Below are 57,671 nucleotides of genomic sequence, written 5' to 3'. Positions count from 1 at the left end.
CCCAGCTGTGGGCCTGGGGCAGCCTGCAACTGACCACCGGATCGACCGAGCTCGAGTCGCTGCTGCGGGCCACGCTGGAGGCGCACCTCGGGCCGGAACCGCGGTGAGGCCGGGACGCCACCGCCGTCTCACGCTGGCCGGCAGCGTCACGGGGGCGGTCATCGTCGCCCTCGACGGAACCGTGCTCACCATCGCCCAGCCCGCCGTGCAACGGGACCTGCACGCCTCGTTCGCGCAGGTCCAGTGGACCAGCACCGGCTACCTCATCGCCGTGGCCGCCCTGCTCGTCCTCGCAGGCAGGCTCGCCGACCGCTACGGTCACCGGGAGGTCTTCGCCGCCGGGACCCTGGGCTTCGCCGCCACCTCGATGGCGATCGCGCTGGCGCCCGGCATCGGCTGGGTCATCGGCCTGCGCGTCGCCCAAGGACTTTTCGGCGCGCTGCTGCAACCGGCCACCCTCGGGATGCTCCGCTCCGCGTTCCCGCCCGACCGGCTCCCGATGGCCATCGCGGTGCGCAACAGCGCCATCGGCCTGGCGGCCGCCGCCGGCCCGCTCCTCGGCGGCGCGCTGACCGCCCACTTCGGCTGGCGTTCGGTGTTCCTCCTGAACGTCGCCCCCGCGCTCGCGATCGGCGTGGCAGCCCTGGCCGTCCGCGTGCCGGCACCGCGCGACACCGGTGTGGGCCCCGGTCCCGGCGCCGGGACCGGGACCGGCCGGCTCGGCCTGACCGGCGCCTGCCTGCTGGCCGCGGCCCTGGCGTGCCTGGTCCACACCCTGGTGGAGGCACCTCACACGGGATGGACCGCGGGCACCGCGCTCAGCCTGACCGCAGCCGTCGCGGCGGGCGGCGCGTTCGTCCGGCACCAGCGGATCGCCGCCCACCCGCTGATACCCCGGCACGTGCTCGCGTCGGGGACGCTGACCGCGGCGCTGGCCGTCCTGGTGACGACCGCCGCGGCGATGTTCGGGGCACTGTTCGTCGGCAGCTACTTCCTGCAGGAGGTCCTGGCGCTCGACCCGCTGCAGGCCGGGCTGCGCATGCTGCCGCCGGCGGTGATGATGGTGGTCGGCGCGCCGGTCGCCGCCGTGCTGCTGCGCCGGCAGGGTCCCCGCCGGACGGCCCTGGCGGCGGTTGCCCTGGTCGGCTCGGGAATGCTGCTGCTGGCCGGTGCAGACCGGTCGGCGGCCTCACCGGTGATGACGGGGGCGTTCCTCATGCTGGGCGCCGGCTTCGGCACGGTGATGGTCACGGCGACGGCCGTCGTCGTGCAGCAGGCATCCGCCGACGACGCGGGGGTGTCCGGCGGGCTGAAGCAGACCGTCATGAACATCGGCCCGGCGCTGGGCATCGCCCTGGCCACCACGTCGATCACGCTCATCGCGCCCGGCCTGGCCGCCGGACAAGCCGGTGGCGGGGGGCCGCGGTGGACGGCCGCGGCCTTCGGCGGCGCGATGGGGCCCACGCTGCTGCTTCTCGCCGCCGTCGCCGCGCTCGGCGTCCCGGCGGCGGCCAGACTGCCCTCTCACGCCGCCGCCGACCCGGTATCGCCGCCCGGCAGCGGCGGCGGACGGTGAGGAGGGCGTGCGCCGGCGGTTCCTCCCCATCGTCGCCGTAGTGGTCGCGGACCGGACACGTACGGCGCGAACACCGAACGTGGTGACGCTCGCGGTTACGGTTTGACCGGCCGGTACCGCACACTCAGCTCGGCCGTGGGGTCGCCGGCGCCGACCCGGTGGAGGTAGTGCGGCCGGCCACCGGGGAGGTCCAGCAGCCGGATGCCGTCGCCGAGCAGCACGGGCGCGATGTGCAGGTGGATCTCGTCGAGCAGGCCGCGTTCGAGAAGCTGGCCACCGATCGTCGGCGAGAGCACCTCGACGTTCCCGCCGCCGGCCGCGGCCAGCGCGATCCGTACCGCCTCGGCCACGTCACAGTTCAGGAATGTGACGCCGTCGGCGGGCTTGGCGTCCTCCGGGTGGTGGGTGAGCACGAAGATGGGTCCGGTCCAGGCGCCGCCGTAGACGCCGTGGGGATCAGGGAAGTGGTCCCAGCCGCGCCGGCCGCCCAGGACCGCGCCGGTGGTCTCGACGTACTCCTCGATCAGGCCCGGCTGGGGCGAGATGCCGGTCATCATCCAGTCCATCTCGTGGTCGGGCCCGGCCACGAACCCGTCCAGGGACATGGTGAAGTGCCAGAGCACCTTGCCGTTCGCGGTCTGCGGTTCGATGTCGTTCACTGCTGTCTCCTCTGCCGGCTGATTGCCTCGTGCGGTATTGAGACGGCATCCACCGCGAAATCTCATCGGTCCGGGGCAGGGAAGAGCCGGACGACGGGAACCGGGCTTCGTCCCACGCCCGATCCCCGGGTCACCGCCCCGCGTTCCCGGTTCGGGTCGATCCGCGGACCCGCGTCGTCAATCGCTGCCGCGCGAGTCGTGCTCTAACGTGGGGGGTCTTCCTCGGTCAGACGCCGCCGGAATGCCGTCATCGCCGGTCGGCCTGGCGGAGCATCGCGTCCGTTTCGGGGTCGGGCATGAGCTCCCGGACCTCTTGCGCGCAGCGGCAGGCGACGGCGATCTTGGCGGCCCACGCCAGTGCCTCTTCGCGGGAGGCCACGTCCCCGTGGAGAGAGCTCATCCAGCAGGATCCGGTAGAGCCGGTAGAGCCGGTAGAGCCGGTAGAGCTTGGCCCGGACCCAGGCGGCGCTCCGTTCGGTGAAGCGGCGCATCGACCGGCCGCCGAATGGGTCACCCTCCGAGGGGGTGCGTGCCCCGGCCACCGCGGAAGATCAAGGGCCTTGGTCAGGCAATGGGAACCAGTCGTCGCTCCCGGTTCGTTCCAGCACCATGAAGAGGCGTGCACGCCCGAGAAGGAAACGCCGCAGAAGCGGTGAACCGGTACCGCAGGGTCATCGAGACGACCGGGCCGAGGATTCACAACCTTCACCTTCTCTGCGGCCTTCGGCGGGGAGATCGCGTCGCCGCGCCGGCTGGGCCCTGCTCGGCGCGGTGGTGCTCGGGCTGCTCGCCACCAGCCAGGTCCTCGCGAACCACTTCCTGGATCGTGACGGCGTGGTGGTCTCGGCGACGGTCTCGTCGGTTCATACGAAGCGCTACGCCCCTGACACGGCCACGGTGACTTTCAGCACGCGTGAGAATCGCAAGGTGACCACCACTTTGGGCAGCGTGGGAGGTGAGGTCGAGGTCGGCGACGAAATACCGGTCCTCTACGATCCGTCTCGCCCGGCCGAGAACGTGGTGCAGGTCGGGAACGAAACAGATCTCGCTCTGCAGTTCGGCATAGGTGCTCTTGCCTGCGCCGTGTACAGCGTGATCAGTATGCGCCGAGCGATCCTGCGTCCTGACGATCGGCGCGGTCCCGCCGGGTCACCTGATGAACGTCCCAGGTGGATCACCCGTGCCCCTTGACGAGACAGGGGATCCATCCGCATCGAAACGGTGGCCGACCCGGCGGAGGGCTTCCGTGGTTAGAACGTCAGCGACTTGAAGGCACGCGCCTGCTCGGTGATGGCGCGCTCCGTCGGCAGGCGCTCCACCGACGACGCGCCGAAGAAGCCCACCACGCCCTCCGTACGACTCAGCACGTAAGCCGCGTCCTCCGGCTCGGCGATGGGACCACCGTGGCAGAGCACGAGGATGTCGGGGCGGACGGCCACCGCGGCGTCGCGCATCGCCTGGACCCGCTCGACCGCCTCGTCCAGCGACAGCGCGGTGCCCGCGCCGATGCTGCCCTTGGTGGTGAGCCCGACGTGCGGGACGAGGACGTCGGCGCCCGCCTCGGCCATGGCCCGGGCCTGGGCGGGGTCGAAGACGTAGGGGGCGGTGACCAGGTCGCGCTCGCGCGCCAGCCTGATCATCTCGACCTCCAGGTCGTAGCCCATCCCGGTCTCCTCCAGGTTCTGCCGGAAGACCCCGTCGTACAGGCCGACGGTCGGGAAGTTCTGCACCCCGGCGAAGCCCATGGCCGCGAGCTGGTCGAGGAACCTGGGCATCAGCCGGAACGGGTCGGTGCCGCACACCCCGGCGAGCACCGGGGTGTCCCTGACGACGGGAAGCACCTCGGCCGCCATCTCCACGACGATCTGGTTGGCGTCACCGTACGGCAGCAGCCCGGCGAGCGAGCCCCGGCCCGCCATCCGGTAGCGGCCGGAGTTGTAGATGATGATCAGGTCGACGCCGCCCTCCTCGGCGCATTTGGCGGACAGCCCGGTGCCGGCGCCCGCGCCGATGACCGGCCGGTTCCCGGCGACGGTACGGCGCAGCCTGGCGAGGACGTCCCCCCGGTTCACGCCGCTTCCCTCGCGGCGATCATCAGGTGCAGCCGGTCGGCCATGGCGCGGCCGAAAGCGGGGTCGTTGACGTGCAGGTCCAGCTCCTCGACCTCGACGGCCGAGCCGCGCAGTCCTTCGTCCAGGGCGTCGAAGCAGGACTCGTCGGCCTTGGGATCGTGGAAGGGCGCCCCCTCGGCGTCGAGGGCGGAGACGCCGCGGCGCGGGACGAACAGCACGGTCGGGCCGGTGGCCGAGCTCAGCTTGGCGGCCATCCGGCGGCCGAGCTCGCCCATCTCCTCGGCCGTGGTCCGCATCAGGGTCACGGCCGGGTTGTGGACGTACAGCAGGCGGTCGCCGAAGGGCCCGGGAACGGTGTCGCGGGGACCGAAGTTGACCATGTCCAGCGCGCCGGGGGCGACCACCTGGGGCACGCCGCGCGCTCCGGCCGCGGTCAGCCGGTCGGGGCCGGCCGACAGGACCCCGCCGACCAGGTCGTCGGCGAGTTCGGTGGTGGTGAGGTCGAGCACGCCCGAGATCAGGCCGCTCCGGACCAGCGACTCCAGGGCCCGCCCGCCGGATCCGGTGGCGTGGAAGACCAGCACCTCGTAGCCGAGCTCGTCCAGCCGTTGCCTGGCGGCGTCGACCGCCGGCGTGGTCGCGCCGAACATCGACGCGGCCACGAGCGGGCGGCCGTCCTCGACGACCGGGGACGGGATGCTCACCATGCCGGCCATGGCCGCCGCGGCGTTGCCGAGGACGCGCGCGGAGACGCGGTTGATCCCGGCGAGGTCGACGACGCTGTACATCAGCGTGACGTCCTTGGTGCCCACGTAGGGGGACACGTCGCCGGAGGCCATGGTCGAGACGATGAGCTTGGGCAGCCCGATCGGCAGGTCCCTGACGGCCCGCGCCGCGATCGAGGACCCGCCGCTGCCGCCCACCGCGAGCACGCCGTCGAGGCGGCCCTGGGCGTACAGCTCGGCGAGGACGGCGGCGGCGCCCTCGCCCATCGCCGTGACGGCCGCTCCCCGGTCACCGGTCGCGCGCAGCGTCGCGACGTCGGCCCCGGCCGCCAGCGCGACCCGGTCGTTGCCGACGTCGGCGGGCACCCGCGCCTCACCGATGCCCGCGTCGACCAGGACGACGTCACAGTCGAGGGCGAGCAGCCGGTCATGGAGCCAGGCGTACTCCCATCCCTTGGTGTCCAGCGTTCCCACCAGGCCTATCGTCGGCATCTCGCGCCACGCCTCTCTGCTCGCGGACCTTCTTCGCCACGTCGATCGTGTTGACCGTCCCAAAAGACATGCGCCGGACCCGATGGACGATCCCCGCGGGCGGGAGACCCGTTCCGGTTCCCGCCCCGGGAGGCCTCGTGGTCCGCGAACCGTGTCCCCGTCGCCGGCCGGCGACGCGACCGCCGGACGGGAGGGCCCGGTGGCGGGCGGGCTCTCCCCTGCGCTGTGCCGTCTCGTCGCCGTGTGCTGTGTGGTGGTGTGGTGCCCTCTCGTCGCCGTACCGGCCAGAGGGCGGCGGAGAACCGTACCGGTCAGAGGACGGCGGAGAAGGTGCCGTAGTAACCGCCCAGCTCCTGGCGGTAGACGCTCTGCCGGTATGTCGCCGCGTCGTACTCCGGCGCGTCCTGGATCTCCTGCTTGGTCCGCGAGATGTACACCTTGCGCTCCTCGCGGTCGATCCGGGTCACCGTGCTGGCCGGGAGCACGACCTTCCTGCCGGAGAGCCAGGAGCCGACGTCGGCCACGACGTAGCTGTCGTCGGTCACGTTGCTCTCCTCCTCCACCAGACCGACCTTGCCGTCGACGGCCTCCACGTCGAAGCCGATGACGCTCATCGTCTCGTCGGGACCGTAAACGCCCTCGCGATAGCTCCACAGTCCTTCGCTCGTCATGTGCGGGCTCTCCTCGTCGCGATGTGTGTGGCCCCCCGCCTACCCGTGGCGGCCGAGGTAAACGGTGCATCGGATGGCCGTCTTGCGCCAGGAGGCGGGCCGTACAGCGGGCGAAACCGTGCAACATCGCCTCGTCGATGTACTCGTCCGAGGTCGGATCCGCGTCCGCATCGGGCCGGGTACGGATGGGGGTGGAGCCCGTCCAGCCGTCCCAGCCCGTGTCGGACGATCCGGATCCGTCGACGGCCATGGCACTCCCTTGAGAGGACGACGGGATATATACGCCGATCATGGCGTACAAGGCCGACAGATTCGATTGATGGCTCGAAGATCGCGACAAGGGGGTGGCGCCCGGCGAACATGGTCATACCGGGCAGTGAAAGGTCGAGCGGAGTCAGCGAAAAGCTCGCGAACCCGCTGGCACGGGAGCGCAGCCGTGAACAGCGGATGTCATCACCCGCCGCCGGGGACGCACCCGAAAGTCGCGCCGACCGGCAGGCTCGGCGACGATGCGCACGGCAACGCCCGGCACCTGCCGCGCCCACGGCGCCGGACGGCCGGCGAAGCCCCGATCGGCGAGCATCACCCGGCAGCGACCGCTCGAGCGCGGCTGCGCCGGCGTCGTGGTGGCCCCGGCACGATCCCGCACATTGGCCGGACACATTGGCCGGACGCCACCATCACCGCCGGCGGCAGCGGCCCGAGCGCGCCGGTGACCGCGAACCGCCTGCGACCGCCGGTCTTCTCGCTCGCGTCATGACCTCCGCTGTCGGTCCCGGCGTATCGGTGGTGCCGGCGCCCTTGACGCTTCGGGAACCCGGCACCGCGGCCGGCGACCCGGCCCCGGAGCCGGTCCTCCCGCGAACCCTCCGACGCGGCACGTCCACGGCCCGCCGGGACGGGAAGCCGGAGCCGGGGGCGCGCGTTTCACGGGGTCACGCGTAGAGGGTTACGCGCAGAAGGTCACGCGTAGAGGAAGTAGTAGCGGTACCGGCTCTCCCACTTGCATGAATAGTCGTCCCACCAGCCCTGGGCGATGCCGTGGGTTCCGATCCGCTCGCATTCCGAGTGGTCCCTGAAGACTCCGGCCAGGCTCTCGGCGTGCGCCGGGGTGGCGCCGATCGTCAGCGACGCTCCGAGGATCACGACGGCCGAGACGAGAACAGCGCGTACCTTTCGCATTCGTCCTCCTGTGACTGTGAAGATCATAAAGGTGGACATTATCACTCACCGAGCGCCAGGAATATTGTCATGTCCGAATCAGTCATGGGAAAGAGCCGAAACTTCCGGCAGCATTTTCGCCAGGTGCGCGCGCTTCACGGGTATTCGCCGTCGGTAAAGCCGGTATCACCTCCCGGATCGCCCGTTCCCGGGGATCCCGGCCGTCGTCCAATTCCAGACGCGGAGGCCGCGAAAGGCCTCGCAGGCGCGTATCCGACCGCCTGTGCATGCCATGGATGATCTGTAGCGCCTTCGTACCACATGATCCATAAAGTACGATTTATGTCGCTTTTTCGGTTCGGCGAAAAATACATGCAGAAAACTTTGACCATCGTCACTTACGTGTCATATCGTCGCCCCGCCCATATCGATGTAAGTCGCACCACTCGAGCAGGACGTTGTTCTCGCAGGCGCTACGGCCGACGTGCCGATCGCGGCCACCCCGGCACGGGAGAAGACACGGACGGTCACCGGGGAAGCGGCGATCATCCGACCCGACCGGAGTCGCACCATGCAAGTTCAAATCCGCAGGGCCATGATTGTCGGCATGGCGATGGCCGTGCTGGCCGCAGTCGGCCTGTCACCGGCCGCCGCGCCACCGGCTCACGCCATGCAGGTGATCACTGACATCGCTTACGCGCCCGCACAACCGGCCGGCAGCAGGGGGCATCTGCTGGACCTCCACCTGCCGTCCACCGGCATCACGCCCCGGCCGCTGATCATCTGGCACACCGGCTCGGCGTGGACGAGCGACGACGGCAAGGCCGGCGCGGACGCCATCGCGAGCATCTTCAACCCCCTGGGCTTCGCCGTGGCCGGCGTCAGCGTCCGGTCCAGCGCCCAGGCGATCTTCCCGGCGCAGGTGCACGACATCAAGGCGGCCATCCGCTGGCTGCGCGCGAACGCCGCCACCTACAACCTCGACCCCAATCGCTTCGCGATCATGGGCGACTCCTCGGGGGGCTGGCTGACGGAGATGGCCACCCTGTCCGGCGGCGTGGCGGCGATGGAGGGCACCGTCGGCACGACCGGCGTCTCCAGCGCCGTGCAGGTGGGGCTCGCCTTCTACAGCCCGACCGACTTCCTGCAGATGAACGCGCAGAACCTGCCGACCGGCGGGCTCGACCACAACTCTCCCGCCTCCCCGGAGTCCCTCCTGGTCGGCTGCCCGATCCAGACCTGCCCGGCCACGGTGGCCCAGGCCAATCCGATGACCTACGTCGACGCCAACGACCCGCCGCTGCTGTTCCTGCACGGCCAGGCCGACTTCCTGGTGCCGCACGGGCAGAGCGTCCTGCTCTACAACAGGATCAAGGCCCAGTGCGGCGACGCCACGTTCGTCTCGGTACCCGCCGCGGACCACATGATGGTCCAGATCATGGACCCCGCCCAGTACGGCCTGCAGACCGTCCGCACCACCACCGACTGCGGCGAGACCGTCGGCACCGGCACGCTGAACCCCACCTGGGCCAACTTCGCGAACTTCCTGCGCGGCGGGCTCAAGATGGGCACCTCCTGCGAGGTCACCTACGCGGCCACCGGGGCCTGGAACGGGGCCTTCAACGGCAACGTGGCCGTCAGGAACACCGGCACGACCCCCGTCGACGACTGGACCCTGACGTGGGCCTGGTCGGGAAACCAGCAGATCACGACCGCCTGGAACGCCGCGGTGACCCAGGCCGGCACCCAGGTGACCGCCCGCGACGTCGGCAGTAACTCCTTCATCGGCCCCGGCTCCAGCCAGAGCTTCGGATTCACGGCGACCGTCACCGGGACGAACGCCATTCCGGCCCAGTTCAAACTCAACAACACCGTCTGCACGAGAGTCCCCGCCTGAGACGACGCCGGGCCCGAGCCGAACGGCGACGGCCCGGCACCGTTCTCCCGTCGTCCGGATTATGAAAGTTTCATTCGGAGAAACCGCGGCCTGGAGCGGAAAGGTGCGTTTCCAAAGCCAAACACGTTCCGTCGGATCCCGATCACGGAATGTCGCCGACCGGATTGCTCTCGTTCATATTGCTTTACCCGACGGGCCGCCCCTATTCTTGCCCCTGACGGCCCGCCGGCCCATTTTCCGTTGTTTTCATCGACCGGCCGCGGGTCGCTTGATATCCCGGCGCCCGAGCTAAATCGGATAAGCCGCCTTTTCGCTGCCCGAAGACCGTTGTCCGGGACCGTCGATGAGTTGATGAGTTAGGGGACGTGTGCGTACATCCAACATGTTCGTCAGGAGTCTCGGCGTCTACGTGCCCGACAGCGTGAGCGTCGAGCAGGCGGTTCGTGAGGGCTGGTACCCACCCGAGGAGGCCGAGAGGTTCCAGCAGATCGGCGCGGCGGTGGCCGGCGACATGCCCGCGCCCGAGATGGCGCGGCTCGCGGTCCTGGACGCGTACGACCGCTGGGGCGAGTCCTCCCCGCGCGATCTCGACCTCCTGCTCTACCCGTCGGTCTGGCACCAGGGCCCGAACGGCTGGCAGCCCCAGCACTACCTGCAGATGCACCTCCTCGGCGGGAACGTGCCGGCGTTCGAGATCCGGAGCGGCTGCGTGGGGATGATCAGCTCGCTCGAACTGGCGGCGAGCTACCTGCAGGCCGACGCGAACCGGGAGACGGCGATGGTCGTCTCCTCGGACAACCACGGCACCCCGCTGGTGGACCGCTGGCGGATGACCCCCGGGGCGCTGATCGGCGACGCCGCGGCCGCTCTCCTCCTCGGCAAGGGGTACGGCATGGCCGAGCTCCTGTCGGTGAACGCGACGGTGATCCCGGAGGCCGACGCGGTCAACGACGGCGCCTACCCCCTGTTCCCCCCGGACGCCACCGTCGGCAGGGGGCTGAGCTTCGGGGACCGGCACGAGGAGTTCCGCCAGAGGCTGCTCGAGGCACATGGGACCGGGATCCACCTGACGATCCAGAAAACGATGATGCAGCAGGTCGAGCGGACCCTGGACGAGGCCGGGATCGGGCTCGCCGACATCACGCGGGTGGCGCTGCCGCACGGCCGCCGCGAGGACCTGGACGGGCAGATGTCCTGGCTGGGCATCGACGAGGACCAGACGACCTGGGACTACGGGAGGCGGGTGGGCCACTGCGGCGCGGTGGACCAGTTCATCGCCTTCGAGCATCTGCTCGCGACCGGCGGGCTCGTGGCCGGCGACCACCTGCTCATGGTCGGGTTCGGCTCCGGGACGTCCGTCGCCGCGGCGGCGTTCAGGATCCTCTCCCCCTCCCCCGTCACGGAAGGGGCCCGCGCATGACCGAGCTCACGCACACGCGCACGACCGAGCTCACGCGAAGGCTGGTCGACTTCATCCAGGAGAACCTCGTCCTGGACGGCGACGACATCAAGGTCGACGAGACGACCCCGCTCCTGCTGTCGGGTCTCCTGGACTCCCTGCGGACGGCGCGGCTGCTGAACTTCCTCCGCAAGGACGTCGGCGTCCCGATCCCCGCCGCGAGGCTCGACCCCGAGAACTTCCGGGACGTCGTGACCATCGTGGCGATGGTCAGAGAACTCGAATCCGTCTAGCCGGGGCGAGGGCAGAGTCATGCGGTTGACGGACACGTACATCAGCGGAGTGGGAGCGTTCCTCCCCCGGACCGTCGTCAGCGTCGAGAAAGCCGTCGCCAAGGGCTGGTACCCGGCGGAGGAGGCCGAGCTGCACAACCTGGCCGGGGCGGTGGTGGCCGGTGACGTACCGGCTCCGGAGATGGCCCTGCACGCGGCGCGGAGCGCGCTCAAGCGCAGCGGGCGGGCGCCGGCCGACCTGGATCTCCTCCTGTACGCCTCGACCTGGCACCAGGGGCCGGACGGCTGGCCCCCGCACTCCTACCTGCAGCGTCATCTCGTCGGCGGGAACGTCCTGGCCACCGAGATCCGGCAGGGCTGCAACGGGATGTTCATCGGCCTGGAACTCGCGGCCGGCCACCTGGACGCCGCTCCCGGCCGGCAGGCCGCCCTGCTGGTCGCCGCCGACAACTACGGCACCCCGCTGATGGACCGGTGGCGGATGGGCCCCGGCTACGTCGGCGGGGACGCCGCGAGCGCGCTCGTGCTCACCAGGGGGACGGGTTTCGCGCGCCTGACGTCGGTCTGCACGACGACGGTGACCGAGGCCGAGGAACTGCACCGGGGCAGCGAGCCCCTGTTCCCCCCGGGCGTCACGGTCGGGCGCAAGATGAGCTTCGCGGCCAGGAACGAGCAGTTCCGCCAGCAGGTCATGTCCAAGGGCGAGGCCACCGCGGCGCTGTTCAAGATCCAGCGGGCGTTGATGGAGGTCGTCGAGCGGACGCTGGCCGAGAGCGGGATCGAGGCCGGCGATCTCACCCGGGTGGCGTTCATGAACTACTCGGAGGAGATCGTCGAACAGCGGTGCATGGCCATGCTCGACCTGCCCATGTCCCGCTCGACCTGGGACTACGGCCGCACCATCGGCCACTGCGGGGCCAGCGACCAGGTCCTTTCCCTCGACCACCTGCTCCTGACCGGGCGGCTGGGCCCCGGCGACCACATGCTGATGCTCGGCACCGGGCCGGGAGTGACCGTCTCCGGCGCCGTGATCAAAATCATCGACAATCCTCAGTGGGCTTGACCGAAGGGAAACGAGAGCAGATGGCCGACAGCCCGCGCGGAGTCCGGGTGGAACCAGTGGCGGTGGTCGGGATCGGATGCCGCCTTCCCGGCGACGCCCGCTCACCGGACGAGTTCTGGGACCTGCTGTGCGCCGGCCGGAACACGACCCGGCCGCTACCCGCCGAACGCTGGCGCCGGTACGAGAACCGGAGCCCCGAGTACGCCGCCGCGCTGCGCGACGCCGTGCGTCACGGCAGCTTCCTGAGCGACATCGAGGGCTTCGACGCGGAGTTCTTCGGCCTGTCGCCCCGCGAGGCCGAGCTGATGGACCCGCAGCAGCGGATCCTGATGGAGACCGCGTGGGAGGCCCTGGAGCACGCCGGCCTGCCGCCGCACCGGCTGGCCGGCACCGACGCCGGGGTGTTCATGGGAGTCTGCACCGCCGACTACGGGGGCCGCCTCCTGGAGGACCTGCCCCAGATCGAGGCGTGGACCGGGATCGGCGCCGCGACCTGCGCCGTCGCCAACCGCATCTCCTACTCCCTGGACCTGCGCGGGCCCAGCATGGCGATCGACACCGCCTGCTCGGCGTCGCTGGTCGCGCTGCACCTGGCCGCGCAGAGCCTGCGGCTCGGCGAGAACGACGTCGCCCTCGCCGGCGGCGTCAACCTGCTCGTCACCCCGGGCCAGACCCTCACGCTCGGCACGGCCGGAGCCCTCGCCCCCGACGGGCGGTCCAAGTCGTTCGACGCGTCGGCCGACGGCTACGGGCGCGGCGAGGGCTGCGGCGTGGTCGTGCTCAAGCGGCTGTCCGACGCGCGGCGCGACGGCGACCGGATCCTCGCGCTCGTCGTCGGCAGCGCCGTGAACCAGGACGGGCACACCAACGGCATCATGGCGCCGTGCGGGGAGGCCCAGGAACACGTGATGGCCCGCGCCTGCCGGCAGGCGGGCGTCGAGCCGTCCACCGTCGACTACGTCGAGGCGCACGGCACCGGGACCCGGCTCGGCGACCCGCTCGAAGTGGGAGCGCTCTCCTCCGTGTACGGCACGGGGCGGCCCCCCGGCGACCCGTGCCTCATCGGCTCGGTCAAGTCCAACATCGGTCACCTCGAAGGCGCCGCCGGCATCGCCGGCGTCATCAAGGCGGTGCTCACCCTCCACCGCGGCGAGATCCCCCCGAGCGTGCTGACCAGCCTGAACCCGGCCATCCCGTGGGAGACCTCGGGCCTGCGCGTGGTGACCGAACAGTCGGCCTGGCCCGAGCGCGACCACCCCCGCCGGGCGGGCGTCTCCAGCTTCGGGTACGGCGGCACGGTCGCGCACATCGTGCTCGAGCAGGCTCCCGCCACTCAGGAGGTACCCGCGGGAGAGGTGACGGGAGAGCGGCTGTTCCCGCTGTCGGCCGCGTCGGAGCAGGCCCTGCGGCAGTACGCGGGCAAGCTCGCCGATCACCTCGGCGACGGGCTCGACCTGGCGTCGGCGGGGCACACGCTGGCGCTGCGGCGCACCCATCTGGCCCGTCGCGCCGTCGTGGTCGGGGCGGACGCGGGCGAGCTGGCGGCCGGCCTGCGCAGGCTCGCGGAGGACGTGCCGGGCGAGGCCGTCATCACCGGTGACGTGCTGCCCGAGCCCGGCCCGGGGCCGGTCTGGGTCTTCTCCGGGCAGGGCTGCCAGTGGCGCGGGATGGGGCGGGAGCTGCTCGCCGTGCCGGAGTTCGCGTCCCTGGTCGACGAGGTGGAGCCGATCTTCGCCGAGGAGATCGGCTTCTCCCCCCGGCGGGTCCTGGCCGACGGCGATCTCGACACCATCGACCGCGTGCAGACCATGATCTTCGTGATGCAGCTGGGCCTCGCCAGGCTCTGGAACGCGTACGGGGTCACGCCAAAGGCCGTCATCGGCCACTCCGTCGGCGAGCTCGCGGCGGCGGTGACGGCCGGCGCGATGAGCGTCGCCGACGGCGCCCGCCTGATCTGCCGCCGCTCCCGGCTGCTGCGCCGGGCCGAGGGCAGGGGGGCCATGGTGATGGTCGACCTGTCCTTCGAGGAGGCGGCGCAGAGGCTGGCCGGCCGCAGCGACCTGGTGGCCGCGATCGCGTCGGCCCCCGGCTCCACCGTGCTGTCCGGCGACGTCGCCGCGGTCGAGGAGGTGGTGAACGAGTGGCCGGTCGAGGGCATCGTGGTGCGGCGGGTGGCGTCGGACGTCGCCTTCCACAGCCCGCACATGGATTCTCTCGCCGTCGAGCTGGCCGCCGCCGTCGCCGATCTCTCGTTCGGGGCGCCGCGCATCCCCATGTACACGACCGCGCTGGCGGACCCCCGGTCGGCGCCCGTCCTGGACGGCGCGTACTGGGCGGCGAACCTCCGCGACCCCGTGCGGCTGGTCGCGGCGACGACGGCCGCGGCGCGGGACGGCCACCGCGTGTTCCTGGAGATCTCCCCCCACCCCGTGGTCGCGCACTCGGTGACCGAGACGCTCTCGGAGAACGGGTTCGAGGACGTGTTCGTCGGCACGTCACTGCGCCGCAACCAGCCGGAGCCGCTGACCTTCCTCGTCGCGCTGGGCACCGCGCACTGTCACGGCGTCGAGGTGGACTGGAGCCGGCTGCAGCCGTCCGGCGGCCTGGCCGACCTGCCGCCGTACGCCTGGCAGCACCGCCGTCACTGGCGCGAATCGTACGCCGAGGACGGCAACCGGGGGCACGACGTGCACTCCCACACCCTGCTCGGAGCCGGGAGCGGCCTCGCGGGCAGCCGGACCAGGGTGTGGCGGACCAGCGTGCAGGACGCCGACCGGCCCTACCCGGGCAGCCACACCCTCAACGGGGTCGAGATCGTGCCCGCCGCCGTGCTGGTCAACACGTTCCTGCACGCGGTCGAGGACGAGGACGTCACGCTCACCGACGTGGAGATGATGCATCCGCTGATGACCGCGGAGCGCAGGCAGGTCCAGGTCGTGCACGAGCCTCCGGCGGTACGGCTCGCGGCCCGTACCCCGGCCGGCCCCGACGAGCCAGAACCCGCCTGGCTGGTGCACGTCACCGCGGACGTGGCCGCTCCGGGCCAGGTGAAACCCGACGTGCTGCCGGACGCCGGCGCTCTCACCCCGATCGATCCCGGGTTCGTGCACAAGCGGCTGGCCGGCGTCGGCGTGCCCTCGACGGGTTTCGACTGGACGATCGAGACGCTGCTGGGCGGGGACGGCGCGCTGCGGGCCACCGTCCACACAGCCCGCACCGCCCCCACCGGGGAACCGGGAAGCTGGGCGCCGGCGCTGGACGCGGCGATGTCCGTGGCGCCCTGCGTGTTCCCCGGCGATCCGGTGCTGCGCATGGTCGTGCACATCGACGAGGTGGTGCTGACCGGCACGCCGCCCTCGACGGTGATCATCGACGCGGCCGTGGACCCGGCCGCCGACGACACCGTCCGGGCGCTCCTGGCCGACGTGGACGGCCGGGTGGTGGGACACCTCACGGGACTCCGCTATCCGGTGATCGACGCGCCCGCCCCGGCCGAGGAGGATCTCCTGGGACCCGCGGAGGCGTTCGCCGGCCTGGCGCCCGAGGACCTGCGCGAGCGCGTCCTGCCCGAGGTCCGCGCGGAGATCGCGGCCGTGATGAGGCTGGCCCCCGAGGACCTGGCGACCCGGCGTCCCCTCGTCGAGCAGGGGCTGGACTCGGTGATGACCGTCATGGTCCGGCGGCGCCTGGAGAAGCGCTTCGGCCGCCGTCTCCCCGCGACCCTGCTGTGGCAGCAGCCCACCATCTCCGCGATCGCGGACCACCTGGCGGAACTTCTCGCGGCTCCGAGACCGGACGCGGCGGCGGAGACCGTTCCCGAGAGCGCACCCGCGATCGGGGGCTGAGGCCGCCGGCCGGTCGTCCCGGATGGAGGCGATCGGCTCCTCCCCGGCTCGCCGTCCGGCAGCATGATCGCTGAACCGAGGAGGTGCGGGTGGCATGGCGCGGTCGCGCGGGCGCGTCGACCCGAACACCCGCGTGGTTCAACAACGAGGACACGTACGAGAAGAACGGGATCGGAGCGATGCGGTGTGACGAATACCCGTTCGCGTCCACGCGGGAAGGTAAGGCCCGGCGACCCCGCGCTGCGTCTGGAGGTGGGAGAGATGGCGGACCCGGCTCAGGAGTACCCGCTTGAGGATCAGTGGGGCCTGCTGGTCGAACACCGGATCGAGTATCTCTTTCACGGGCTCTGGGTGGAGAGCGGAGACGTGGACGAGGTGAGCGCGCTTCTTCGGGTCGACCCTGACTCGCGGCGGGAGTGCGGCCTCGAGACGGCGACGGAGGCGTTCCAGACCTCATCCGGGGAAATGGTCTGGATGGGCGCGCACTCGGCCGGATGGACGCACGTTCTCGCCCACGGGCTCTACCCGTACCACCCCGCCATACGGAACCTGGGAAAGCGACGCGTCCTTGAGGTCCACTACAACGACCATCTCAGGGAACTCGAACCGGTGAACCTCTACTACGACGGGGAACAGGTCGGCGACGTCACTCCGCCGTACGAGGAAGGCGGATACATAGATCTTCCCGACTATCGGCCGTACACGAGCGGGATCGAGCTCGGCGATGCGCTCGACCTCAGCCGGTGTGTGCACCTCATGTTGTGCATGGTCGGCCGGATCACCGGGCGCTTCCTCGACCGGGAGTGGGTCACTTCCACCAGGGCCCTCCACCGAATCCCCGAAGGGACCTGGCAGGAGTCGTGGTGACGGCTCGGGGGCCGGGGACGGGAGTCGCAAAGGCCGCAATGTCGCGGCCCGGCCGGCGATCTCCTGCGTAGGCGAGGTCTCCGGCGACCCGCAGCATGTGCGGAGCCGCCCGGCCGGGCGGTGACGGCGCACCCGGCGGTGACCACGTACACAAACGCGGCCAAGACCATCCGATCATCCACCCGCCGCCGTCCACCGCCTTACGGCCGATCCGGCCGAAACTATCGGAATTCTGCCGAAATTTCTGGACGGGGCGCAGTGCGCGTGACGGCGGCATTCCATGATCATATTTGGGGGCCACCGCCCTCCGTCCGGCGCGCGATCGACCTGTTCGCCACGAAAGTTTCATTCTGTACGTCGAGGGCCGGCACGAACCTTCCCTGGCCAGCACGCGCGTGGGCACGCCTCACGGGCCCGGCGTCCGGGGCTGCGAAGCAAGTTACTTGACATCCTCGATCAGGTCGTATTTGCTCCCTTGCATTACGCCCCATACAGCGCGCAAACGGCATACCGATAAGTCCTGATGAACGTTGGCGCTCGCACCTCGATTCCGGTTTCGCAGCGCCGGGCATTCGATGCCGCTGATGGAGAGGAACGCAGAACATGTCTTTATCGTCGGCCCGGTCCCCACGGCCAGAGGGAATCGAAAAATGTTGAAGCATAGGTCCGTCCTCGGGGCCGTGGCGCTCGCGGCGGCTTTCGTCCTGGTGACGGGGCATGCGGCGATGAGCAGCGGCAGCGGCACAGGATCCTCGGCGTCCACCGCCGCCGCGCTCGCGGGAACCGCAGGATGCGGAAAGAACCCGACGCTGAGCAGCGGAACACACACCATTCAGTCCAGCGGAAAGAATCGCAGCTTCATCCTGCGGATTCCCGCGAACTACAACAACAACAACCCCTATCGCCTGATCTTCGGCATTCACTGGCTGAACGGCACCATGAACGACGTCGACTCCGGTGGAAGCAGCGGGGCCTCCTGGTCCTACTACGGACAGCGGCAGCTGTCGAACAACACCGCGATCTTCATCTCGCCGCAGGGCCTCAACAACGGCTGGGCCAACTCCAACGGCGAGGACGTCACCCTCTTCGACGACATCATGCGACGGGTGGAGGCGGATCTCTGCGTCGACCCCTCGCTGCGTTTCGCCATGGGGTTCAGCTACGGCGGCGGCATGAGCTTCTCCCTCGCGTGCAGCCGCGCGACGGTCTTCCGCGCGGTCGCGGTGTTCGCCGGCGCGCAGCTCAGCGGATGCAGCGGCGGCAACGAGCCCATCGCCTACATGGGACTGCACGGCATCACCGACAGCGTCCTCAACATCTCGCAGGGACGGGCGTTGCGGGACAGGTTCGTCCGCAACAACGGCTGCACCGCGCAGAACCCGCCCGAGCCCGGCCAGGGCAGCCGGGGCCACATCGTCACCGCCTACTCGGGATGCCGCGCCGGGTACCCGGTCGTCTGGGCCGCGTACGACAACGGCCACACGCCCGCCCCGGTGGACGGGACCTACACCGAGAACGGCGCCCAGACCTGGACCAAGGGAGAGGTGTGGAAGTTCATCTCCCAGTTCCAGAGCACCTCCACGCCCAACCCGACGCCCACCCCGACCGTCACCCCGACGGTCACCCCGACCCCGACGGTCACCCCGACCCCGACGACCAGCTTCCGCCTGCGCAACGAGGGCGCCGGGCGCTGTGTCGACTCCCCCAACAGCGCCAGCGCCAACGGCACCCTGTTGCAGATCTACGACTGCCACACGGGCGCCAACCAGCTCTTCAGCTACGGCTCCGGCAGGCTCCAGACCCTCGGCAAGTGCCTGGACTCCCCGACGAACGCCGGCTCCGGCACCCGCGTGCAACTGTGGGACTGCCACACCAACAGCAACCAGCAGTGGACCTTCAACTCCAACGGCACCGTGACCAGCGGCGCCGGCAACCTCTGTCTCAACGTCACCGGCACCGGCAACAGCTCCACCGTGACCGTCGCCACGTGCAACGGCCAGGCCACCCAGAGATGGACCAGGGCATGACCACCCGCTAGCCGGTGGCAGACGTCGGGTCCAGGCGACTTCGCCTGGACCCGACGCGCTTGTCGCCCGACGCACGGGCGCGCACTCGAACGCCACAACGTCACCCGGCGTTCCCCCGAGGGCGTGGACACCCGGTTTCCTTTCCAGGAGGCGCCGAACCCCGGCGGCGGCTGCCGCCGGTGGTGGCCACGTAACCGATCGCCGCAAGAATCACCGGACCGTCCACCCACTAATCGTCCTGGGGTGAACATCTGATGTGCCACGAAAAAAGAGCGCCCTCCCCGTCTTCCGGTGAGAGACGGCACCGCCGTCAGGGCCGAGAGAGCCGGCCGGATATGGCGGTCCGAGCGGGAAATGATTTCCCCCGGCGCGGGAGGCGATCCCCGGCTTGACCTCGCCTCATATGGCTGGACCGAGGAAGTGCCGGCCCGAGGCCGAAAAGAGAGGAAGCTGAGCACCACCTGACGTCTTGACGCCAACAATGGCGCTCCTTAGCCTTCTTTCACCGATATAAGGAGCGGGACGATCGATGACGAATCCCGATATGACACTCGAGCCGATAATTCAGTCGAATGCCATATCGGCGTACGTCTCGACGGCAACCGTGACGGGCGTCAGGGATCGGGCTTGAACGAGCCGTCCGGCCGCGGCGAGCACCGCCGGCGCGGCGGTCGACTCGTCGGGCCCATCGCTCCCGGCCGGACCACACGTCAGTGATTCTCGGGGAAGCACGCGCCAGGGTCTCGTGCGGTCCCCGTGCGAGGCGGACCGCGATGACCGGTGGTGGTAGGTGAATGACCTGAAGGTCTGCTTCTCGGGTCCCCGGTCGGGGCGGTGGCCCATGACGGTCGGCCAGAAGAACGTGCTGGAGTGGATCAGTCCGGACCTGCCGGGCCCGGCCGACATCCTGTCGACGATGGTACGCGTGCCCCGGGAAAGCACCATGGAGGCGGTCGGCGCGGCCCTGGGCGCGCTGATCGGCCGCCAGGAGGCGCTGCGGACCCTGTTGCGGGACGGCGAGCAGTTCGTGCACGCGTCGGGAACGCTGGTCGTAGAGGTGGTCGAGGCCACGGGCACCGGCCAGGGCTGGTTCCCGCCCGGCCGGGCCTTCGATCCCGCCGTCGACTTCCCGATCAGGGCGGGCGTGGTGACCCGGTCGGGATCTCCGTTCCTGGTCGTCCTGCACGTGTCGCACGTGGCGGCGGACCTGTCGGCGATGACGGTCCTGCGCGCCGAACTCGCCGCGCTGCTGGCGGGCCGGCCGCTTCCGCCCGCCGCGTACCACCCCGCCGACCAGGCCGTCTACGAACGCACCCCGGCCGGGCGGCGCCGGCTGGAGGGTTCGGTCAGGTACTGGGCCCGCCAGATGGCCGAGAAGCCGTTGTGCGCGCTCGGCCTGCCCTTCCGTTTTCCCGGCGCCCGCGGCCATCATCACCTCCTGCTGGGCTCCCGGCCCGCAGCGCAGGCGCTGGCCCACGTCGCGGCGGACACCGGCGTACGGCCGCCGGCGGTCGTGATGGCCGCGTTCGCGTCGCTCCTGACGAGCTGGACCGGATCTCCGGGGTGCCAGCTGAACTGCCTGTGCAACAACCGTTTCTCCCCGGAGCTGCGCGACTACGTCGGCACGGTGGCCCAGGAGACGACCGTCCCCTTCACCGCGTCGCCCTCGTTCCTGCGGTCGGTCTCCCAGACGAACGCCGCGGCCCTGGCGGCGTACAAGTACGGCCGGTACGACCCGGCCCGGCTCTCCGAGGCGAAGGGCGAGGCGGAACGGGCCCGCGGCATGCGCTGTCACCGGGACGTGGTCGTCAACAACACGACCGGTCACTCGCGTGCGATCCTGCCGGGATCCGGCATGGAACCCGGCATGGGCGACCGCGTGTTCGGCGCCCCCGCGGAGTTCGACGTCTACCGGCTGGACGGCACGCTCGGCTGCGGACTCGCCCTCGACGCCCGCCTGGCCACCGCCGACGAGACCGCCGCCATCCTCGGCGGGGTCGAGCGGCTCATCGTCGCCGCCGCCGACGGCGACGTCGATCCGGCCGGCTTCGGCATCCCCCCGGCGGAGCGGGGGCCGGGCTGGGTACGCGCCCGCTCGTGCTGGGTCGACCTCGCCGGCGTCCAGGCCGTGGCGGACGCGGCCCTCGGCCCCGGCGTCGCGCGGATCGAGGTCGCCGGCGACGAGCTCATCGCCCACGTCGGACGCGACACCGACGTCTCCGCGGCCGCCAGGGCGGTGGTCGAGGCGGTCCTGCGCGAAGAACGCCACGGCGTGGTCGCACCCGGCGACTACGTGCGCGCCGTCGGCTGAGAACGATCGGCACGACGACCACCCCGCCCGCGAGACGCGCGGTACGGAGGAGGCTACTAGAATGCAATTCTAGGATTGGCCGGTCTCCCGGCCCCCGACCGCGAGGAGCCCACGTGCACGACGTCTCACCGGAGCTCCGGGCACTTCGGGAACTCGGCGCCGTCTTCGACCACACCGCCGTCGCGGCACCGCGGATCAGGGATCTCCTGCCGGTCTATCGTGACCTGCTGGGCGGGACCTTCCACCGTGGCGGCGACAACCAGCTCGGCGGCTACCGGGCCATGCAGCTCACCTATCCCGGCGGCGGCAAGATCGAGCTGATGGAGCCGCTCGAGGGCTCCACCTTCTTCGACAGCTTCTTCGAGCTGACGCGCGGCCGGGGCGGCGTGCACCACCTCAACTTCCACGTGGCCGACATCGACCTGGCGGTCTCCCTGCTCACCGAGCGCGGCTACCGCCTGCACGGCCTCAACCTGGGCGACCCGAGGTGGCGTGAGGTGTTCCTGCACCCCAAGGAGGCCCACGGCGTGCTGGTCCAGCTCGCGCAGCCGGGTCCGCGCGACTCCGTACCCGTCCCCTCCCTCGACGACGTGCTGGCCGGACACGGATTCCGCGGCAACGGGATTCCCAGCCCCTCCTGAACACGGAACCATCATCGGACAGGACGGGGTCCCGGAGCCTTTCCGTCCGGCGGACAGCGGAGAGGCACATGACACGCAAGCCAGGCGCCTGGGAGTGGAGCCGCACGGCGCAGACTCGTACGAGCATGCTCAGGGCCGCCAGGGAGGTCTTCACCGAGCACGGTTTCGCCGACGCCGGGGTGGCAGACGTCGTCGAGCGCGCCGGGCTGAGCATCGGCAGCCTCTACCACCACTTCGGCGGCAAGACCGAGCTGTTCCTCGCGCTGTGGGAGAAACACCAGGCCGAGCACGAGAAGAACGCGGCCTCCGCGGTGTCGAAGGCCCGCCAGTCGGGCACCCACGACCCCCTGGAACTGTTCGTCGCCGGCGCCCGCGCCTTTCTCGAGGGGTCGTGGGAACGGCGGGATCTGGCCCGGCTGTTCATGGACGGGGGCGGGCCCCCGGGGTTCGAGCTGATGCGCCGCACGCGCGGTCGCGAGTGGGTACGGCAGAACGGTGTCCTGCTCGGCGCGGGCGGCACCTCCCTCGACCGCCTGACGGTCGCCGTCCTGACGTCGGTCATCGGCGAGGCGGGCCGCGAGGTGGCGACCTGCGACAACGAGGCGGAGGCGGAGCGGATCGTCGAGGCGGCGATCGAGCTGATCCGCCGCCTCGACCCGCTGCGCGCCCCCTCGGCGGAGCGGGATCTGGGCTGATCGGCGCCCGCGCCCTACGGCCTCACCTCGATGACGTCGACGCCGATCAGGTCGGCGACCGCGCGCAGGTCGGCGATCCGGTGGCCGGTGCCCAGCGCCCAGTGGTGGGAGATGCCGGTCGCGCTCCACGCGTCGGTCCACTCCCCCGGGTCGCACCCGAAGTCCACCCGCGAGGTGGTGTTGCCGATCCGCAGCAGCGGTCCCCGCACCGTGGTCCCCTCCGAGACCACGAACGCGAACGTCCCGTCGCGCCGCTGCAGCAGGCCCAGCACGGTCACCGGGCCGTGCGCCACGTCGAACTCCACCGACACGCCCCAGCCGCGCTTGCCGTGGTAGACGCCCAGCCCGCGCAGCAGCGGGCGCCGCGCGCTGATCGCCAGGTGGGCCGGGCCGTCGTGCCCCATCTCCACGTGGCCGCGCGCGAAGTCGAGCGCCTGCAACTCGGTGAACGACCCGCCCGCGCCCAGCCGGTCCATGACCAGCATGGCCAGCGAGGTACGCAGCTCGTACTCGCCCACCGCGGGAACGCCCCGGGCGGTCAGCAGGGACGACCCCAGGATCATCCCGGCGCCCAGCCGCTCGTGGATCTCCCCTTCCAGCCCCCGGTGGTAGTAGGCCAGGCTGTCGAGGGCGAAGTCGTCCACCAGCCGGTCCAGGCCGACCGACACCCGCGCCGCCCAGGCGAAGTCGTCGTCCTTGACCGAGCCGTCCAGCTCGAAGACCTCCCGGGCCAGCTCGACGCGTTCCCTGACCTGCGCGTCGGTGACCTTCTCCACCCGTACGCGCAGGTCGTCGAACTCCAGGACCTCCACGTGCCCGCCCAGGTTCACCGGCACCAGCGTCAGGTCGGTGGCCACGTCCAGCATTCCCGGGTACAGGTGGCCCATCAGGCCGTGCCTGCCCCGGCGCAGCGCCGCGCGCACCCCGGCCGCCCGTACCCACCGGCCGATCCTGGCCCAGGCCCGCTCGTCCTCCAGGTATCCCGACACCGAGCGGAACGCGATCCCGGCCCGCAGGAAGGTGTTGGCCATCTCCGGCAGCGGGCAGGCGCCGCAGTAGGCGAGCCACTGGCCGGTGTCGAAGCTCTCGTGGTCCATCGACTCGGTCGGCTGCAGGTTGATCAGCAGCACCGGCGCCCCGCTGCGCTGCGCCACCGGCAGCAGCATGGTCGCGGTCATGTACGTGGTGAGGAAGCCGACGATGATGTCGCAACCGGCCTCGCGCAGCCGCTCCGCCGCGACCGCGCCCTCCTGCGCGTCGGAGACGAACCCCACGTCGACGACGTCGCAGCCCAGCTCCCGCATCCGCTCGGCGACGCGCTCCGACGACCGCCGCAGCTGCGGCAGCAGGTCGGGGAACTGCGGCCAGTAGGCTCCCAGCCCCCCGGCCACGAGGCCCACCTTCGTGCGCGGGGCGGTCATCCGGTCGAGCGCGGCGGTCATGACGTTCTCCTCTCACACCCCGGCTTCGCGAAGGGTGCCGGACGCGGGGGCATCAGGCGCGGGGGCATCAGGCGCGGGGGCATCAGGCGCGGGGGCATCAGGCGCGGGAGCGTCGGGCGCGGGGGCATCAGGCGCCCCAGCCCGCCTGGGCGCCGCCGACCCGGTCCGCGGCGATCTTCTCGAAATAGCCCGACCTGGCGTACGCCGCCATCGGGTCGGGGTCCAAACCCAGCTCGGCGCGTACCTCGGCCAGCAGGGGCCGCACGTCGGTGTTGTAGGCGTCCATGACGACCGCGTTGGCTCCCAGCACGTCCCCGGCCGACTGCGCCCTCGCCAGCGCCTCCCGGTCCACCAGCAGCGCCTTGGCCGTGGCCTCCTGCACGTTCATCACCGACCGGATCTGCCCGGCGATCTTCGGCTCGATGTTGTGGCACTGGTCCAGCATGAACGCGACGTCCTGGGTGAACCCGCCCCCGCCGATCACCTCGACCATGATGCGGAACAGCTGGAACGGGTCGGCCGCCCCCGCCATCAGGTCGTCGTCGGCGTAGAAGCGGGAGTTGAAGTCGAAGCCGCCCAGCTTGCCCTCGCGCAGCAGGAACGCCACGATGAACTCGATGTTGGTGCCCGGCGCGTGGTGTCCGGTGTCGACCACCACCTGTGCCTTGGGGCCAAGCTTCAGGCAGTGCGCGTACGCCGTCCCCCAGTCGGGCACGTCGGTGGCGTAGAACGCGGGCTCGAACAGCTTGTACTCCAGCAGGAAGCGCTGGTTGTCGCCCAGCCGCTCGTACACCCGGCCCAGCGCCTCGGCCAGCCGGTCCTGGCGGGCGCGGATGTCGTCCTGGCCGGGGTAGTTGATCCCGTCGGAGAACCACAGCTTCAGCGTGTCGGAACCGGTGGCGTCCATGATGTCCACGCAGTCCAGCAGGTGCGCGAGGGCCTTGGCCCGCACCCGCGCGTCCGGGTGGGTCACGCTGCCCAGCATGTAGTCGTCGTCCTGGAACACGTTGGAGTTGATCGCCCCGATCCGCACCCCCAGTTCCGACGCGTGCGCGGCCAGCGCGGCGTAGTCGTCGACCCGGTCCCACGGGATGTGCAGCGCCACCTGCGGCGCCACCCCGGTGAACGCGTGCACCTGCGCGGCGTCCGCGAGCTTCTCGAACGGGTCCCTCGGCACCCCCCGCTGCGCGAACACCTTGAACCGCGTGCCCGAGTTGCCGTACGCCCACGACGGGGTCTCGATGACCTGCCCCCGCAGCGAATCCTTGATCATGAATCGGTCCCCGATCAGTTGAGGTGGAAGACTTCCTCGAGCGCGACCATGCCCTCGTCGGGGCGGCCGTCGAGGCTCTCGAAGAACGGCGCCATCTCGGCCTGCCACCGGGCGTTGACCTCGGTCGCGGCCATGGCCTCGCGGGCGGCCTCGAAGTCCTCGGTCTCCAGGTAGCCGACCAGCAGCCCGTCCTGGCGCAGGAAGAGCGAGTAGTTGTGCCAGCCGGTGGCGCTCAGGGCCTCGAGCATCTCCGGCCACACGGCGCGGTGGCGCTCGCGGTACTCCGCCAGGCGCTCCGGCCGTACCTTCAGCAGGAAGCAGACGCGCTGCATGGGCTGGCCTTCTCTCTGGGCGCGGCTCGCGTCCTTCCGGGTACGAACCGCGCCTTCCCGGGCGCGGCCCGCGTCCTTCCGGGCGCGGGCCGCACCGATGACGTCAGAAGTCGAACTGGTCGATGTTGGAGGCGTCGAAGGTGAACGGCGGGCCGAGGATGATCTCCCCGTCCTTGCCGATCGTCCGCTCGCCGAGCTTGCCGGCCTTGAGCACCTCGCCCTCGGCCCCGGTGATCTGCCCCGAGGCGAGCGCCGCCGCCGCGTACGAGGCCAGGTAGCCCAGGTCCTTGGGGTTCCACAGCGCGAACTTCTCGACCGTCTTGTCCTTGATGAACTGGCGCATCTGGTTGGGGGTGCCCAGCCCGGTCAGCACGACCTCGCCCTTGTACTTCGAGCCGGAGATGTAGCGTGCCGCCGCCGAGATGCCGACCGTGGTCGGCGAGATGATCCCCTTCAGGTCCGGGTACGCCTGCAGCAGGCCCTGGGTCTCCTGGAAGGACTTCTGGTCGTCGTCGTCGCCGTAGGCGACCTTGACCAGCTTCATGTCCTTGTACTCGGGCTTGCCGAGTTCGTCCTTCATGAACTCGATCCAGGTGTTCTGGTTGGTCGCGTTCGCCGTCGCCGACAGGATCGCCACCTCACCCTTGCCGCCGATCAGCTCCGACAGGAGCTTCACCTGGCTGCGGCCGATCTCCTCGGAGTTGGCCTGGTTGATGAACAGGTCGCGGCACTCCTTGGAGGCGTCGGAGTCGTAGGAAACGATCTTCGTCCCCTTCGCCCGCGCCTGCTGCAACGGCCCGCACACCGCGTTGGCGTCGTTGGCCGCGATCAGGATCGCGTCGTGCCCCTGCTGGGTCAGCGTGTTGATGTACGACACCTGCGAGGAGGCCGACGCGTCGGAAGGGCCGACCTCCTTGGCCTCCGCCTTGAACTCCGCGGCCGCCTCGATCCCGGCCTTGTCCACGATCGTCTCGTACGGGTTGTTGATCTGCTTCGGCAGGAAGGCGATCTTCAGACCTTCCTTGATCGGCGCGTTCGGGTCGGCCTTCGCCGGGGCGGAGGACGCCGGGGCCGCCGGGGCGGCGGAACTCGCCGAGTCCTTGGTGGTGCCGCCACCGCAGGCCGCGAGCGCGAGCGCGAGCAGACCGGCCACCATCGCGGCGGGAACAGACCTTCGCGAAACAGTGAACATAAGCGCTTCCTCAAGAAGGGGGGGGTGGTTGGACTCCTACGAAAAAACGATTTAACCGGTTGAGCTGGACAGTAGAACCAAGCTCCGCCAGGTGTCAATGGCACATGAACGTGCCGTTTCCTTAGCGTTACACGACATCCACCGCGGGCGACCCGGCTCCCCCGGGCAAAACCGCCGGGTCCCGCCGGGTCCACGACCCGGCAGCCGGGCCGCCATCCGTTGCCACGTTTTAATCTTCCCGGCGCCCGGCGGGGCGTGGCACGGCCGGGAACTCCCCGTTCGCGGCACACCGCCGTGAGGTTCGCCGCACGCCGCCGTGAGATTCGCGGCACGCCGCCGTGAGGAGAGAACCCTCACCCTCGCTCCGTGCGATAGATGAGATGTGAGCCTTTTCTCCCCATGGCGGCGGGATCCTCCCCCTGTCACCGCCGAGAGCGACGACGCGGAACTGATCGCCGCGATCGCCGCCGAGAGCATGGCCGCGCTGCGCATCCTGCACCGGCGGCACGCCCCCTGGTTGCGGGCGCGCCTGGCACGCCGCTGTGCCGACCTCGACGCGGTGGACGACGCCCTCCAGGACACCTTCATGGCCGTCTGGCGGTCCGCCGCGCGCTTCAGCCCGACCGGCGGCGACGCCGCCGGGTGGCTCTGGACGATCGCGATGCGCAGGCTGGTCTCGGTGCTGCGCGGCCGCGGGGCGCGCTGGATCGGCCAGGGCCACGACCTCGACGAGGCGCGGAGCACCGTCGAGTCGGCCGAGGACCTGGTCCTGGTCCGCGTGGAGCACGGCGACCTCGACGCGGCGATCCGCAGGCTCACGCCCGAGCTCCGCGCGGTCATCCAGGCCACCGTGCTCGACGGCCTCACCGTCAGGGAGGCCGCTCGACTCCTCGGTATCCCCGAGGGCACCGTCAAGACCCGCGCGATGCGCGCGAGGGCGCGTCTGCGAAAGGACCTGGCATGAGCGTGCACGGCGAGCCCGGAGAGGCCGGCGGCCGATGAGCACCTGGCACATCCCCGGCGACCTGCTGGACGGCTATCTGGCCGGGGAACTGGACCCGGTGCGGGCCATGTCGGTCGACGCGCACCTCGGGGGCTGCCCGGTCTGCCGGGCGGCCGTCCCGTACGAGCGGGAGTGGCTCGAAGGCTCCTGGCAGCGCCTTGAGGACCGGGCGGGCCGGCCCAGGCCGCGTCCGGCCGAGCGGCTGCTGCGCCTCGTCGGGTTGCCCGGTCACGTGGCGCGGCTGGTGACGGTTACCCCGACGCTCGGCAGGGCGTGGCCGGCCGCCGTACTCGCCGTGCTCGCCTTCGGCGTGCTCGCCGCGAGGAACACGGCCGGCGCCCTGCCGTTCTTCCTGGTGACCGCTCCGGTGCTGCCGCTGGCCGGTATCGCCGCCGCCTACGGCCCGCGCGTCGACCCCGCCCACGAGCTGCTGGCCGCCACCCCCCTGTCGGGACCGCGGCTGCTGCTCGTCCGTTCGACCGCCGTCCTCACGGTGGCGTTCGTGCTGGCCGGTCTCGCCTCGCCACTGCTGCCCGCCCCGCCGGGGCTGAGCGCCGCGTGGCTGCTGCCCGCGCTCGTGGCGACCTCGGGCTGCCTGGCGCTGTCCACCCGGCTGCCCGTACCGGTCGCCGCGCTCACCACGGGCGGGCTGTGGCTGGCCGGTGTCGCCGTCGCGGCCGAGGTCGGCGGCGGCTGGCGGGTCCCGTTCCAGCCGGGCGCGCAGGTCCTGTACGGCTGCGCCGCCGCCCTTCTCACCGCACTCGTCTACCGGCGGCGCAGCCGCCTCGACCCGGGGGAGCCCCGTTGAGCATCACCGTGAAGGGCCTGGTCAAGCGCTATGGCCGCAACCGTGTCCTGGACGGCCTCGACCTGGCCGTCACGCCGGGCGTCACCGGCCTGCTCGGACCGAACGGAGTGGGCAAGACGACGCTGCTGCGCTGCCTGGCCACCACGCTCGCTCCCGACTCGGGCACCGTCGAGGTCCTCGGCCTGGACCCCGGGGACCGGGTCCAGCGGACCGCGTTGCGCCGGAGGCTCGGCTACCTGCCGCAGGATCCCGGCTACTACCCGCAGTTCACCGCGTTCGACCTGGTCGACTACGTGGCGATCCTGAAGGAGATCACCGATCGGCGCGAGCGTCACCGTGAGGTGCGCCGGGTGCTGGCGGAGGTGGGACTGTCGGACCAGGCGGGGGTGCGCACGCGCAAGCTGTCGGGTGGCATGCGCCGGCGCCTGGCGCTCGCGCAGGCGCTGCTGGGCGAGCCGGATGTGCTGATCCTGGACGAGCCGACCGTGGGACTCGACCCCGAGCAGCGGATGCGGTTCAGGGCGCTGGTGTCGAAGGTCGGAGAGAGCCGCACCGTGCTGCTGTCCACCCACCAGACCGAGGACGTCGCGGCGTTGTGCGAGCGGGTGGTGACCGTGGACGGGGGCCGGGTGGTCTTCGACGGGACGCCCGGCGAGCTCGCCGCGACGGCGGCAGGGCGGGTGTGGCTGTCCGAGCGGCCTCCCGCCGGGCCGCACCTGTTCTGGCGCACGGCCGGCGGCCGCTACCGCACCCTCGGCGACCGGCCGGAGGACGGCGTGCCGGTGGAGCCGGGGGTCGAGGACGGTTACCTGCTCCTGCTCGGCGACCGCGGGCGGGCGGCGGTGGCATGACCGGCCACACGGCCGGAAGCGTGACCGGTCGCGACGCCGGACGCGGTACGGCGGGCCGCGAGGAGGAGCGGGGCGCGGGCGACGGGGCCGTCCGCGCCCTCTCCCGCCGCGGAACGTCATGGGAGCTGTTCGTCTTCGAGACACTCCGCCTGACGCGGAATCCGGTCCTGTGGGGCACCGCGGCGCTCGTCCTGGCGGTGCAGACGTACCTGAGCCGCGACCAGCAGCCGGACATGAACGTCGATCCGATCGCCGCGACGGGCGTGGCGTCCTGCCTGGCCGGAGCCGTGCTGCTCGTGGCGAACCTCGCCGCCTCCCGTGACGGCCGGCACGGCATGCCGGAGAGTCTCGCCGGACTGCCCGCCGGCGCCGAGCACCGGACGAGGGCCGTGCTGTTCGCGGCGCCGTTGGTCGGCGGCCTGTCGACGGCCGTGGTGCTCGGCCTCTATCTCCTCGTCCGCCTCCTGGCGGGGCCCGTCGCCGGGACGCTGGACCCGTACGAGCCGCTGACCGCGGTGGCCGCCTCGGCGTTCGCGGCCGCGCTGGGAGTGGCGGTGGCCCGATGGCTGCCCTCGCTGATCGCCGGACCGCTGGTCATCGCGGCGCTCGGATTCATGATCTTCCAGAATCCGTCCATCATGCCGTCCGGCTGGTGGCTGCCGGTGATGCAGCACCACTATCCCGACTGGCCCGATCGGCCCTCCGGCACGCACCTGGTCTACGTGCTGGCCCTGGTCGTCCTGGCCGGCGGGGTCGCGTCGCTGAGGTACGGGCTCCGGCGGCGGCCCCTGGTCGCGGTGGTCGCGGCCGTCGCCGTGGCGGTGCCCGCGGGGGCCACCGCGGCGGCGGCACGGCCGGTCACCGCGATCCGTTCCGGCTGGGTGGGCGCGGACGACGTCGATCCACGCGTCCGGGACCGCTTCTTCGGGCCGCACGCGTACCGGTGTGAGGAGCGCGGCGGGGTCACCTACTGCGCCTATCCCGAGTACGTGCCGTGGATCCCGCTGTGGGAGGAGGCCGCCGGGCCGGTGGTGCGGGCCGTACCGCCGGAGCGGAGGCATCTGGTGCCGCAGGTCCGGCAGATGACCTCGGCCTGGTTCTTCGGCGAGGACACCGAGGCGTACGCCGTGCGGCCGGGCATGTCCTGGGGTCATCCCGACCAGCGGAAACGGCTCGCCGAGGACCTGTCGTTCCACGTCGCGGGATTCCGCCTCCCGTGCGACGCCCGCGGGCAGGCGCGCACCCTGGTGGCGCTCTGGCTGACCGGGCAGGCCGCTCCGGTCACACGGCCCGAGTCGCTTCGGGTCGACAGCCGGCTGAGCGTGAGAAGCCTGGTCGGCTACGGCGACACCGAGGTCGGTTACGCCAGGCGGCTGCTCGCCTCCCCCGGCGCGCGTGAGCGCGTCCGGGCCCACTGGGGCACGCTCATGAGGCCCTCCACCACGCTCGAACGGGCGCTGCCGCTGCTGGGCCTGGACCGGGAGTTCCCCGTCTCGAGACCGGAGGGCACGCCATGTCGCTGACGATCGGAGAGCGGGGGCGGGAGCGGCGGCCGGCCGGGAGCGGTGCTCCCCCGGCGGGCTCCGGTGAGCCCCGGGCCCGGCGGGCGCGTGCGGCCCTCCTCCTGGTCGGGCCGCTCGCGCGGGCGATCGACTGGGCACCGCTCGCGGCCGTCGCCGTTTTCACCGTGGCCATGGTCTCGCTGGTCGAGGCGGGAAACGAGCTCCCGGCCGGCACCGCGCTCGACCTGATGCGGATCGGCGGAGTCCTGCTCGGAGGAGCGGCGGCGTTCGCGCTGGTCGACCCCGTGGCCGCGAACGCGGGACCGGCCCCCGTGCCCCGCTGGGTCCGGCAGGGGCTGCGCTGCCTGCTCGCCGGCGCCGTCGCGGCGGTCGTCTGGCTGGGCGCCTTCGCCGTCGTCGTCTCCCGCCTTCCCCCGGGCCGGCTGTTCCCGCTGTCCGACCTGCTGGTCGAGGCCGTCGTGTGCCTGGGGACCGGGCTCGCCGCCTCGGCGACCGCCGTCCGGTTCACCTCGGGGAGGCAGGCCGCCGTCGCCGCCGTCGCCGTCCAGCTCATGCTCGTCCTGGCCACCGTGCTCCTGCCCGCGGGGCTCCAGCTGTGGCCGCCGACGTGCGGGTACGGCCACTGGTACGAGGCGCACCGTTTCTGGCTGGTCATGTCGCCGCTCCCGCTGCTGTGGCTGGTGGCGGCGAACAGGGACGTCCGCTGACCGGAGGCCTGTCCTCGAAGGGGCGGCGCGAGATTCCCCCGCGCCCGGAGCCGAACCCGTAATCCGAATGGTCCGGGACAGGATGGAATGAGGAATTCCTCGCCGCCGTTCGACGCGCCGGAGAACCGGCCGGCGGCCGGGTGGCGGAAATCATCCGCCCTGCGGATTTCCCCTGTCGGGCCATGTGCGCACTACGCCACAGACGGCCGCCCGAATGGCCGCTTACATAAAGGGCGTCAGCAGTTCACAGATCAGAGAGGCATCACCACAATGTCGCGTAAGCGTCGCAACATCACCGCCCTGGCCCTGACGCTGGCCGGGCTGGCGACCACCGCCGTCCTCGCGTCCCCCGCCCACGCGGCCGGGGCCACCGTGACGGTGGGATCGTTCGGGAACATGTCCGTCGTGGGCACGACCGGGAACGACAGCATCGACATCAACCTGTTCAACGGCAAGATCAACGTGACCTCCAGCCTGCACTCGGTGACCGCGGGCGCCGGATGCACCCAGCAGGGGCCCAACACGGCCTCCTGCTCCGGGGTCTCGACCATCACGGTCAACGTCAGGCCAGGCGAGGACACCGTGCGCAACAACACCTCCCTGTTCGCCGAGATCTTCGGCTCGGCCGGCATCGACCGCCTCTCCGGCGGGTCCGGCCGCGACATCCTCGTCGGCGGCACCGGCAACGACGTCCTGACCGGCAACGGTGGCAACGACACCACCGACGGCGGAGCCGACACCGACACCTGCAGCGGGGAGACCGAGGTCAACTGCGAGCTGTAGCGGAGGTCATCTGGCCGCACGGGAGCAGGCCAGGTCAGGGGGTGGGTGGCGGCACCGCGGGGGCGGTGCCGCCACCCGTCCCGGGACCGTGACACGCGGGACCGGTGCCGTCACGCGGCCCGGCACGTCCCCCTGCGGCCCGGGTGCACCCGGGCCGCGGGGGGACGCTATTTTCCGAACATGACGATCGCCCGTTCACTGCTGTTGTTCGCGCTGGCGGCCGTCGCCGAGATCGGCGGCGCCTGGCTGGTCTGGCAGGGGGTCCGCGAGCAGCGGGGGCTGCTGTGGATCGCCGCGGGGGTCGTCGCGCTGGGGGCGTACGGGTTCGTCGCCGCGTTCCAGCCCGACGCGAACTTCGGCCGGGTCCTGGCCGCCTACGGCGGGGTGTTCATCGCCGGATCCCTGCTGTGGGGGATGCTGGCCGACGGCTTCCGTCCCGACCGGTGGGACCTGATCGGCGCGGGCGTGTGCCTGGCGGGGGTCGCTCTCATCATGTACGTCCCACGCGGGTGAACCGGGAGAGAGTCCGTCGCGAAAGGGCCGCGGGAAAGGCGGGCGTGGCCGAGCCCGGAGAGAAAGGCGAATCCACCGGCAGTTTCACCTACCATTTCTGATATATCTCCCATATCAGGAAAGTCTTTCCGGTTACCCTTGGACCGTGCCCGTCTACGTGGCCGTGGATCTCGGACCTGAGAGCGGCCGGGTATTGACCGGCGAATTCGATGGTGAACGGCTCTCGGTGCGAGAGGCGCACCGCTTCGCCAACCGGCCCGTCCGCGTTCTCGACGGCCTGTACTGGGACGTGCTCGGACTTCTCACCCAGGCCCGCGGGGGCATCGCGCTGGCCGCCTCCCGCGGCCGCCTCACCAGCGTGGGCGTGACCGCCTGGGGCGGTGACTTCGCGCTCCTCGACCGCGCCGGGCGGCTGCTGGCCAACCCCCGCCACCACCTCGACCCCTACACCTCCGGCCTGGCGGGTCTCGTCTCCTGGCAGGACCACTACGAGCTGACCGGTGTGCGCCCCGGACCCGGCACCACGGCCTGCCAGCTGCTGGCGCACGCCGGGTCCCCGCTCCTGGAGGCGGCCGACCACCTGGTGATGATGCCGGACCTGTTCACGCTCTGGCTGAGCGGCGAGATGCTCGCCGAGCGGACGGTCGCGAGCACCAGCCAGCTGCTGGACGCCAGGACCGGCCGGTGGGCGGACAGCATCGTCACCCGCCTGGGCCTGCCCGGCCACCTGTTCGCCCACCGGCTCGCCGAGCCCGGCACGGTCGCCGGGCCGCTGCGCGGCGGGAGCGGCGGGGGCGGGAGCGGCGGGGGCGGGCGGATCAGCCGGAACGGGAGAGGTCCCGGCGCGACCGTGGTCGTCGCGGTGGCCGGCCACGACGCCGCCTCCGCGGCCGCGGCGCTTCCCGTCTCCTCCGGCTCGGTCGGCCACATCTCCTGCGGCCCCCGCTCGCTGGCGGGGTTGGAGCTCGACGCGCCGGTCACCAGCCGGGCGGCCAGGCTGGCGGGCTTCACCAACGAGGGCGGCGTCATGGGGACCGTGCGCTTCACCCGCGCCCTCAACGGCCTGATGCTGCTCCAGGAGTGCCGCAGGGCCTGGGGGGTGCGCACCTCGTACGCGGATCTGGTCGCCGAGGCCGCCGCGGCGCCCGCGTTCGGCCCCCTGATCGACCCCGGCCACCCGTGGTTCCTCGAACCCGGTGACATGCCGGCCAGGATCGCGGCCTACTGCCGGTCGACCGGCCAGGCGCCGCCCGAGGGCCGCGCGCAGACGGTGCGCTGCGTCCTGGAGAGCCTCGCGTGCTCCTACCGGTGGGCCCTGGAGCAGGCCGAGTCCCTCAGCGACCGGCGGGTGGAGGCCGTGCACCTCGTGGGGGGCGGGGCCGCCAGTGCCACGCTCTGCGGGCTCGTCGCCGACTTCGCCGGGCGGCCGGTGCTCGCGGGTCCGGTGGAGGCGACCGCCGTGGGAAACCTGCTGGTCCAGGCGATGGCCGACGGCCGTCTCGGCTCCCTCACCGAGCTGCGCGAGGTGGTCCGCCGCTCGTTCAGGCCCCGGCCGTTCCCGCCCTGCGCGCAGCGGGAGCCGTACGAGATCGCCTACTCCCGCTACCGGCGGCTGGCCGGCGTCGACGGGTTCTGGAACGGCGCGGAGCCCGGGCCGGACACCGGACACCGGGCGCACCGGGCGCACCGGGCCCGCCCGGCCCGCCACGCGGCGTCGGCTCCGCCGGCGGAGCCGGCGGCCTCAGTGGGACTCGCGGGCGACCGCGTCACCACTGGAGCCGACGAGGAAGTCGAGGTCGGCACCCCGGTGGGCCTGCATCACGTGGTCGACGTAGAGGCGTTCCCAGCCCCGTGACGGCGCGGCGAAGGCCGCCCGCATCGCCTCCGAGGGGTGGCGCCTGGCCAGGTCCTCCGGCGGGATGTCGAGGTCCAGGCGCCTGGCCTCGACGTCCAGGACGATCGGGTCGCCGGTCCGCACCAGGCCGAGCGGGCCGCCCGCCGCGGCCTCCGGCGCCACGTGCAGGACCACCGTGCCGTACGCCGTACCGCTCATCCGGCCGTCGCAGATCCGCACCATGTCGCGCACCCCGCGTTCCAGGAGCTTGGCCGGCATGGGCATGTTGGCCACCTCCGGCATGCCCGGATAGCCCTTGGGGCCGCACCCGCGCAGCACGAGCACCGAGGAGGCGTCCACGTCGAGGCCGGGGTCGTCGATCCGCGCGTGCATGTCCTCGACGCTGTCGAAGACCAGGGCCCGGCCCCGGTGGCGCATCAGCTCGGGCGAGGCCGCGGCGGGCTTGATGACGGCCCCGGACGGCGCCAGGTCGCCGTACAGGACGGCGATGCCCGCGGCCTCCTGCAGCGGCTGCTCGCGCGGGCGGATGACGGTCTCGTCCCAGATCCGCGCGTCGTCCAGGTGGTCGGCGAGCGGCCTGCCGGTCACCGTCAGCGCGTCCGGGTCCAGCAGGTCGCGCACCTCGCGCAGCACGGCCAGCAGCCCGCCCGCGCGGTGGAGGTCCTCCATCAGGTGGCGGCCCGCCGGTTGCAGGTCGACCAGGAGCGGCACCCCCGCGCCGGTGCGGTCGAAGTCGTCGAGGGAGAGCTCGACGCCGAGCCGGCCCGCGATGGCCAGCAGGTGCACCACCGCGTTGGTGGATCCGCCGACGGCGGCCAGCGCCACGATGGCGTTGAGGAAGGATCCCCTGGTCAGCAGGGCGCTGGGGCGCAGGTCCCGCTCGACGAGCTCGACGGCGAGCCGCCCGGTCTCGTGGGCGCCCTCCAGCAGGCGGCTGTCGGGGGCGGGCGTGCCCGCCAGGCCGGGAAGGGTGGTGCCGAGCGCCTCGGCGACGCAGGCCATGGTGGAGGCGGTTCCCATGGTGTTGCAGTGGCCCCTGCTGCGGATCATCGACGACTCCGAGCGCAGGAACGCCTGCTCGGTCAGGGTGCCCGCGCGGACCTCCTCGCTGAGCCTCCACACGTCCGTGCCGCAGCCCAGCTGCACGCCGCGGAAGGTGCCGGTGAGCATGGGCCCGCCGGGGAGCACCACGGCGGGCAGGTCGACCGAGGCCGCGGCCATCAGCAGGGAGGGGATGGTCTTGTCACAGCCGCCCAGCAGCACCACGCCGTCGATCGGGTTGGCCCGCAGCATCTCCTCGGTCGCCATCGCGGCCATGTTGCGCCACAGCATCGCGGTGGGCCTGACCAGCGTCTCCCCCAGCGACACGACCGGCAGGTTCATCGGGACGCCACCGGCCTCCCAGATGCCCCGCTTGACGCTCTCGGCCACCTCGTCGAGATGGGAGTTGCACGGGGTGAGATCGGAGGCGCTGTTGGCGATCGCGATGTGCGGCCGGCCGTCGAAGGCGTGCGAGGGCAGCCCTCTCCGCATCCAGGCCCGGTGGATGTAGGCGTTGCGGTCGGTTCCCGCGTACCACTGCGAACTACGCCGGTCCGCCGTCACGTTCTCAGCCTCATTTGCCGAACGGTAGTCTACGGAACTCGATTCTTGTACCTCCCGCCTCGCCCGGCGGCGCCTGGAAGGTTCCACCCGTGAGAGCGTTCGTCGTGACCGGGCCCCGCCGCTTCGCCGTGCTGGACGTCGAGCCACCGGTTCCCGGTCCCGGGCAGGTCGTGGTCGACGTGGAACGGGCCGGGGTGTGCGGCACCGACATGGAGTTCTTCAGCGGCGAGATGGCCTACATCGAGGAGGACAACGCCCGCTATCCCATGCGGCTCGGCCACGAGTGGTGCGGGACGGTCTCCGCCGTCGGCGAGGGCGTCGACGGCGGCTGGATCGGCACCCGCGTCACCGGCGACACCATGCTCGGCTGCGGCAGGTGCCGCCGCTGCCTGGGCGGGCTGCAGCACGTGTGCGAGGACCGCTTCGAGATCGGTATCCGGGGCGGGTGGCCGGGCGCCCTGGCCGAGCGGCTTCCCGTGCCGGTCACGGCGCTGCACGTCCTGCCGGACGCGGTCGACGCGGTGGCCGGGGCGATGGTCGAGCCGGGCGGCAACGCGCTGCGGGCCGTCGAGGCCGCGAACCTCTCCCCCGGTGACCGGCTGCTGGTGCTGGGGCCGGGGACGATCGGCCTGCTCGCCGCCCGGTTCGCCCTGGCGCACGGGGCCGAGGTCCACATCATGGGCCTGTCGGAGCCGTCGCTGGAGTTCGCCCGCACCCTCGGGGTGCACGGGGCGTGGACCTCGGACCGGCTTCCCGATCTCCCGTTCGACGCCGTCGTCGACGCCTCCAACGGCCCCGGCCTGCCCTCCCTCGCCGCCGACCTGGTGGAGCCGGGCAAGCGGGTGGTCTACATCGGCCTGGCGCCGACCACCAGTGCCGTCGACACCCGCGTGCTGGTGCTCAAGGACGTCACGGCCGTCGGCATCCTGAGCGCCTCGCCCGGCCTGGCGGGGGCGATCGAGCACTACGCCTCGGGCTCGGTGGACCCCCGGCCGCTGGTGGCGGCCGTCGTCGGGCTCGACGAGGTGGGCGAGATCCTCTCCGGCTCCCGCCCCGCGGGAGCCGGCCCCGGCCCCAAGATCCACGTCGACCCCCGGGTCTGATCCGGTTCCGCCGGGATCTCCCCTCCCGGCCATGTTTGCCGGGATCTCCCCTCCCGGCCATGTTTCGACGGTGGCAGAACGGCTATCCAGCCGTCCTGGCCCTGCCAGTCCCAGGATGACCAGGGCACTTCCTGGCCACACACGGCCGGCGGACACTTCGAGGTGGCCGGATGCCCCGGCTCGATGGCGGCCCCCACGACCGTGCCGCGGGACCACCCGCGGCGAGGAACGGCCGTGGCGAGCGGGCGACGATCGGCTCCGGGGCTCCGGGGCTCCGGCGCGCGGCCGATCCCGCGTGCGAAGACCGTGAAGATCATGAAAACCGTTGAGAGGACCGACAATGCCGACGTCACTACCGGGCGGAGACCTGAAGCTCGCCGAAGACCTCACCCTCAGCCGGATGGGCTACGGGGCCATGCAGCTCGCGGGCCCCGGCGTGTGGGGACCCCCGCGGGACCGCGAGGAGGCGATCGCGGTGCTGAGGGAGGCGGTCGAGCTGGGGATCACCCACATCGACACCAGCGACTACTACGGCCCGTACGTCGTCAACGAGATCATCCGTGAGGCCCTGCACCCCTATCCGGGCGACCTGCGCATCGTGACGAAGGTCGGGGCCCGGCGCGCCCCCGACAAGTCCTGGCCGCCGGCGCTGTCGCGCGAGGAGCTGACCACCGCCGTCCACGAGAACCTCGACCGTCTCGGGCTCGACGCGCTCGACGTCGTCAACCTCCGGGTCGGCGGGATGACGGACCCCGTCCCCGGTTCGATCGCCGAACCGTTCACCGTGCTCGCGGAGCTGCGGGAGCAGGGCCTCATCCGGCATCTCGGCGTCAGCGGCGTGTCGCCGGAGCAGCTCGCCGAGGCGCGGTCGATCGCCCCGGTCGTGTCGGTGCAGAACTTCTACAACCTGGCCCACCGCACCGACGACGAACTCGTCGACCACTGCGCCCGCGAAGGAATCGCCTACACGCCCTTCTTCCCCCTCGGCGGGTTCAGCCCCCTGCAGTCCGGCGTCCTGGACGACGTCGCCGCCCGGCTCGGCGCGGCTCCCTTCCAGGTCGCCCTCGCCTGGCTGCTGCACCGCTCGCCCACCATCCTCCTCATCCCCGGTACGTCGTCGGTGGCCCATCTCCGGGAGAACGTCGCGGCAGCCGGTGTCGAGCTGCCCGCCGACGTCCTCAAGGAACTCGACGCGATCGGCGGGTGACCGCCGCCGGAGGATGACCGCCTCTGCCGCCTCCGCCGGGACGAGGGGGTCGCGGGGGACGCGGGGCGTCGAGGGTGGCGCGGGGGGCCGAGGGTCAGCCCTTCAGGCCGGTGTGGGCCAGCCCCTCGATGAACTGCCGCTGCGCGAGCACGAACACCACCAGCACCGGCAGTGCGGTCATCGAGGCGGCGGCGAGCTGGACGTTCCACATCGGCCCGCCGTAGGCGTCGACGAACTGGGTCAGCGCCTGCGGGAGAGTGAACCTCTCCGGCGAGGAGAGGTACACGATGGGTTCGAGGTAGAGGTTCCAGCTGTGCAGGAAGGTGAAGATCGCGACGGCGCCGAGCGCGGGGCGGGCCAGCGGCAGCGCGACCTTGTAGAACGTGCCGAACCGGCCGAGCCCGTCCACCCGGGCCGCCTCCTCCAGCTCTCCGGGCAGGCTGATGAAGAACTGCCGCATGATGAAGGTGGCCAGCACGCCGGGCGCGCCGAGGATCGGCACCAGGATCAGCGGCCAGTGGGTGTTGGTCAGCCCGAGCCCGTGGAACATCTGGAACAGCGGGACGATCGTGACCTCGCTCGGGATGAGCAGCCCGAGCAGCACGACGACGAAGAGCACGTTCTGGCCGGGGAAGCGGATGCGCGCGAAGGCGTACCCGGCCATGGCGGCCACCGCCATCGTGCCGGCCGTGACGATCAGGGCGATGTAGAGGCTGTTGAAGTACTGGCCCGCGAAGGGCTGCAGCTCGAAGACCTGCCCGTAGGCCGAGAAGTCCCAGTCGGCGGGCAGCAGCCTCGGCGGGAAGGCGAAGATCTCGCTGATCGGTTTGAGCGACGAGGTGACCATCCACCAGGTCGGGAAGACGAACGGCACGCACAACACGCACAGCAGGCCGTAGAGCAGCGTCTTCAGCCGTACCGGTATCTCACGTTTCATTGAAGACCCACTTCCTGCGCATCCGCCACTGCACGACGGTGAGCAGCGCGACGATCGCGAACAGCAGGACCGACAGCGTCGCGCCGTACCCGAAGTGATGGAACTGGAACGCCTGCTGGTACAGGTAGTAGACGAGGACGGTCGTCGACATGCCGGGACCGCCCTGGGTGAGCACCGCGATCTGCGCGAACACCTGCAGCGACCCCACCACGGTGATGATCGAGGTGAGCAGGATGGTCGGGCTGATCAGCGGGACGGTGATCCGCTGGAAGCGGGTCCACGCCCCGGCGCCGTCCAGCTCGGCGGCCTCGTAGAGCTGGCCCGGCACCCCCTGGAGGGCGGCCAGGAACAGCACCATGTTGAGGCCGACGTTCTTCAGGACCTGGACGACGATCACCGAGAGCATCGCGGTGCCCTCGCCGCGCAGCCAGTTGGGGCCGTCGACCCCGGCGGTGGCGAGCAGGCCGTTGAGGCCGCCGTCGTCCTGCAGCAGGAACTGCCACACGATCGTCCAGGCGACCAGCGAGACCACCACGGGCGAGAAGAACACCGTGCGGAAGAAGGTGGTCCCGCGCAGCCGCTGGTTGAGCAGGATCGCCAGGACGAGGGCGAGGCCGAGGTTGAGCACGACCAGGCCGACGGAGAACAGGGCGGTTCCCCCCAGCACCTCGCGCAGGTTGGGGTCGGCGAGCAGCCTGTCGTAGTTCTCCCCGCCGACGAACTCGAAGGTCCCGGCCAGCACGTTCCACTCGTGGAGGCTGTACCACAGGACGAGCCCGAGCGGCAGGAGCACGAACAGCAGGCTGCCGAGGAGCTGCGGGGCGACAAGCAGGTATCCGACCAGGTTGTCGCGGCGGCGCACGGTCCAGAACGCCGGGCCCCCGCCGCCGGAAGCCCGGCGGGCCGGGCGGGCCCGGCCGCCGCCCGCCGCGCTCCCCGCGTTCTCCGCGTTCTCCGTGCTCCCAGCGGCCCGCCCGCCGGGGGCCGGCCGGGCGTCCGCCCGGCCGGTCACCGCGGATCCGGAATGCGACGCGGCCACGTCACGCGCCCAGCATCGGCTGGATCTTGGCGCACACGCCGCCCAGCACGGCCTTGACGTCGGCGCCGGGCTGCCAGAGCGGGTCGAGCGCGGCCCGCACGGTCTGCGACAGCTCCGCCTGGCCGGTGTGGTTGGGCTTGACGACGCCCTTCTCGATACCGCTGATCACGACCTTCTGCAGCTGGTCGGGCTTGAGCAGCGGGTTGCTCTTGGCCATGGTGTCCGCGGTGAGCTGGGAGGCCCGGGGCGGCGGGAAGTAGGCGGCGAGCTTGGCCGAGTTGGCGGGGTTGGTGAAGAAGGCGAGGAAGTCGGTGGCCGCCGTCGCGTTGGCGGACTTCTTGAAGACGCCCAGGCCCGCCTGGCCGATCACCGAGTACTCGCCCTTGGGTCCGGCGGGCAGCGGGACGAGGTCCCAGCCGAACTTCGCCTCCTGCAGGAGTGAGGCGCGGGAGATCTGGGTGATGGTCATCGCCGAGTCGCCCGCGAAGAAGTCGGCCGTGGTGCCGGGGCCGGGGAAGGCCTTGTCGGTGAAGATCGACTTGTGCAGGAACGTCATGGCCTCGACCATCTCGGGGCTGTCGAACCCGCAGGTCTTGCCGTCCTCGCTCCACGCCTGGGCGCCCCAGCCGCCCCACACCGTGGAGAGGTTGTCCCAGCCCTTGTAGTCGAAGTCGCGGACGACCATGCCCGCCTTGCCGGTCTTGGAGGCGACCGCGGCGTTCTGGGCGGCGACCTTCTCCCAGGTCCAGGTGCCGTCCTTGATCATCTCGGCGGGGGTCTTCTGTCCCGCCTTCTTGAGCAGGTCGGTGTTGACGAACACGCCGAACGGCGAGGTGGAGAAGGGGTAGGCGTACAGCTTGCCCTCGGCCTGCCAGAGCTTGACCGCCGACGGGGTGAGATCGCCGAACTCGTACCCCTGGGCCTTGCTCAGCGTGTCGTCGAGCGGCGCCAGCGCGCCGGAGGAGACGAAGTCGGGCGCCGAGTTCTCCAGGATCCAGGCCAGGTCGGGGGCGTTGCCGCCGGCGATCTGGGTGGTCAGGGTGGTGGTGTAGCTCTCGAAGGGGATGGGGTCGAACGTGATCTCGCCGACGCCGGGACGGGTCTTCCTGTACTCGGCGGCGATCTCGTTGAACAGCTTCAGGTGGGCCTCGTTGGAGGTCCAGATCGTCATGCGCAGCGGTTGCGGGCCCTGCGCGGCGGGGGTGGCCCCGCCCCCCACGCCTCCGCCGCCGCACGCCGTCAGGGTGAGCAGCGCCGCCAGCGCGACGGCCGCGGGCTTTCCGAATGATTTCATGGTCAGATCTCCTTGCTGGGAATCCCCCGGCGGTCGTGGTGGGTGACCGGTCGCCCGGCCGGTGCCGCTCGTCCGGCCGATAGCCGGTCATGGCCGATCGGTGGCCGGTCGGTAGCCGGTCACGGCCGACCGGCGGCCGGTCGGTGACCGGTCAGTAACCGATCACCTGCGGCCAGCGCAGCTCGACGCCGTCGCGGGTGAGCCGCCGCTGGAAGTCGGCGAGCAGGTCCTCGTCCTCGCGTACGGCGTGCGGGGTGGTGGCGTTGTCCAGGCAGAAGGCCGCGAGGGCGCCCGCGGCCTCGCCGACGTTCCACTCCACCGGGTGCAGCCGGTAGGCCCCGTTGGTGATGTGGGTGGTGCCGATGTTCTTGGACGCGGGCAGCAGGTTGGTCATCCGCTGCGGGACGAGCGCGCCGAGGGGGATCTCGAACGGCGAGCTCGCCACGTCGATGTAGTTGTCGCCCCCGGTGGAGGGGTGCAGGTCGATGCGGTACATCCCCACCCCGACGGAGTCGGCGTAGCTCACCGCGCCCTTGTCGCCGCGCACCGCGAGCGAGAGGTCCTGCTCGGCCACGGTGTACAGGGCGCGGACGCGGCGCGACTCGCGGATGTAGGGGGCCTGGGCCAGTCCGCCCTCACCGCCGCCGGTGACGTCGCCGCGCAGGCGCAGGCCGGGAAAACCGGTCCCGCCGTCGGCGCGCGGCGCCTCGGTCTGCATCCAGTACAGCACCGAGCGGGACAGCTCGCGGGCGGCGGCCACGTGCGCGGCGGCGTCCGGCACGTCGATGACCGGACCCTCCAGGTAGTCGATCATCGGCCAGTTGACCAGGGTGATGTCGCTGGCGTAGGCGCCGTCGGCGAAGTTGCGCCGCGCGGCGATCCTGCGGAACGTCCACAGGTTCGCGTCGCCGGGGTTGAGCCGCTGATCGGCCTCCACCAGCAGCGGGTCGTCGTCCGGGTTGGGAGTGAAGGAACGTTCCACGATCTCCAGGGTCCTGGGGTGCGGGCAGCGCCAGGACAGCAGCCGGTCGCCCCAGAAGCCGGGCTGGTAGCTCTTCCAGAACTCGTAGGCGGCGGGCCTGTCGATGGTGTGGTCGCCGTCGACGTGGTCGATCGCGAAACACACCGAGACGGCCTGCATGTTCATCGGCTGGGCCTCGGCGGGCGCGCTCGGCTCGCCGGTGTCGCCCTGCGACTCGAACCCCGTCACGTACTCGGTGCCGGTCAGCGGCAGCAGCTCGCCCGTCTCGGTGGCGTCCAGCACGTACGGCGCGACGGCCGTGACCTCCCCGCCCCCGTCCCGGCGCTCCAGGCGCACGGCACGCACCCGGTCGCCGTCGACCTCCGCGCCGACCGGTCGGTACGGCTGCAGCACGCGCAGCCGCCCCGAGCCCCGGTAGGGCGCGAGCATCGCCTCGATCACCGCGACCGCGACGCGCGGCTCGTGGCACAGGCGGCTCACGTGCCCGGCGCCCGGGTTCAGCTCCCGCCAGGCCCGCGACCGCGCGGTGAGCGGGTAGTGGTCGCGGTAGTAGCCGCGGATGCCGTCGCGCAGCGCCCGGTAGGAGGCCGTGACGCCGAACCGCTCCACCCAGGAGTGCTCGTCGGGCGGCACGGCCTGGCTGGTCAGCTGCCCGCCGAGCCAGTCGTACTCCTCGGTCAGGATCACGGTGCGCCCGGCCCGCAGCAGCGCCAGGGCGGCGGCGACGCCGCCCAGCCCGCCGCCGACGACCACCGCGTCCGCCGATATCTCCACCACGTCGGGGGTCTCTCCCATCATCGTCGTTCTCACTGCCTTCTCGCCGTTGCCGGCACTCTTGTTCGGTCTCACTGCGGTCGGCTCCGGGCCGGCGCCAGCGTGGATCCCTCGACCAGCTCGCAGGCCAGCAGCTCCTGCGGTGTCCCCCCGCCGCCCTCCAGCACCTCCGCCAGCAGCTCAACGGCCCTGCGGCCCATCTCCTGCCGGGGGATGCGGAACCCGGTGAGGTCGACGTCGACGCGGACGGGCCTGGTCGGCGCGCCCAGCGCGAGGATCGACAGGTCGCCGGGGATCGTGAGACCCCGCTCGCCCGCCGCGTGCATGATCGCCACGGCGTCGGCGGGCTCCTCGACGAAGGCCGCGGTCACCCCGGTGGCCGACAGCTCCCCCAGGATCTCCTCGGGGGTCCTGCCGGTCACCGGCACGTGCGACCCCTCGGCGCCGACGGCGGCCACCGCCTCGCGGAAGCCGCGCATGCGGTCGGCCGGCGACTCGGCGCCCGCCCCGGTGCCGACGTAGGCCAGCCTCCGGTGGCCGAGCCCCGACGCCCGGTCAACCAGGGCGCGCACCGCGGGCGAGTAATCGGCGCCCACGTACGGCACCGGGGCGCCCGCGTCGTCACGGCGGCCGATGGAGACGAAGGGGATGCCCTCCGCCAGCAGCCGGGCCAGGTCGTCGCGGTCGACGGCGCGCCCGAGGAGCACGCAGCCGTCGGCGAGCCGCACCCGGCTGTCCTCGTTGAAGATCCGGCGCCGCTCCCCCGCGGCCCTGGCACTGGTGAACAGCAGCAGGTCGCAGCCCATCTCCTCGGCGCACTCCTCGATGCCGAGCAGGAAGGGGTGGTAGAAGTCGGCGCTCGCGGTCGGGAAGACCGCCTCGTAGGTGAAGACGCCCAGGATGCGGTTGCGCCGCTCGGCGAGCCGCCGGGCGATCGGGTCGGCGACGTACCCGGTCTCCCTGATCACCCTCAGCACCCGCTCGCGCGTCTCCGGGGCGATGCGGACCTCGGCGTCGGTCCGGTTGTTGAGGACGAGCGACACCGTCGTCTGGCTCACCCCCGCGATGCGGGCGATGTCCTGCTGGGTGAGTCGGCGGCCGGGGGAGGTCACGATCCGTAGCGTCCCATCTGATGATAATGCGCATTAGCGGGGTTGGGACGTCATCCTGCAATCAGCCACCGGATCCTGTCAAGAGCCGGAGGCCGGGATCGTGAAATGGAAATTTCGCCTGTGATAATTCGTATTAGCACCTTGACGGGCGGGCGAGTCCGGCCGAACCTTTGCGATCAGAGAGATGTCCTCACCATCACTCACGGTGAAAGTTGTCGCGAAGGGACGGTCAATGTCTGAACCCCTCCTGGACCGCCGCGGACTCCTGCGCGCGGCGGTCGGCGCCGGCGTGGCCGGCGGTCTCGGGCTCGCCCTCCCCGGGGCGGCCACGGCGGCGATCGCGGAGGCGTCCGCGCCGGCCGGTACGGCAGCCGCGCTGGGACCCGCCGGATTTCCCACGTACCAGTACATCGGCACGCCGTTCGACAAGGCGAGGCTGCGCTACAACCCGACCAACGAGCTGATCTTCCCCTGCGTCCGGGGCATGTACGACAAGATCGCGAGCCCGCTGGGGCGCTACTACCTCTACTACGCCCCGCACGACCGGCCAGGCGGTATCTGCTTGGCCTACGGCAACGCGCTCGGCGGCCCGTTCACCGAGTATCCGAACAACCCGATCATCTCCAACACCTGGTCGCCGCACTACTCGGTGAGCCACGTCTCGTCGCCGCACATCATCTGGAACGCCGCCGACCGGCAGTTCTACATGTACTTCCACGGCGAGAACAACACCACCCGGATGGCCTGGTCGACCGACGGCGTGCGCTTCACCTACCACGGCACGGTGCTGACCACCGCGATGATCCCCGGATCGACGGAGACCTCCTACGCCAGGGTCTTCGAGCACGCGGTCCCGGGGCTGGGCAACAAGTACGTCATGATCTTCATGGGCGTCACCAGCGGCTCCCGCAAGATCTTCTGGGGCTGGTCGTCCAACGGCAAGGACTGGCGGTTCGACCCGACCCCGCTGGTGTCGCCGGGCCCCGACGGGCAGAGCGACCTGTCCGGGCCGCACCTGCTCAAGCGCAACGGCACCGCGTACGTCGTCTACCACGGCAACAGCGGGAACATGTTCCTCACCGAGGTGGGCAACGCCTTCGACCGGGAGGTCCACCTCGGCGTCTTCCACCGGCCCCTGACCGGTGCGCCCGACGGCGGTCGCAGCGCGGCGCCCTCCTTCGGCACCGACGGCGGCGTGGAGTACATGTTCTACGAGGCGGGCCAGCGGAGCGGGTCGACGATCGCCGTCGCCCGCGCCGTCTAGGAACCCGCGCTCCCGGGCAGCACATTCTCGGGCAGCACGCTCCCTGACAGCACGTTCCCGGACGGCGCGCTCCCTGAACAGCACGCTCCCGGACGGCGCCCCCGCGGAGCCGTCCGGGCCGGGCTCGCGCGGCCCGGCCCGGAACCGGCCGGACGCCACGCGACCCGGGGCGCGAGCCGCCGGACCTCCCCGGTAAGAGGCCTTCCCGGGGCACCGGTGGGAGCATGGAGTCATGAACGTGGTGGTGCTGTCCGACACCCACGCGCCCCGGCGGTGGAAGTCGTGCCCGCCGGCCGTGGCCGAGCATCTGCGGGGCGCGGACCTGATCCTGCACGCGGGTGACATCTGCGTCGCCGGGGTGCTGGACGAGCTCGCCGCCTACGCCCCGGTGCGCGCGGTCAAGGGCAACAACGACGGGCCGGACGTGGTGGCCCCCGAGACGCTGGAGCTGGATCTCGGCGGGCTGCGCGTGGCGATGATCCACGACAGCGGCGCGGCCCAGGGGCGGTTCGCCCGGATGCGGCGCCGGTTTCCCGAGGCCGACCTGGTGGTGTTCGGGCACTCCCACATACCGCTGGACCACGGCGACGACGGGTTTCGCATCTTCAACCCGGGATCGCCCACCGACCGCCGACGCCAGCCCCACGGCACCCTGGGCGCCCTGCGCGTCGAGGGGGGCCGCCTCGTCGAGGCGAGGATCGTCCCCGTCACCTGACCCGCCGGCGGCACGGGAACGTCACCTGACCCGCCGGCACGGGAACCGCACCCGCCGCCGGCGTCGGAACCGCGAACGGCCCTCCGGGGGGCGGGGGCGGCCGACGCGCCCGGCCCGCGAGACGAAATATCCGGCGCCCACCTGCGCCACCGTCGCCGGTTGCCGATTCGTCACCTTCCATCAAGGTGCGCGGCACGATATACACGTGTTACGCACCGGTTAATTGTTCTTCGAAACAAATAAAGCACCGAGCACCACGGCAACCAGCGCGGCGGCGCGCGCCTTGCCTGACTTATCCCCCAGGTCAGGAAAGGATCCCCATGTCACAACGTTCTCGGCTCTGGAGTCGGCTGCTCTCCACGACACCCTCGATCGCGGACGACACCGCGGCGGCACCGGCGGCACCGGCGCGGCGATCCCCCGGAAGGACGGCCGGGCGGAGGGTCGCCCGAAGCGGCCTGGCGGCCTCCGTGGCCGCGATGGTCGGCGCGGCCATGTTCGTCCCCACCGCGGCCCAGGCCGCCGACCCCGCCTACCAGGTGCTGGTCTTCTCCAAGACGGCCGGCTTCCGGCACGACTCGATCCCCGCGGGCCTCCAGGCGATCCGCGACCTGGGCTCGGCCAACAACTTCACCGTCACCGCCACCGAGGACGCGGGAGCCTTCACCGCGTCCAACCTGGCGCGTTTCAAGGCGGTGGTGTTCCTCAGCACCACCGGGGACGTGCTCAACGGCACCCAGCAGACCGCCTTCGAGTCCTATGTCAACGGGGGCGGCGGCTACGTCGGCATCCACGCCGCCGCCGACACCGAGTACGACTGGCCGTACTACGGCAACCTGGCGGGCGCCTGGTTCAAGGGGCATCCGGCCATCCAGCAGGCGACGGTCAGGACCGAGGACCGCGCGCACGCGGCCACCGCCCACCTGGGTCCGGCCTGGTCGAGAAGCGACGAGTGGTACAACTACCGCACCAACCCGCGCAACAGCGCGCGAGTGCTGCAGAACCTCGACGAGGGCAGCTACAGCGGCGGCGACATGGGCGACCACCCGATCACCTGGTGCCGCCCGATGGCGTCCGGCCGCTCGTTCTACACCGGGCTCGGGCACACGGCGGGCTCCTACACCGAGACGGGCTTCCGCTCGCTGCTGCTCGGCGGCATCCGGTACGCGGCCGGGATGGCCAAGGCCGACTGCCGCCCGGAGACCGGCTACACGAGCCTGTACAACGGCTCGACCACCGGCTGGACGCAGAGCGGCCCGGGCGGTTTCACCAACACCGACGCCACCCTCACCTCCACCGGAGGCATGGGCGTGCTGTGGTACTCGGCGAAGAAGTACTTCTCCTACTCGCTGAAGCTGGACTGGCGGGTCGCCGGGGACGACAATTCGGGCGTCTTCGTGGGCATGTCGGCCTCCGACCCCACGAACACCTCCAAGGGGTACGAGGTCCAGATCGACGCCACCGACGCGGTCGACCGCACCACCGGGTCCGTCTACGCGGTCAAGGCCGCCGACATCGCGGCCCGCGACGCGGCCCTGAACCCGCCGGGCGCGTGGAACACCTACGAGCTCCTCGTCCAGGGCGAGCGGCTCCAGGTCTTCCTCAACGGCGTCAGGATCAACGACTTCACCAACACCGACCCGGCCCGCAGCATCCGCGAGGGGCACATCGGCATCCAGAACCACGGCACGGGCGACGACGTCTCCTTCCGCAACGTCCGGATCAAGGAACTGGGCGGCACCGGCCCGATCCAGACCACGGCCGAGGCGGAGTCCTACACCTCCAACTCGGGCGTGCAGATCGCCGACCACGGCCCGGCCAGCGGCGGCAGGACGGCCGGGTTCATCGAGAACGGCGACTGGGCCGGCTACTCCTCGATCAGCACGGCCGGCGCCACCGCCTTCGGCGCCCGCGTCTCCTCCGCCGGATCCGGCGGCACCATCCAGGTCCGCTCGGGATCGGCCACCGGGACCGTCCTCGGCTCGGTGGCCGTGCCGAACACCGGGGGCTGGGAGACCTTCCAGAACGTCTCCACCCCGCTGACCGGGTCGGCCTCGGGGCCGCTGTTCCTCACCTTCGCCGGCGGCGGCGGGTTCCTGTTCGACGTCGACACCCTCACCCTCACCAGGTGAACCACGGCCCGTGGCGCGCCGGCCCGGCGCGCCACGGGCCCTGCCCGGCGGGAGACCCCGGAGGCGGCACCGGCGAAGGGTCCGTAAAAGCCCCTCCCCCGGCCGTCCGCCGTGGCCGTCAGCCGACCAGGCCGGCGAGCCGGTCGACCTGGTCGGCGTCACGGGCCCAGCAGTAGAGCATCACCTCGTCGGCGCCGAGGTCCGTGAACGCGCCGATCGCGTCACGGATCCGCTCCGGCGTGGTGAGCATGTTCTCGACGACCCGGGTGGTGTCGCCCAGGAAGCCGTAGTAGGAGGTGATCTCCTCCGTGGCGTCCAGGACGGTGTCCTCGGGGCCGAGGGCGACGTTGACCTGCGCGACCATGCGAGGCCGTCCGTGCCGTCCCGCCTGGGTCCAGGACCTCTCGACGTCGCGCATGAGCCCGCCGGCCATGCCGGCGGGCGCGGCGCACAGGTACCCGTCCCCCCATCGGGCGACGCGCTCCACGGCGGCGGGGGCGAAGGCACCGATCAGGATCTCCGGGCCGCCCTCGAGGACGGGGGCCGGGCCGATCGGGCCGACCTCCTCGCTGTAGGGCTCACCGGACCAGACGCTCCGCAGCGTCGCCAGCTGCCGGTCGAGCCGGTGCCCGCGACCCCGGACGTCGACTCCCGCGGCGAGGTAGTCGTCCTGGCGTGTCCCGATCCCGATCCCGAGGGTGAAACGGCCGCCGGACATGCGGTCCAGGGTCGCGGCCTGCTTGGCGAGCAGCGCCGATTCGCGAAGGGGACCGAGCAGCACCTCGGTCTGTACGCGGATCCTCGAGGTGGCCCCCGCGATGGCAGCCAGCGTGATCAGGGGCTCGGGGTTCGAGTAGACGAGACGGTCGAGCAGGCCAAGGGTGGTGAAGGGGCCGGCGTCGGCACGCCGGGCCCAGGAAAGCAGCGACAAAGGATCGCTGATGGGCAGGCCAAGACCTACGTTCATGGAATCCAACCTCCAGAAGGGCACGCGAGAAGAACTGCCGCCCCTCCAGCACCGGGCACGGTCACCGTGCGCGGCGCGCTCCCGTACTGCGACGTCTTTCCGGGGAGCGCGATCCTTGGAGTGCCACCATTCTACCCACCACCCCTCCCCCACCCCGAGCTCAGGCCCGCCCGGGACGCGCGGTCATTCCACCACCTTCACGTCGTGCCCGTGATCGTCCTCATCGTCCTTCCTGGCGATGATCTGCCTGAACCCGCCGACGATAGTGAGATCGCTGCCGCGCCGGCCGCTCCCGGCCGGCGAGGACAACCCTGGAGCCGGCCGCCAGGGGGGGCGGACCGGCTCCAGGGTCGCGTCACGTCGTGGTCATCCCCGGGTCCACTTCTGGTTGTTGGCGCCCAGGCAGGTCCAGATGTGCACCTTGGTGCCGTTGGCGGTGCCGTTGCCGGACACGTCCAGGCACTTGCCGCTGCCGATCGCGGTGATGGTGTTGTCGGAGTTCAGGCGCCACTTCTGGTTGTTCTGGCCGTTGCAGTCCCAGATGAGCACCGCGGTGCCGTTGGCGGTCCCGGCCCCGTTCACGTCCAGGCACTTGTTGCCGTACACCCGCAGCTCACCCGATGCGGTCGTGGTCCACTGCTGGTTGGACCGGCCGTTGCAGTCCCAGATCTGCACCGCGGCGCCGTTGGCCTGCGAGGCGCCGGAGACGTCCAGGCACCGGCCCGACGCCACGCCCCGCAACGCGCTCGTGTTGGCGGTCGGGGTCGGCGTCGGGGTCGGGGTCGGGGTCGGGGTCGGGCCGCCCAGTTCCTTGATGCGGATGTTGCGGAACGACGCCACGTCGGGGGACCCGTGGTTCTGGATGCCGATGTAGCCCTGCTGCAGCGAGCGGACCGGGTCGGTGTTGGTGAAGTCGTTGATCTTCACGCCGTTCAGGAACACCTGCAGCCGCTCACCCTCCACCAGCAGCTCGTAGGTGTTCCACTGACCCGGCGGGTTCAGCGCCGCGTCGCGTGCGGCGATGTCCGCCGCCTTGAAGCCGTAGATCGCGCCTGTCGTCTTGTCCGCGCTGTCGGTCGCGTCGATCTGCACCTCGTGCCCGGTGTTGAGCGCCGTGTTCGGGTCACCGGTGGCCGGGAACCCGACGATCACCCCGGAGTTGGAGTCGCCGTTCACCCTCCAGTCGAGCTTGAGCGAGTAGGAGCCGAACTCCTTGGCGTTGTACCACAGCATGCCCATGCCGCCCTGGGAGCTCAGCGTGGCGGAGCTGTTGGTGAACGACCCCGGCCCGGCCTGCGTCCAGCCCGTCGTCGACCCGTTGTACAACGTCGTGTAGCCGGTCTCCGGGCGGCAGTCGGCGTTGGTCGCCTTGGCGGCGTACCGGATCCCGCCCAGCAGGAGCGTGCGGAAGTTCGAGTCCGCGTACGACTCCTGGGTGTGCCCCAGGCCGGTGTAGAACGAGCGGCCGGACGCCATCGGGCGGCACCAGGTGATCGGGTGGTCGCCCATGCCGCCGCCGCTGTAGGTGCTCTCGTCCAGGTTCTGCAGGACGCGCACGTTCGGGCGGGGGTTGCTCCGGAAGCTGTACCACTCGTCGGTCCGCGTCCAGGTCGTCCCCAGGTGGGCGGTCGCGGCGTGCGCCCGGTTCTCGTTGCGCACGGTGGCCTGCTGGATCGCCGGGTGGCTGTTGAACCAGGCGCCCACCAGCTGCCCGTAGTACGGCCAGTTGTACTCGGTGTCGGCGGCCGAGTGCACGCCCACGTAACCGCCGCCGCCGTCCACGTACGACTGGAAGGCGTTCTGCTGGCTGTCGTTCAGCACGTCACCGGTGGTGTTGAGGAACACCACCGCCTTGTACCGGGCGAGGTTGGACGTGTTGAAGACACCGGCGTCCTCGGTGGCCGTGACGGCGAAGTCGTTGGCGGACCCCAGGTCGCGGATGGTCTGGATCCCGGCGGGGATCGCGTCGTGCCGGAATCCGGCCGTCTTGGAGAAGACCAGCACCTCGAAGGCGGCGGCCTGGGCGGGAAGCGCGGAGATCACGGTCGTGGCGGCGGCGGCGCTGAGCGCCAGCGCGGCCACCGACAGGCGTCGCAGCACGGAGGTCCTCCGGCCGCCACCCCCGGTGCGCCCGAGCGCGGCGGGGATCAGATGTCGAAGCATGGGTGTCCTTCCGTCGTGGCGCCCGGGGCGGCCCTTCCGGTGATGAGCCGGGCCGCGCCGGGCGCCACATCGATGACGTGCTCGTGGTGTGGTCGGGGTCGCGTGGTGTGGCGGATCGCCTAGACGCGGGTCCACTTCTGGTTGTTGGCACCCAGGCAGGTCCAGATGTAGACCTTGGTGCCGTTGGCGGTGCCGTTGCCGGACACGTCCAGGCACTTGCCGCTGCCGATCGCGGTGATGGTGCCGTCGGAGTTGAAGCGCCACTTCTGGTTGTTCTGGCCGTTGCAGTCCCAGATGAGCACCGCGGTGCCGTCGGCGGTCCCGGCCCCGCTCACGTCCAGGCACTTGTTGCCGTACACCCGCAGCTCACCCGAGCTGTTGGAGGTCCACCGCTGGTTGGTGCCCCCGTTGCAGTCCCAGATGTTGACCGTGGCGCCGTTGGCCTGCGAGGCGCCGGAGACGTCCAGGCACCGGTTCGACGCCACTCCCCGCAACGCGCTCGTGTCGCCGGAGGGCGTCGGGGTCGGCGACGGCGACGGCGACGTGCCGGTGTCGAAGGTGTAGGCGTCCAGGTCGAACAGGTAGCCCTGGCCGGTCGCGCCGCGGAAGACGAGGTACAGCGTCGTGGCGCCGCTCGGCGCGCCGCTCAGGCTCGCCGAGACGTTGGCGAAGGTCTCCCAGCTGCCGGTGCTCCCGACGTTGACCGTGCTCAGCAGCGTGCCCGTGGCCGAGCCCGCGCGGACCTCGATCCGGCCGCCCACGCCCGCCGAGGACACCCGCGCGGTGAACCTGTTGGCGCCGCTCAGGTTGTACGGCGTGAAGGAGATCCAGTCGCCGTCGTCGACGAAGCCCACGGTCTTGCCGCCCTCGGCGCTGGTGTGGTCGGCCGTCTGCACGCCCTGCTGGGCGCCGAAGTGCTCGGCCTGGCGGTGCCGTGGCTGCAGCGTCCGGCTGCTGGTGGAGGTGAGGCCGCCCGCGTCGGTGTAGGAGGCCACGAAGACGCCGTAGATGTTCGCCGCGGTGTCGTGCTCGCCGTCGACCGGTACCGCGATGGAGCCGCTGCAGCCGGTCCTGGAGGTGATCTCGTGGGCGTGGCTGTCATGGCCCAGCGAGTAGGTCACCTTCACCTTGGAGCAGTCGATCGTGCCGTCCTCCGGGTCGCTCACGGTGACCTGGAACGGCACGGTGTCTCCGAAGGAGAACAGCTGGCCGTTGCCGGGGTTCGTGAGCGTGACGGACGGGGCGGTGTTGCCGACGGACACGGCGACGCTCGAGCCTCCGGGCAGCCCCTGCGGGTCGCGGACGGTGAGCGTGGCGGTGTACGAGCCGTTGGTGGTGTAGGTCTTGGTCGGGTTGGCGGCGGTGGAGGTGGTGCCGTCGCCGAAGTTCCACGAGTACGACAGCGCGCCGCCCTCGGGGTCGGAGCTGCCCGCCGAGGAGAAGTTCACCGTGAGCGGAGCCGGTCCCGAGGTCTTGTCGGCCGAGGCCTTGGCGATCGGGTTGCGGTTGGCGGCCTGGCCGATGTACTCGATCCGGTAGAGCGCCTGGTTGTTGCTGCCGGTGCCGTAGTCCAGCACGTACAGCGCCCCGTCGGGGCCGAAGGCCATGTCCATCACCTGCGTGCCCGACCAGGGGAACGCGGAGATCTCGCCGTAGCCGCCGTCGCTCTTCACCTCGATGGCCTTGATCCAGCGGCGGCCGTACTCGCCGGCGAAGAACCGTCCGTCGAGCACCTGGGGGAACTTGACGCTGGAGTTCAGGTTCGCGTCGAACCGGTAGACCGGGCCGCCCATCGGCGACTCCGAGCCGCTGCCGAACTCCGGCGGCGAGCCGGAGTCACCGGCGTACTTGATCCACGCCGGCTTGGCCGCGGGCAGCGTGGTCAGACCGGTGTTGCGGAAGGAGTTGTTGGTCGGGCCACCCGAGCAGTTGAACTTCGGGCCGGTGCTGTTGGAGGAGAAGTTCCACTCGTTGTAGGTCTCGTTGGTGGAGTTGCTCCCCGTGCAGTACGGCCAGCCGTAGTTGCCGGCGCTGGTGATGCGGTTGAACTCCACCTGCCCGCTCGGACCCCGGCTGGAGTTGGTCGACCCCGCGTCCGGCCCGTAGTCGCCCAGGTAGACGACGCCGGTCGCCTTGTCGACGCTCATCCGGAACGGGTTGCGCAGACCCATCGCGTAGATTTCCGGCCGCGTCCTCGCCGTACCCTGCGCGAACAGGTTGCCGCTGGGGATCGTGTAGGTGCCGTCCGCCTGCGGCTTGATCCGCAGGAGCTTGCCGCGCAGGTCGTTGGTGTTGCCGGCCGAGCGCTGCGCGTCGTACTGCGGGTTGCGGTTGGTCCGCTCGTCGATCGGGGAGTAGCCCGCCGACTCGAAGGGGTTGGTGTCGTCGCCGGTGGTCAGGTACAGGTTGCCCTGCGCGTCGAAGTCGAGGTCACCGCCCGCGTGACAGCACTGGCCGCGGTCGTTGGCGACCCGCAGGACCACCTTCTCGCTGGCCGTGTCGAGCGTCTCGTCCGACTTGAGGGTGAAGCGCGACAGGTAGAACTCGCCCTTCCACTGGTCGAACTGCGCCTGGGTGCCGGTGGCCGGGGCGTCGCCGGTCGGCGTGCTCAGCCGGGGCGAGTAGTACAGCCAGACGTGCCGGTTCGTGGCGAAGTTCGGATCGACCGCCACCCCCTGGAGGCCCTCCTCGTCGTGGGCGTAGACGTTGAGCCTGGCGGCCACCTTCGTGTTGCCGCCGGCGTCGGTCACGCGCAGCGTGCCGTCGCGGGACGTGTGGAGGACCGACCGGTTCGGCAGCACGGCCAGTGACATCGCCTCACCCAGCTCGTTGCCGCCCGACGCGAGCGGCACCTGCTGGTAGTCGGACGCAGGGATGTTCAGCGCGAGCGCCTGGGATTGCGCACCCGCACCGCCGGCGCCGGACGACGACGCGTGCAGGGCGGGGGTGGCGGCGAGGGTGGAGGTGGCCGGGGCGACGATGGCGAACGCCGCGGCCAGCACCGCGGCGACGACGCCGGTCAGGACCGGTCTGCGCGCCACGGCGGGCGAAGGTGGTTGCACGGTGGTTCCTTTGGGGGGTGGGGATGCGGGTCAGGTCACGCCTTCCTCAGGGGGGTGACGCCCTCCCGAGGTGGAGACCGTGGAGGGCGCGGTGAGGCGAGGCTGTGGACGACGACACGGCCGGCCACGACGCGGAGTGCCGCGAAGCGCCTCCACATCCCGTTCATGTGATCCAGCCGCGGAGGCACCGGAGGGATCGCCCCCGGGACCTCACTACCAATTACGTTCCGACCACTTATCCCAGTCAAGGCCTTAAGCCCACTTATTTCACAATATGCACACCGCGATTCTGGCCACAGTTAGCCGCTTAACGCTGCCATCTGCGGTGATGTCCGGAACTAAGTTTCCTGCACCGAAACTTCCCGTATGAAACGTTCAGATGTATCGTACTGATCGGGCCCCGCACGATCCGCCGCGAAGGCGACCCCGACGACCGCCGCGGCGAGATCCGGCAGCGCCCCTTCTCCCGGCCTCCGGCCGCAACCGGATCCGAACCGGTTCGACCTCGAGGCCTTCAGGCGGGTCGCGAGCAGGCGGGCGGGACGGACGGACGTTCCTTCGGGCCCGGCTCCCGGCGACATGCGAGCATCGCCGACGAGAGCCGACCACGAGGAGAATCCGGCAGGCAGCCGGGCAGGACTGAGTCTTGACAAGCGGTCCGACCGTCGTATGTGCTTCGCTGTACACCACCGCCCGCTCCTCCCCGGTGGGTTCAGAACCCTGTCGAATCGATTCGCATTCGTAGTGGCGACCGGCTTCCCGACGAGCCTCGCGGTCTTCCGAGCGCGCCTTTCTCCGCCAGGCTCTACTCCCAAGGAGCACGACATGCAGGATTCACCCGTTCCCTTATCGGTCCGTATGACCCGTGGACGGCGCTCTCGAACGGCCGTCATCGCCTCTGTCATAACGGTGCTGACGACCCTCCTGGCCACCGGCCTGACCTGGTGGGCACCGGCCTCGGCGGCGACCACGCCACTGGTGGGCACGGCGTCGGGCCGGTGCCTGGACGTCTCCGGCGCCTCGCAGGCCAACGGCGCCGCGGTCAACATCTGGGACTGCAACGGACAGTCCAACCAGCAGTGGACCACGACCGCCTCGAACGAGCTGCGGGTGTACGGCGGCAAGTGCCTGGACGCCTACGGCGGGGGCACCGCCGACGGCACCGCGGTGATCATCTGGGACTGCAACGGCCAGAACAACCAGAAGTGGCGCCTGAACTCCGACGGCACTGTCACCGCGGTCGGCAGCGGCAAGTGCCTGGACGTGTCCGCCAACGGCACCGCCAACGGCACCAAGGTGCACATCTGGACCTGCCACGGCGGCACCAACCAGAAATGGTCCACCGGAACCCAGCCCAGCCCGTCGCCGACCGTGACCCCGACGCCGCCCCCGCCCGGCGCGCGCCCGTGCGACATCTACGCCTCGGGCGGCACGCCGTGCGTGGCCGCGCACAGCACGACCCGGGCGCTCTACGGCGCCTACGGCGGCAACCTGTACCAGGTCAGGCGCTCCTCCGACAGCACGACCCGGAACATCGGCGTCCTGACCGCGGGCGGCGTCGCCAACGCCGCGGCGCAGGACTCGTTCTGCACCGGCACCACATGCGTCATCACGGTCCTGTACGACCAGTCCGGCCGGGGCAACGACCTGTGGTACCAGGGATCCAGCGTGGTCCCCGGCTCCCCCCAGAGCAGGCCCGCGACCGCGACCACCGAGTCGCTCACCGTCGGAGGCAACAAGGCGTACTCCCTCTACATCAACCCCGGCAACAGCTACTGGCGGGACGGCCACCTGACCGGCGTCCCCACGGGCAGCGCACCCGAGGGCATGTACATGGTGACCAGTGGCACCCACGTCAACAGCGGCTGCTGCTTCGACTACGGCAACAGCGAGACCACCAGGAAGGCCGACGCCGCCGGCGCCATGGACGCCATCAACTTCAGCACCCAGTGCTGGTTCGGCGGCTGCTCCGGGACCGGCCCCTGGGTCCAGGCCGACCTGGAATGGGGTCTGTTCCCCGGTGGCAGCCAGGCGTGGAACCCCAACCAGCGGGCCTTCCCCCACAAGTTCGTCACCGCCACGCTGAAGAACAACGGCACGACCCGGTTCGCGATCAAGGGCAGCAACGCCCAGTCCGGCAGCCTGTACACCCTGTACGACGGCCAGCTCCCCAACGGCTACAGCCCGATGAAGAAGCAGGGGGCCATCATCCTGGGCAGCGGCGGCGACTGCTGCAAGCCCGACGGCGGCGCCAACCTCAGTGCCGGCACCTTCTACGAAGGGGCCATGGTCGCCGGCTACCCCACCGACGCCACCGAGAACGCCGTCCAGGCCAACGTGATCGCCGCCGGCTACCGCTGACCGGTCCCGGCATCCGCAGGATCGATTCGTGGGCACTGCCGTGGGCACTGCGGCACCCCTTTCTTCCACGGCCACCGGGCCGCCCCGCGTCGGGGGCGGCCCGGTCGGCTCAGTACTGGCGGGTGGGCAGGGCTTCCTTGGCCTGCTCCTGGGTGAAGGTGGTCTCCTCGGTCACCACACGCTCCGGGACCTGCTCACCGGCGACGACCTTCTTGGCCAGGTCCATCAGCTGGGGGCCGAGCAGCGGGCTGCACTCGACGATGTAGCTGATCTTCCCG

General features: G+C 71.3%; 46 protein-coding genes (1 of these 46 running past the window's edge). 27 read left to right on the top strand and 19 right to left on the bottom strand.

Annotated features, from left to right (window positions below; all coding sequences use genetic code 11):
- Together AB0F88_RS35560 and AB0F88_RS35555 are read left to right on the top strand one after the other, a co-directional pair.
- On the top strand, window positions 1-107 hold the 3' portion of the coding sequence (locus tag AB0F88_RS35560) for a TetR/AcrR family transcriptional regulator (RefSeq protein WP_362695031.1). The gene continues 478 nt to the left of window position 1, outside the view; the window shows 107 of its 585 coding nt (coding positions 479-585); its start codon lies off the left edge, out of view; its stop codon occupies window positions 105-107.
- Window positions 104-1,576, top strand: a complete 1,473-nt coding sequence (locus AB0F88_RS35555) for an MFS transporter (RefSeq protein ID WP_362694638.1) — start codon at window positions 104-106, stop codon at window positions 1,574-1,576. Before AB0F88_RS35560 ends, AB0F88_RS35555 begins: the two co-directional genes overlap by 4 nt.
- A 95-nt stretch (window positions 1,577-1,671) precedes the next feature.
- Here the strand turns inward: AB0F88_RS35555 and AB0F88_RS35550 are convergent, their stop codons facing one another.
- Both AB0F88_RS35550 and AB0F88_RS35545 read right to left on the bottom strand, forming a co-directional pair.
- Window positions 1,672-2,235, bottom strand: coding sequence for a dihydrofolate reductase family protein (locus AB0F88_RS35550; RefSeq protein ID WP_362694635.1), 564 nt, complete (start codon window positions 2,233-2,235; stop codon window positions 1,672-1,674).
- 247 nt (window positions 2,236-2,482) lie between these two features.
- Window positions 2,483-2,635, bottom strand: a complete 153-nt coding sequence (locus AB0F88_RS35545) for a hypothetical protein (protein ID WP_362694632.1) — start codon at window positions 2,633-2,635, stop codon at window positions 2,483-2,485.
- Window positions 2,636-3,006: 371 nt separating this feature from the next.
- Here AB0F88_RS35545 and AB0F88_RS35540 point away from each other — a divergent pair, with 371 nt between their 5' ends.
- Window positions 3,007-3,426 carry a DUF3592 domain-containing protein gene (locus AB0F88_RS35540; protein ID WP_362694629.1) on the top strand — a complete coding sequence of 140 codons (420 nt, stop codon included), beginning with the start codon at window positions 3,007-3,009 and terminating at the stop codon, window positions 3,424-3,426.
- A 59-nt stretch (window positions 3,427-3,485) separates the two neighbouring features.
- On the opposite strand, the gene AB0F88_RS35535 is transcribed toward AB0F88_RS35540, so the two are convergent.
- The 4 genes from AB0F88_RS35535 to AB0F88_RS35520 all read right to left on the bottom strand — a co-directional run bounded on the left by AB0F88_RS35535 (window position 3,486) and on the right by AB0F88_RS35520 (window position 7,377).
- Complete coding sequence (locus AB0F88_RS35535; protein ID WP_362694626.1) at window positions 3,486-4,307, bottom strand: phosphoenolpyruvate hydrolase family protein; 822 nt, start codon at window positions 4,305-4,307, stop codon at window positions 3,486-3,488.
- A complete protein-coding gene (locus AB0F88_RS35530) occupies window positions 4,304-5,524 on the bottom strand; it encodes a Tm-1-like ATP-binding domain-containing protein (protein WP_362694623.1) in 1,221 nt (406 codons plus the stop codon). The genes AB0F88_RS35535 and AB0F88_RS35530 overlap by 4 nt, the downstream gene beginning before the upstream one ends.
- 311 nt (window positions 5,525-5,835) lie before the next feature.
- A complete protein-coding gene (locus AB0F88_RS35525; RefSeq protein ID WP_362694620.1) occupies window positions 5,836-6,195 on the bottom strand; it encodes a PRC-barrel domain containing protein in 360 nt (119 codons plus the stop codon).
- A gap of 963 nt (window positions 6,196-7,158) precedes the next feature.
- On the bottom strand, window positions 7,159-7,377 hold the full coding sequence (locus AB0F88_RS35520; RefSeq protein WP_362694617.1) for a hypothetical protein: 219 nt from the start codon (window positions 7,375-7,377) through the stop codon (window positions 7,159-7,161).
- Window positions 7,378-7,927: 550 nt separating this feature from the next.
- On the opposite strand from AB0F88_RS35520, the gene AB0F88_RS35515 reads away from it, so the two are divergent.
- From AB0F88_RS35515 to AB0F88_RS35470, 10 genes are all read left to right on the top strand, one after another.
- Window positions 7,928-9,253, top strand: a complete 1,326-nt coding sequence (locus tag AB0F88_RS35515) for a cellulose binding domain-containing protein (RefSeq protein WP_362694614.1) — start codon at window positions 7,928-7,930, stop codon at window positions 9,251-9,253.
- A 367-nt stretch (window positions 9,254-9,620) separates the two neighbouring features.
- Window positions 9,621-10,673 (top strand): ketoacyl-ACP synthase III family protein, encoded by a 1,053-nt coding sequence (locus AB0F88_RS35510; protein ID WP_362694611.1) that lies wholly within the window; start codon window positions 9,621-9,623, stop codon window positions 10,671-10,673.
- Window positions 10,670-10,945: a phosphopantetheine-binding protein gene (locus tag AB0F88_RS35505; RefSeq protein ID WP_362694608.1), complete on the top strand. Its 276-nt coding sequence runs from the start codon at window positions 10,670-10,672 to the stop codon at window positions 10,943-10,945. The genes AB0F88_RS35510 and AB0F88_RS35505 overlap by 4 nt, the downstream gene beginning before the upstream one ends.
- Before the next feature lie 19 nt (window positions 10,946-10,964).
- On the top strand, window positions 10,965-12,008 hold the full coding sequence (locus tag AB0F88_RS35500; RefSeq protein WP_362694605.1) for a ketoacyl-ACP synthase III family protein: 1,044 nt from the start codon (window positions 10,965-10,967) through the stop codon (window positions 12,006-12,008).
- 47 nt (window positions 12,009-12,055) lie between these two features.
- On the top strand, window positions 12,056-15,853 hold the full coding sequence (locus tag AB0F88_RS35495; RefSeq protein ID WP_362694602.1) for a beta-ketoacyl synthase N-terminal-like domain-containing protein: 3,798 nt from the start codon (window positions 12,056-12,058) through the stop codon (window positions 15,851-15,853).
- Between the two features lie 261 nt (window positions 15,854-16,114).
- On the top strand, window positions 16,115-16,720 hold the full coding sequence (locus AB0F88_RS35490) for a hypothetical protein (RefSeq protein WP_362694598.1): 606 nt from the start codon (window positions 16,115-16,117) through the stop codon (window positions 16,718-16,720).
- A 650-nt stretch (window positions 16,721-17,370) separates the two neighbouring features.
- Window positions 17,371-18,747 carry a ricin-type beta-trefoil lectin domain protein gene (locus AB0F88_RS35485; RefSeq protein ID WP_362694595.1) on the top strand — a complete coding sequence of 459 codons (1,377 nt, stop codon included), beginning with the start codon at window positions 17,371-17,373 and terminating at the stop codon, window positions 18,745-18,747.
- Between the two features lie 790 nt (window positions 18,748-19,537).
- Window positions 19,538-21,058 carry a condensation domain-containing protein gene (locus AB0F88_RS35480; RefSeq protein ID WP_362694592.1) on the top strand — a complete coding sequence of 507 codons (1,521 nt, stop codon included), beginning with the start codon at window positions 19,538-19,540 and terminating at the stop codon, window positions 21,056-21,058.
- A 113-nt stretch (window positions 21,059-21,171) separates the two neighbouring features.
- A complete protein-coding gene (locus AB0F88_RS35475; protein WP_362694589.1) occupies window positions 21,172-21,699 on the top strand; it encodes a VOC family protein in 528 nt (175 codons plus the stop codon).
- 68 nt (window positions 21,700-21,767) lie between these two features.
- A complete protein-coding gene (locus AB0F88_RS35470) occupies window positions 21,768-22,394 on the top strand; it encodes a helix-turn-helix domain-containing protein (protein WP_362694586.1) in 627 nt (208 codons plus the stop codon).
- Window positions 22,395-22,408: 14 nt separating this feature from the next.
- Here AB0F88_RS35470 and AB0F88_RS35465 read toward each other — a convergent pair whose 3' ends face one another.
- The 4 genes from AB0F88_RS35465 to rhaS all read right to left on the bottom strand — a co-directional run bounded on the left by AB0F88_RS35465 (window position 22,409) and on the right by rhaS (window position 26,633).
- The gene (locus AB0F88_RS35465; RefSeq protein WP_362694583.1) at window positions 22,409-23,836 is read right to left on the bottom strand and encodes an L-fucose/L-arabinose isomerase family protein; all 1,428 of its coding nucleotides are present in this window, start codon (window positions 23,834-23,836) and stop codon (window positions 22,409-22,411) included.
- A 127-nt stretch (window positions 23,837-23,963) separates the two neighbouring features.
- Window positions 23,964-25,109 carry an L-rhamnose isomerase gene (gene rhaI / locus AB0F88_RS35460; RefSeq protein WP_362694580.1) on the bottom strand — a complete coding sequence of 382 codons (1,146 nt, stop codon included), beginning with the start codon at window positions 25,107-25,109 and terminating at the stop codon, window positions 23,964-23,966.
- A gap of 14 nt (window positions 25,110-25,123) precedes the next feature.
- Window positions 25,124-25,441, bottom strand: coding sequence for an L-rhamnose mutarotase (locus tag AB0F88_RS35455; protein ID WP_362694577.1), 318 nt, complete (start codon window positions 25,439-25,441; stop codon window positions 25,124-25,126).
- A 103-nt stretch (window positions 25,442-25,544) separates the two neighbouring features.
- Complete coding sequence (gene rhaS, locus AB0F88_RS35450) at window positions 25,545-26,633, bottom strand: rhamnose ABC transporter substrate-binding protein (RefSeq protein WP_362694574.1); 1,089 nt, start codon at window positions 26,631-26,633, stop codon at window positions 25,545-25,547.
- Between the two features lie 382 nt (window positions 26,634-27,015).
- On the opposite strand from rhaS, the gene AB0F88_RS35445 reads away from it, so the two are divergent.
- The 8 genes from AB0F88_RS35445 (at window position 27,016) to AB0F88_RS35410 (ending at window position 34,676) form a co-directional block, all read left to right on the top strand.
- Window positions 27,016-27,597 (top strand): sigma-70 family RNA polymerase sigma factor, encoded by a 582-nt coding sequence (locus tag AB0F88_RS35445; RefSeq protein WP_362694571.1) that lies wholly within the window; start codon window positions 27,016-27,018, stop codon window positions 27,595-27,597.
- A 34-nt stretch (window positions 27,598-27,631) separates the two neighbouring features.
- A complete protein-coding gene (locus AB0F88_RS35440) occupies window positions 27,632-28,444 on the top strand; it encodes a zf-HC2 domain-containing protein (RefSeq protein WP_362694569.1) in 813 nt (270 codons plus the stop codon).
- Complete coding sequence (locus tag AB0F88_RS35435) at window positions 28,441-29,295, top strand: ATP-binding cassette domain-containing protein (RefSeq protein ID WP_362694566.1); 855 nt, start codon at window positions 28,441-28,443, stop codon at window positions 29,293-29,295. Before AB0F88_RS35440 ends, AB0F88_RS35435 begins: the two co-directional genes overlap by 4 nt.
- On the top strand, window positions 29,292-30,818 hold the full coding sequence (locus AB0F88_RS35430; RefSeq protein ID WP_362694563.1) for a hypothetical protein: 1,527 nt from the start codon (window positions 29,292-29,294) through the stop codon (window positions 30,816-30,818). The genes AB0F88_RS35435 and AB0F88_RS35430 overlap by 4 nt, the downstream gene beginning before the upstream one ends.
- Window positions 30,809-31,525 (top strand): hypothetical protein, encoded by a 717-nt coding sequence (locus AB0F88_RS35425; protein WP_362694560.1) that lies wholly within the window; start codon window positions 30,809-30,811, stop codon window positions 31,523-31,525. Before AB0F88_RS35430 ends, AB0F88_RS35425 begins: the two co-directional genes overlap by 10 nt.
- A 270-nt stretch (window positions 31,526-31,795) precedes the next feature.
- Window positions 31,796-32,308, top strand: coding sequence for a hypothetical protein (locus AB0F88_RS35420; RefSeq protein ID WP_362694557.1), 513 nt, complete (start codon window positions 31,796-31,798; stop codon window positions 32,306-32,308).
- 180 nt (window positions 32,309-32,488) lie between these two features.
- Complete coding sequence (locus AB0F88_RS35415; RefSeq protein ID WP_362694554.1) at window positions 32,489-32,821, top strand: YnfA family protein; 333 nt, start codon at window positions 32,489-32,491, stop codon at window positions 32,819-32,821.
- 145 nt (window positions 32,822-32,966) lie between these two features.
- Window positions 32,967-34,676, top strand: coding sequence for an FGGY-family carbohydrate kinase (locus tag AB0F88_RS35410; RefSeq protein WP_362694551.1), 1,710 nt, complete (start codon window positions 32,967-32,969; stop codon window positions 34,674-34,676).
- On the opposite strand, the gene AB0F88_RS35405 is transcribed toward AB0F88_RS35410, so the two are convergent.
- Complete coding sequence (locus tag AB0F88_RS35405; protein ID WP_362694548.1) at window positions 34,563-36,281, bottom strand: IlvD/Edd family dehydratase; 1,719 nt, start codon at window positions 36,279-36,281, stop codon at window positions 34,563-34,565. The two genes, AB0F88_RS35410 and AB0F88_RS35405, sit on opposite strands and share 114 nt — an antisense overlap.
- A gap of 89 nt (window positions 36,282-36,370) precedes the next feature.
- On the opposite strand from AB0F88_RS35405, the gene AB0F88_RS35400 reads away from it, so the two are divergent.
- A complete protein-coding gene (locus tag AB0F88_RS35400; protein ID WP_362694545.1) occupies window positions 36,371-37,384 on the top strand; it encodes an alcohol dehydrogenase catalytic domain-containing protein in 1,014 nt (337 codons plus the stop codon).
- Between the two features lie 340 nt (window positions 37,385-37,724).
- Window positions 37,725-38,591: an oxidoreductase gene (locus tag AB0F88_RS35395; protein WP_362694542.1), complete on the top strand. Its 867-nt coding sequence runs from the start codon at window positions 37,725-37,727 to the stop codon at window positions 38,589-38,591.
- A gap of 94 nt (window positions 38,592-38,685) precedes the next feature.
- On the opposite strand, the gene AB0F88_RS35390 is transcribed toward AB0F88_RS35395, so the two are convergent.
- From AB0F88_RS35390 to AB0F88_RS35370, 5 genes are all read right to left on the bottom strand, one after another.
- A complete protein-coding gene (locus AB0F88_RS35390; RefSeq protein ID WP_362694539.1) occupies window positions 38,686-39,528 on the bottom strand; it encodes a carbohydrate ABC transporter permease in 843 nt (280 codons plus the stop codon).
- The gene (locus AB0F88_RS35385) at window positions 39,518-40,540 is read right to left on the bottom strand and encodes a sugar ABC transporter permease (protein WP_362694536.1); all 1,023 of its coding nucleotides are present in this window, start codon (window positions 40,538-40,540) and stop codon (window positions 39,518-39,520) included. The genes AB0F88_RS35390 and AB0F88_RS35385 overlap by 11 nt, the downstream gene beginning before the upstream one ends.
- A gap of 28 nt (window positions 40,541-40,568) precedes the next feature.
- Complete coding sequence (locus AB0F88_RS35380) at window positions 40,569-41,861, bottom strand: sugar ABC transporter substrate-binding protein (RefSeq protein ID WP_362694533.1); 1,293 nt, start codon at window positions 41,859-41,861, stop codon at window positions 40,569-40,571.
- Between the two features lie 151 nt (window positions 41,862-42,012).
- Window positions 42,013-43,653, bottom strand: coding sequence for an FAD-dependent oxidoreductase (locus AB0F88_RS35375; RefSeq protein ID WP_362694530.1), 1,641 nt, complete (start codon window positions 43,651-43,653; stop codon window positions 42,013-42,015).
- Window positions 43,654-43,688: 35 nt separating this feature from the next.
- Window positions 43,689-44,729 (bottom strand): LacI family DNA-binding transcriptional regulator, encoded by a 1,041-nt coding sequence (locus AB0F88_RS35370; RefSeq protein ID WP_362694527.1) that lies wholly within the window; start codon window positions 44,727-44,729, stop codon window positions 43,689-43,691.
- 232 nt (window positions 44,730-44,961) lie between these two features.
- Here AB0F88_RS35370 and AB0F88_RS35365 point away from each other — a divergent pair, with 232 nt between their 5' ends.
- The 3 genes from AB0F88_RS35365 to AB0F88_RS35355 all read left to right on the top strand — a co-directional run bounded on the left by AB0F88_RS35365 (window position 44,962) and on the right by AB0F88_RS35355 (window position 48,840).
- Window positions 44,962-45,993 (top strand): hypothetical protein, encoded by a 1,032-nt coding sequence (locus AB0F88_RS35365; RefSeq protein WP_362694524.1) that lies wholly within the window; start codon window positions 44,962-44,964, stop codon window positions 45,991-45,993.
- A gap of 232 nt (window positions 45,994-46,225) precedes the next feature.
- Complete coding sequence (locus tag AB0F88_RS35360; RefSeq protein WP_362694521.1) at window positions 46,226-46,708, top strand: metallophosphoesterase family protein; 483 nt, start codon at window positions 46,226-46,228, stop codon at window positions 46,706-46,708.
- Between the two features lie 320 nt (window positions 46,709-47,028).
- Window positions 47,029-48,840 carry a ThuA domain-containing protein gene (locus AB0F88_RS35355; protein ID WP_362694518.1) on the top strand — a complete coding sequence of 604 codons (1,812 nt, stop codon included), beginning with the start codon at window positions 47,029-47,031 and terminating at the stop codon, window positions 48,838-48,840.
- A gap of 118 nt (window positions 48,841-48,958) precedes the next feature.
- On the opposite strand, the gene AB0F88_RS35350 is transcribed toward AB0F88_RS35355, so the two are convergent.
- The 3 genes from AB0F88_RS35350 to AB0F88_RS35340 form a co-directional block, all read right to left on the bottom strand.
- The gene (locus AB0F88_RS35350) at window positions 48,959-49,807 is read right to left on the bottom strand and encodes an LLM class flavin-dependent oxidoreductase (protein ID WP_362694514.1); all 849 of its coding nucleotides are present in this window, start codon (window positions 49,805-49,807) and stop codon (window positions 48,959-48,961) included.
- Between the two features lie 366 nt (window positions 49,808-50,173).
- On the bottom strand, window positions 50,174-51,970 hold the full coding sequence (locus tag AB0F88_RS35345; RefSeq protein ID WP_362694511.1) for a lectin: 1,797 nt from the start codon (window positions 51,968-51,970) through the stop codon (window positions 50,174-50,176).
- 119 nt (window positions 51,971-52,089) lie between these two features.
- Window positions 52,090-55,032: a lectin gene (locus AB0F88_RS35340; RefSeq protein WP_362694508.1), complete on the bottom strand. Its 2,943-nt coding sequence runs from the start codon at window positions 55,030-55,032 to the stop codon at window positions 52,090-52,092.
- A gap of 909 nt (window positions 55,033-55,941) precedes the next feature.
- Between AB0F88_RS35340 and AB0F88_RS35335 the strand changes: the two genes are divergently transcribed.
- A complete protein-coding gene (locus AB0F88_RS35335) occupies window positions 55,942-57,393 on the top strand; it encodes an arabinofuranosidase catalytic domain-containing protein (protein ID WP_362694505.1) in 1,452 nt (483 codons plus the stop codon).
- Window positions 57,394-57,671: the final 278 nt, after the last annotated feature.

It is taken from the genome of Streptosporangium sp. NPDC023963 (genome assembly GCF_040639135.1).
Classification (GTDB): Bacteria; Actinomycetota; Actinomycetes; order Streptosporangiales; family Streptosporangiaceae; genus Streptosporangium.
This window is presented reverse-complemented; position numbering and strand designations above follow the sequence as displayed.

What these genes read in the sequence shown, in the direction of transcription:
- AB0F88_RS35545 (WP_362694632.1), bottom strand. Translation starts at nt 2,635, where the DNA reads ATGAGCTCTCTCCACGGGGACGTGGCCTCCCGCGAAGAGGCACTGGCG.
- AB0F88_RS35530 (WP_362694623.1), bottom strand. Translation starts at nt 5,524, where the DNA reads ATGCCGACGATAGGCCTGGTGGGAACGCTGGACACCAAGGGATGGGAG.
- AB0F88_RS35525 (WP_362694620.1), bottom strand. Translation starts at nt 6,195, where the DNA reads ATGACGAGCGAAGGACTGTGGAGCTATCGCGAGGGCGTTTACGGTCCC.
- AB0F88_RS35520 (WP_362694617.1), bottom strand. Translation starts at nt 7,377, where the DNA reads ATGCGAAAGGTACGCGCTGTTCTCGTCTCGGCCGTCGTGATCCTCGGA.
- AB0F88_RS35515 (WP_362694614.1), top strand. Translation starts at nt 7,928, where the DNA reads ATGCAAGTTCAAATCCGCAGGGCCATGATTGTCGGCATGGCGATGGCC.
- AB0F88_RS35505 (WP_362694608.1), top strand. Translation starts at nt 10,670, where the DNA reads ATGACCGAGCTCACGCACACGCGCACGACCGAGCTCACGCGAAGGCTG.
- AB0F88_RS35500 (WP_362694605.1), top strand. Translation starts at nt 10,965, where the DNA reads ATGCGGTTGACGGACACGTACATCAGCGGAGTGGGAGCGTTCCTCCCC.
- AB0F88_RS35490 (WP_362694598.1), top strand. Translation starts at nt 16,115, where the DNA reads ATGGCGGACCCGGCTCAGGAGTACCCGCTTGAGGATCAGTGGGGCCTG.
- AB0F88_RS35485 (WP_362694595.1), top strand. Translation starts at nt 17,371, where the DNA reads ATGTTGAAGCATAGGTCCGTCCTCGGGGCCGTGGCGCTCGCGGCGGCT.
- AB0F88_RS35470 (WP_362694586.1), top strand. Translation starts at nt 21,768, where the DNA reads ATGACACGCAAGCCAGGCGCCTGGGAGTGGAGCCGCACGGCGCAGACT.
- AB0F88_RS35465 (WP_362694583.1), bottom strand. Translation starts at nt 23,836, where the DNA reads ATGACCGCCGCGCTCGACCGGATGACCGCCCCGCGCACGAAGGTGGGC.
- rhaI (WP_362694580.1), bottom strand. Translation starts at nt 25,109, where the DNA reads ATGATCAAGGATTCGCTGCGGGGGCAGGTCATCGAGACCCCGTCGTGG.
- AB0F88_RS35455 (WP_362694577.1), bottom strand. Translation starts at nt 25,441, where the DNA reads ATGCAGCGCGTCTGCTTCCTGCTGAAGGTACGGCCGGAGCGCCTGGCG.
- rhaS (WP_362694574.1), bottom strand. Translation starts at nt 26,633, where the DNA reads ATGTTCACTGTTTCGCGAAGGTCTGTTCCCGCCGCGATGGTGGCCGGT.
- AB0F88_RS35440 (WP_362694569.1), top strand. Translation starts at nt 27,632, where the DNA reads ATGAGCACCTGGCACATCCCCGGCGACCTGCTGGACGGCTATCTGGCC.
- AB0F88_RS35430 (WP_362694563.1), top strand. Translation starts at nt 29,292, where the DNA reads ATGACCGGCCACACGGCCGGAAGCGTGACCGGTCGCGACGCCGGACGC.
- AB0F88_RS35425 (WP_362694560.1), top strand. Translation starts at nt 30,809, where the DNA reads ATGTCGCTGACGATCGGAGAGCGGGGGCGGGAGCGGCGGCCGGCCGGG.
- AB0F88_RS35420 (WP_362694557.1), top strand. Translation starts at nt 31,796, where the DNA reads ATGTCGCGTAAGCGTCGCAACATCACCGCCCTGGCCCTGACGCTGGCC.
- AB0F88_RS35415 (WP_362694554.1), top strand. Translation starts at nt 32,489, where the DNA reads ATGACGATCGCCCGTTCACTGCTGTTGTTCGCGCTGGCGGCCGTCGCC.
- AB0F88_RS35395 (WP_362694542.1), top strand. Translation starts at nt 37,725, where the DNA reads ATGCCGACGTCACTACCGGGCGGAGACCTGAAGCTCGCCGAAGACCTC.
- AB0F88_RS35390 (WP_362694539.1), bottom strand. Translation starts at nt 39,528, where the DNA reads ATGAAACGTGAGATACCGGTACGGCTGAAGACGCTGCTCTACGGCCTG.
- AB0F88_RS35380 (WP_362694533.1), bottom strand. Translation starts at nt 41,861, where the DNA reads ATGAAATCATTCGGAAAGCCCGCGGCCGTCGCGCTGGCGGCGCTGCTC.
- AB0F88_RS35365 (WP_362694524.1), top strand. Translation starts at nt 44,962, where the DNA reads ATGTCTGAACCCCTCCTGGACCGCCGCGGACTCCTGCGCGCGGCGGTC.
- AB0F88_RS35360 (WP_362694521.1), top strand. Translation starts at nt 46,226, where the DNA reads ATGAACGTGGTGGTGCTGTCCGACACCCACGCGCCCCGGCGGTGGAAG.
- AB0F88_RS35355 (WP_362694518.1), top strand. Translation starts at nt 47,029, where the DNA reads ATGTCACAACGTTCTCGGCTCTGGAGTCGGCTGCTCTCCACGACACCC.
- AB0F88_RS35350 (WP_362694514.1), bottom strand. Translation starts at nt 49,807, where the DNA reads ATGAACGTAGGTCTTGGCCTGCCCATCAGCGATCCTTTGTCGCTGCTT.
- AB0F88_RS35345 (WP_362694511.1), bottom strand. Translation starts at nt 51,970, where the DNA reads ATGCTTCGACATCTGATCCCCGCCGCGCTCGGGCGCACCGGGGGTGGC.